The organism is Labrys sp. ALF-8, assembly GCF_059699065.1.
Map to the genome: position 1 here is coordinate 170,920 of NZ_AP048541.1, position 56,967 is coordinate 227,886.

At 63.4% G+C, this 56,967-nt stretch carries 52 protein-coding genes (2 of these 52 cut by a window edge); 15 read left to right on the top strand and 37 right to left on the bottom strand.

Features of this window, described 5'->3' with window-relative positions:
* From AC6H34_RS31750 to AC6H34_RS31760, 3 genes are all read left to right on the top strand, one after another.
* A protein-coding gene (locus AC6H34_RS31750) for a GMC family oxidoreductase (RefSeq protein WP_497541658.1) crosses the window boundary here: on the top strand, positions 1-1,147 show its 3' portion. Its footprint begins 422 nt before the window's first position; only the last 1,147 of its 1,569 coding nucleotides appear in the window; the start codon falls outside the window, past its left edge; its stop codon occupies positions 1,145-1,147.
* Positions 1,147-2,220, top strand: a complete 1,074-nt coding sequence (locus AC6H34_RS31755; protein WP_497541659.1) for a threonine aldolase family protein — start codon at positions 1,147-1,149, stop codon at positions 2,218-2,220. Before AC6H34_RS31750 ends, AC6H34_RS31755 begins: the two co-directional genes overlap by 1 nt.
* Before the next feature lie 174 nt (positions 2,221-2,394).
* Positions 2,395-3,606, top strand: a complete 1,212-nt coding sequence (locus tag AC6H34_RS31760; RefSeq protein ID WP_497541660.1) for an ROK family protein — start codon at positions 2,395-2,397, stop codon at positions 3,604-3,606.
* Here the strand turns inward: AC6H34_RS31760 and AC6H34_RS31765 are convergent.
* Positions 3,603-3,863 carry a hypothetical protein gene (locus AC6H34_RS31765; protein WP_497541661.1) on the bottom strand — a complete coding sequence of 87 codons (261 nt, stop codon included), beginning with the start codon at positions 3,861-3,863 and terminating at the stop codon, positions 3,603-3,605. The genes AC6H34_RS31760 and AC6H34_RS31765 overlap by 4 nt on opposite strands.
* Before the next feature lie 441 nt (positions 3,864-4,304).
* Here AC6H34_RS31765 and AC6H34_RS31770 point away from each other — a divergent pair, with 441 nt between their 5' ends.
* The 5 genes from AC6H34_RS31770 (at position 4,305) to AC6H34_RS31790 (ending at position 9,882) form a co-directional block, all read left to right on the top strand.
* Positions 4,305-5,696 carry an NAD-dependent succinate-semialdehyde dehydrogenase gene (locus AC6H34_RS31770; protein ID WP_497541662.1) on the top strand — a complete coding sequence of 464 codons (1,392 nt, stop codon included), beginning with the start codon at positions 4,305-4,307 and terminating at the stop codon, positions 5,694-5,696.
* A gap of 563 nt (positions 5,697-6,259) precedes the next feature.
* The gene (locus AC6H34_RS31775) at positions 6,260-7,249 is read left to right on the top strand and encodes a substrate-binding domain-containing protein (RefSeq protein WP_497541663.1); all 990 of its coding nucleotides are present in this window, start codon (positions 6,260-6,262) and stop codon (positions 7,247-7,249) included.
* 1 nt (position 7,250) lies between these two features.
* A complete protein-coding gene (locus AC6H34_RS31780) occupies positions 7,251-8,294 on the top strand; it encodes an ABC transporter permease (RefSeq protein ID WP_497541664.1) in 1,044 nt (347 codons plus the stop codon).
* Entirely contained in the window at positions 8,291-9,094 is an 804-nt protein-coding gene (locus tag AC6H34_RS31785; RefSeq protein WP_497541665.1) for an ATP-binding cassette domain-containing protein, read from the top strand. The genes AC6H34_RS31780 and AC6H34_RS31785 overlap by 4 nt, the downstream gene beginning before the upstream one ends.
* Positions 9,095-9,111: 17 nt before the next feature.
* Positions 9,112-9,882: an SDR family NAD(P)-dependent oxidoreductase gene (locus AC6H34_RS31790; RefSeq protein ID WP_497541666.1), complete on the top strand. Its 771-nt coding sequence runs from the start codon at positions 9,112-9,114 to the stop codon at positions 9,880-9,882.
* A 185-nt stretch (positions 9,883-10,067) separates the two neighbouring features.
* Here the strand turns inward: AC6H34_RS31790 and AC6H34_RS31795 are convergent, their stop codons facing one another.
* The 8 genes from AC6H34_RS31795 to AC6H34_RS31830 all read right to left on the bottom strand — a co-directional run bounded on the left by AC6H34_RS31795 (position 10,068) and on the right by AC6H34_RS31830 (position 19,355).
* Positions 10,068-10,946: an SMP-30/gluconolactonase/LRE family protein gene (locus AC6H34_RS31795; RefSeq protein WP_497541667.1), complete on the bottom strand. Its 879-nt coding sequence runs from the start codon at positions 10,944-10,946 to the stop codon at positions 10,068-10,070.
* A gap of 17 nt (positions 10,947-10,963) precedes the next feature.
* The gene (locus AC6H34_RS31800) at positions 10,964-11,836 is read right to left on the bottom strand and encodes an SMP-30/gluconolactonase/LRE family protein (protein WP_497541884.1); all 873 of its coding nucleotides are present in this window, start codon (positions 11,834-11,836) and stop codon (positions 10,964-10,966) included.
* Between the two features lie 32 nt (positions 11,837-11,868).
* Positions 11,869-12,795: a 3,5-dioxohexanoate:acetyl-CoA acetone transferase gene (gene kce, locus AC6H34_RS31805; RefSeq protein ID WP_497541668.1), complete on the bottom strand. Its 927-nt coding sequence runs from the start codon at positions 12,793-12,795 to the stop codon at positions 11,869-11,871.
* 10 nt (positions 12,796-12,805) lie between these two features.
* Entirely contained in the window at positions 12,806-13,750 is a 945-nt protein-coding gene (locus AC6H34_RS31810) for a 3-hydroxyacyl-CoA dehydrogenase (RefSeq protein ID WP_497541669.1), read from the bottom strand.
* A 42-nt stretch (positions 13,751-13,792) separates the two neighbouring features.
* Complete coding sequence (locus AC6H34_RS31815; RefSeq protein ID WP_497541670.1) at positions 13,793-14,572, bottom strand: SDR family oxidoreductase; 780 nt, start codon at positions 14,570-14,572, stop codon at positions 13,793-13,795.
* Positions 14,573-14,596: 24 nt separating this feature from the next.
* Complete coding sequence (locus tag AC6H34_RS31820) at positions 14,597-16,657, bottom strand: ABC transporter permease (protein ID WP_497541671.1); 2,061 nt, start codon at positions 16,655-16,657, stop codon at positions 14,597-14,599.
* Positions 16,654-18,222, bottom strand: coding sequence for a sugar ABC transporter ATP-binding protein (locus AC6H34_RS31825; protein ID WP_497541672.1), 1,569 nt, complete (start codon positions 18,220-18,222; stop codon positions 16,654-16,656). The genes AC6H34_RS31820 and AC6H34_RS31825 overlap by 4 nt, the downstream gene beginning before the upstream one ends.
* A 74-nt stretch (positions 18,223-18,296) precedes the next feature.
* Complete coding sequence (locus AC6H34_RS31830) at positions 18,297-19,355, bottom strand: sugar ABC transporter substrate-binding protein (RefSeq protein ID WP_497541885.1); 1,059 nt, start codon at positions 19,353-19,355, stop codon at positions 18,297-18,299.
* Positions 19,356-19,608: 253 nt separating this feature from the next.
* On the opposite strand from AC6H34_RS31830, the gene AC6H34_RS31835 reads away from it, so the two are divergent.
* Positions 19,609-20,289 carry a GntR family transcriptional regulator gene (locus AC6H34_RS31835; RefSeq protein WP_497541673.1) on the top strand — a complete coding sequence of 227 codons (681 nt, stop codon included), beginning with the start codon at positions 19,609-19,611 and terminating at the stop codon, positions 20,287-20,289.
* 15 nt (positions 20,290-20,304) lie between these two features.
* Here the strand turns inward: AC6H34_RS31835 and AC6H34_RS31840 are convergent, their stop codons facing one another.
* The 4 genes from AC6H34_RS31840 to AC6H34_RS31855 form a co-directional block, all read right to left on the bottom strand.
* Positions 20,305-21,135 (bottom strand): N-acyl homoserine lactonase family protein, encoded by an 831-nt coding sequence (locus AC6H34_RS31840; RefSeq protein ID WP_497541674.1) that lies wholly within the window; start codon positions 21,133-21,135, stop codon positions 20,305-20,307.
* Positions 21,136-21,245: 110 nt separating this feature from the next.
* Positions 21,246-22,244, bottom strand: a complete 999-nt coding sequence (locus AC6H34_RS31845; protein WP_497541675.1) for an ABC transporter permease — start codon at positions 22,242-22,244, stop codon at positions 21,246-21,248.
* Positions 22,241-23,794, bottom strand: coding sequence for a sugar ABC transporter ATP-binding protein (locus AC6H34_RS31850; RefSeq protein WP_497541676.1), 1,554 nt, complete (start codon positions 23,792-23,794; stop codon positions 22,241-22,243). Before AC6H34_RS31850 ends, AC6H34_RS31845 begins: the two co-directional genes overlap by 4 nt.
* A 24-nt stretch (positions 23,795-23,818) precedes the next feature.
* A complete protein-coding gene (locus tag AC6H34_RS31855; protein WP_497541677.1) occupies positions 23,819-24,754 on the bottom strand; it encodes a sugar ABC transporter substrate-binding protein in 936 nt (311 codons plus the stop codon).
* 166 nt (positions 24,755-24,920) lie between these two features.
* Here AC6H34_RS31855 and AC6H34_RS31860 point away from each other — a divergent pair, with 166 nt between their 5' ends.
* Entirely contained in the window at positions 24,921-25,952 is a 1,032-nt protein-coding gene (locus tag AC6H34_RS31860; RefSeq protein ID WP_497541678.1) for a LacI family DNA-binding transcriptional regulator, read from the top strand.
* Between the two features lie 89 nt (positions 25,953-26,041).
* Here AC6H34_RS31860 and AC6H34_RS31865 read toward each other — a convergent pair whose 3' ends face one another.
* The 15 genes from AC6H34_RS31865 to AC6H34_RS31935 all read right to left on the bottom strand — a co-directional run bounded on the left by AC6H34_RS31865 (position 26,042) and on the right by AC6H34_RS31935 (position 41,241).
* Positions 26,042-26,440 carry a GlcG/HbpS family heme-binding protein gene (locus AC6H34_RS31865; protein WP_497541679.1) on the bottom strand — a complete coding sequence of 133 codons (399 nt, stop codon included), beginning with the start codon at positions 26,438-26,440 and terminating at the stop codon, positions 26,042-26,044.
* Positions 26,441-26,483: 43 nt separating this feature from the next.
* Positions 26,484-27,479 carry a zinc-binding dehydrogenase gene (locus AC6H34_RS31870; protein ID WP_497541680.1) on the bottom strand — a complete coding sequence of 332 codons (996 nt, stop codon included), beginning with the start codon at positions 27,477-27,479 and terminating at the stop codon, positions 26,484-26,486.
* A 31-nt stretch (positions 27,480-27,510) separates the two neighbouring features.
* Positions 27,511-28,596, bottom strand: a complete 1,086-nt coding sequence (locus tag AC6H34_RS31875; RefSeq protein WP_497541681.1) for an ABC transporter ATP-binding protein — start codon at positions 28,594-28,596, stop codon at positions 27,511-27,513.
* Positions 28,597-28,626: 30 nt separating this feature from the next.
* Positions 28,627-29,451: a carbohydrate ABC transporter permease gene (locus AC6H34_RS31880; RefSeq protein ID WP_497541682.1), complete on the bottom strand. Its 825-nt coding sequence runs from the start codon at positions 29,449-29,451 to the stop codon at positions 28,627-28,629.
* Positions 29,452-29,468: 17 nt separating this feature from the next.
* A complete protein-coding gene (locus AC6H34_RS31885) occupies positions 29,469-30,362 on the bottom strand; it encodes a carbohydrate ABC transporter permease (RefSeq protein ID WP_497541683.1) in 894 nt (297 codons plus the stop codon).
* An 80-nt stretch (positions 30,363-30,442) separates the two neighbouring features.
* Positions 30,443-31,855, bottom strand: coding sequence for an extracellular solute-binding protein (locus AC6H34_RS31890; RefSeq protein WP_497541684.1), 1,413 nt, complete (start codon positions 31,853-31,855; stop codon positions 30,443-30,445).
* 115 nt (positions 31,856-31,970) lie between these two features.
* Complete coding sequence (locus tag AC6H34_RS31895; protein ID WP_497541685.1) at positions 31,971-32,483, bottom strand: VOC family protein; 513 nt, start codon at positions 32,481-32,483, stop codon at positions 31,971-31,973.
* A 114-nt stretch (positions 32,484-32,597) separates the two neighbouring features.
* On the bottom strand, positions 32,598-34,253 hold the full coding sequence (locus AC6H34_RS31900) for a GMC family oxidoreductase (protein ID WP_497541686.1): 1,656 nt from the start codon (positions 34,251-34,253) through the stop codon (positions 32,598-32,600).
* Positions 34,254-34,368: 115 nt separating this feature from the next.
* Entirely contained in the window at positions 34,369-35,421 is a 1,053-nt protein-coding gene (locus AC6H34_RS31905) for a LacI family DNA-binding transcriptional regulator (protein WP_497541687.1), read from the bottom strand.
* 50 nt (positions 35,422-35,471) lie between these two features.
* Positions 35,472-36,401: an electron transfer flavoprotein subunit alpha/FixB family protein gene (locus tag AC6H34_RS31910; protein WP_497541688.1), complete on the bottom strand. Its 930-nt coding sequence runs from the start codon at positions 36,399-36,401 to the stop codon at positions 35,472-35,474.
* Positions 36,402-36,522: 121 nt separating this feature from the next.
* Positions 36,523-37,272, bottom strand: a complete 750-nt coding sequence (locus AC6H34_RS31915) for an electron transfer flavoprotein subunit beta/FixA family protein (protein WP_497541689.1) — start codon at positions 37,270-37,272, stop codon at positions 36,523-36,525.
* 18 nt (positions 37,273-37,290) lie between these two features.
* Positions 37,291-38,151, bottom strand: coding sequence for a sugar phosphate isomerase/epimerase family protein (locus AC6H34_RS31920; protein ID WP_497541690.1), 861 nt, complete (start codon positions 38,149-38,151; stop codon positions 37,291-37,293).
* A 9-nt stretch (positions 38,152-38,160) separates the two neighbouring features.
* Positions 38,161-39,306, bottom strand: coding sequence for a dihydrodipicolinate synthase family protein (locus tag AC6H34_RS31925; RefSeq protein WP_497541691.1), 1,146 nt, complete (start codon positions 39,304-39,306; stop codon positions 38,161-38,163).
* Between the two features lie 10 nt (positions 39,307-39,316).
* Positions 39,317-40,099 (bottom strand): 3-ketoacyl-ACP reductase, encoded by a 783-nt coding sequence (locus tag AC6H34_RS31930; RefSeq protein ID WP_497541692.1) that lies wholly within the window; start codon positions 40,097-40,099, stop codon positions 39,317-39,319.
* A complete protein-coding gene (locus tag AC6H34_RS31935; protein WP_497541693.1) occupies positions 40,096-41,241 on the bottom strand; it encodes an acyl-CoA dehydrogenase family protein in 1,146 nt (381 codons plus the stop codon). The genes AC6H34_RS31930 and AC6H34_RS31935 overlap by 4 nt, the downstream gene beginning before the upstream one ends.
* A gap of 157 nt (positions 41,242-41,398) precedes the next feature.
* Between AC6H34_RS31935 and AC6H34_RS31940 the strand changes: the two genes are divergently transcribed.
* Entirely contained in the window at positions 41,399-42,415 is a 1,017-nt protein-coding gene (locus AC6H34_RS31940; protein WP_497541694.1) for an aldo/keto reductase, read from the top strand.
* On the top strand, positions 42,412-42,885 hold the full coding sequence (locus tag AC6H34_RS31945; RefSeq protein ID WP_497541695.1) for a MaoC family dehydratase: 474 nt from the start codon (positions 42,412-42,414) through the stop codon (positions 42,883-42,885). Before AC6H34_RS31940 ends, AC6H34_RS31945 begins: the two co-directional genes overlap by 4 nt.
* Positions 42,886-42,916: 31 nt before the next feature.
* Here AC6H34_RS31945 and AC6H34_RS31950 read toward each other — a convergent pair whose 3' ends face one another.
* A complete protein-coding gene (locus AC6H34_RS31950; protein ID WP_497541696.1) occupies positions 42,917-43,687 on the bottom strand; it encodes an enoyl-CoA hydratase/isomerase family protein in 771 nt (256 codons plus the stop codon).
* Positions 43,687-45,279, bottom strand: a complete 1,593-nt coding sequence (locus tag AC6H34_RS31955) for an acyl CoA:acetate/3-ketoacid CoA transferase (protein WP_497541697.1) — start codon at positions 45,277-45,279, stop codon at positions 43,687-43,689. Before AC6H34_RS31955 ends, AC6H34_RS31950 begins: the two co-directional genes overlap by 1 nt.
* Positions 45,280-45,453: 174 nt before the next feature.
* On the opposite strand from AC6H34_RS31955, the gene AC6H34_RS31960 reads away from it, so the two are divergent.
* Positions 45,454-46,272, top strand: coding sequence for an aldo/keto reductase (locus tag AC6H34_RS31960; protein ID WP_497541698.1), 819 nt, complete (start codon positions 45,454-45,456; stop codon positions 46,270-46,272).
* A 130-nt stretch (positions 46,273-46,402) separates the two neighbouring features.
* Here AC6H34_RS31960 and AC6H34_RS31965 read toward each other — a convergent pair whose 3' ends face one another.
* The 7 genes from AC6H34_RS31965 to AC6H34_RS31995 all read right to left on the bottom strand — a co-directional run bounded on the left by AC6H34_RS31965 (position 46,403) and on the right by AC6H34_RS31995 (position 55,270).
* Complete coding sequence (locus AC6H34_RS31965; protein ID WP_497541886.1) at positions 46,403-48,001, bottom strand: GMC family oxidoreductase; 1,599 nt, start codon at positions 47,999-48,001, stop codon at positions 46,403-46,405.
* Positions 48,001-49,500, bottom strand: a complete 1,500-nt coding sequence (locus tag AC6H34_RS31970; RefSeq protein ID WP_497541699.1) for an aldehyde dehydrogenase family protein — start codon at positions 49,498-49,500, stop codon at positions 48,001-48,003. The genes AC6H34_RS31965 and AC6H34_RS31970 overlap by 1 nt, the downstream gene beginning before the upstream one ends.
* A gap of 87 nt (positions 49,501-49,587) precedes the next feature.
* The gene (locus AC6H34_RS31975) at positions 49,588-50,622 is read right to left on the bottom strand and encodes a zinc-dependent alcohol dehydrogenase (RefSeq protein WP_497541700.1); all 1,035 of its coding nucleotides are present in this window, start codon (positions 50,620-50,622) and stop codon (positions 49,588-49,590) included.
* A 16-nt stretch (positions 50,623-50,638) separates the two neighbouring features.
* Positions 50,639-51,580: an ABC transporter permease gene (locus AC6H34_RS31980; RefSeq protein ID WP_497541701.1), complete on the bottom strand. Its 942-nt coding sequence runs from the start codon at positions 51,578-51,580 to the stop codon at positions 50,639-50,641.
* An 11-nt stretch (positions 51,581-51,591) separates the two neighbouring features.
* A complete protein-coding gene (locus AC6H34_RS31985; protein ID WP_497541702.1) occupies positions 51,592-53,097 on the bottom strand; it encodes a sugar ABC transporter ATP-binding protein in 1,506 nt (501 codons plus the stop codon).
* A 7-nt stretch (positions 53,098-53,104) separates the two neighbouring features.
* Complete coding sequence (locus AC6H34_RS31990) at positions 53,105-54,070, bottom strand: ABC transporter permease (RefSeq protein WP_497541703.1); 966 nt, start codon at positions 54,068-54,070, stop codon at positions 53,105-53,107.
* Positions 54,071-54,157: 87 nt separating this feature from the next.
* The gene (locus AC6H34_RS31995; protein WP_497541704.1) at positions 54,158-55,270 is read right to left on the bottom strand and encodes a sugar ABC transporter substrate-binding protein; all 1,113 of its coding nucleotides are present in this window, start codon (positions 55,268-55,270) and stop codon (positions 54,158-54,160) included.
* 327 nt (positions 55,271-55,597) lie between these two features.
* Between AC6H34_RS31995 and AC6H34_RS32000 the strand changes: the two genes are divergently transcribed.
* Positions 55,598-56,239, top strand: coding sequence for a TetR/AcrR family transcriptional regulator (locus AC6H34_RS32000; RefSeq protein ID WP_497541705.1), 642 nt, complete (start codon positions 55,598-55,600; stop codon positions 56,237-56,239).
* A gap of 164 nt (positions 56,240-56,403) precedes the next feature.
* Positions 56,404-56,967, top strand: the 5' portion of a protein-coding gene (locus AC6H34_RS32005) for a L,D-transpeptidase (RefSeq protein WP_497541706.1). The gene runs 120 nt beyond the window's last position; the window shows 564 of its 684 coding nt (coding positions 1-564); the start codon lies at positions 56,404-56,406; its stop codon lies beyond the right edge, outside the window.

Here is a 56,967-nt window from a genome sequence, read left to right on the forward strand (position 1 = left end):
CGGAAAGGGCGGTCCGATCCCGATCTACCGCGCCCCCTTCGACAAATGGGGCCATGTCGACCTTGCCATGCGCGACAGCGCCCTGGCGCTTGGTCATGCCTGGCACGATGATCTGAACGCGCCCGAGGCGGAGGGCGTATGCACCTATGCCATCAACAGCCGCGACGGCCAGCGGGTCTCGGTCAATGACGGCTATCTCGAACCGGCGCGCGCACGCGAGAACCTCACCGTCATCGGGGAGGCGACGGTGGAGAAGGTCCTGTTCGAGGGCAGGACGGCCGTGGGCGTGCGGGCCCTCGTCGCGGGCGAGGTGACGGAGTTCAAGGCCCCGATGGTGGTGGTCTCCGCTGGTGCGATCCATTCGCCGGTCATCCTTCAGCGCTCGGGACTGGGCCCGGCTGCGCTGCTGCAGGCGCACGGCATTCCCGTCATTGCCGACCTGCCGGTCGGCGAGGGTTTCTTCGATCATCCCTACTGTCGCATCGAGCTTCATCTGCGACCCGAGTTCAAGGTCACCGACGTCGACGGCCGCCATACCAATTGCTGCATCAAGATGAGTTCCGGGATTCCAGGCGGCACGCCGCACGACATCCTTTTCAATGCCATGAATCACGGCGGCGTCGGCGTTCGCCCCGACAGTGCCCAATTCGGCGAGGCCATGGTCAACCTCATCCTGATGGAGGCGAAGAGCCGCGGCTCCGTGCGGCTTTCCTCCCCGAGGCTTCAGGACCAGCCGATCATCGAGGAGAACATGCTCGATCACCCGCTCGATCTCGAGCGCATGCGCCTGGCCTACCGCCATCTCGGCCGGATCGCCGGACAGGCCCCGCTCCGGCGCCTGACCGAGCGAATGACGCTGGCGGACACCGACCTGGCTCTTGACTGGCTCGATCAGGCGAGTGACGAGGAGGTCAACGACCTTCTCCTTGAGCACAGCTCCGATGCGCAGCATGGCCTTGGCGGTTGTTGCATGGGGCCGGACGGGGACAGGAATGCCGTGCTGGATCTTCGATGCCGCGTTCGCGACGTCGAAGGCCTGCTCGTCGTGGACGGTTCCGTCATGCCTCTCGATTGCCAGGCCAATACCAACCTGTCGATCATCATGATCGGTGAGAAGATCGCCGACGACATTCGCAGGTCCGCCTGATGCACGACCCAACCGCCAAGCATGATCACGATTTGGGCGAGCTGAATTTTGCAAGCGACAACATTTCCGGCGTTTCACCGGAAATCATGGCGGCACTCGTCGAGGCCAACAGCGGCAATGCCAGTTCCTACGGTTCGGATCCATGGACGGCGCGGCTCACGGCTCGCTTCCGCGACATCTTCGAAACGGATCTGGTCGTCCTGCCGGTTGCAACGGGCACTGCGGCGAACGCGCTGGCCCTGTCGGTGTTGACGCCGCCTTATTGCAGCACGTTGTGCGCCGATATCGCCCATATCAACACCGACGAACGTGGCGCGCCCGAATTCTTCACGGGTGGAGCGAAGTTGTGGGGGCTGCCCTCGCATGGTGGCAAGCTCACGGTGGAGGAACTCGATCGCATCGTGCGGCGAGCCAGAGCCGAAGGGTTCCAGACGGCGCAACCCAGCACCATAAGTCTGTCCCAGGCCACGGAATGGGGCCTCGTCTATAGCCTGAATGACATCGAGGAGATTGGTGAGTTCGCGAGGAGCCGCGACATGTTCGTGCACATGGATGGCGCTCGATTTGCCAACGCCCTGGTAACGCTCGGCTGCACCCCAGCGCAGATGACATGGAAGGCTGGTATCCACGCTCTTTCCTTTGGGGCGACCAAGAACGGAGCCATGGCAGCGGAGGCTGTCGTCCTGTTCGATACCGGCCGCGCCGGTGCCCTCGCCGCCATGCGCAAGCGATCCGGGCATCTGTGGTCGAAAAGCCGTTTCATCGGGGCCCAGCTCCTCGCCTATCTCGACAACGGCTTGTGGCTTCGAAACGCACGGCGTGCCAATGGCTTGGCCCAGGAAATTGCAGGAGCGCTGGCGGTCACGCCGGGTGTCGACCTGGTCGAGCCGGTGCAGGCAAACGAGGTTTTCGTTTACATGCCGGACGAACTTGCGTCTCAGTTGCAGGCAAAAGGCTTCGGCTTCGCAAAATGGACGCGCGGCGTTCAGGAAGACAGGGCTATCGTCCGATTTGTGGCTTCATTCTCCACCACGGGTGCCGCCGTCGATGCCCTGGTGAAGGCTTTGCGGTGACGGTGGGCACCGGACGTTTCCGATGGGCGCCGGGGCTAGCCGAACGGGTCTTGCCCGTTGATCCCAGCCTCCGGAATTAATAGAGGGAAACACACAAAAAAACCTCGATTTAAGTTCGAAATCGTCATTAAATTCCTCCACAACTCGACATGGCTCACGGAGGAGGATCGGCGGGTGCACGGCGTATCGGAAGACACCACCCGGTCCCTAAGTCTCAACGCCATGGCCAGGCTTCTGGCCCTGATCGCATCCGGAAGCGCCCGAACCCGCCTGGAACTCGTCGATGAAACCGGATGGAGCCGGTCGACGGTGACGGAACATCTGCAATCCTTGCTCCGGAACGAGTTTGTCGTCGAGCGCACGGAAACCCAGGCCGGCCGTGGCCGGCCGACCCGTCTGCTGCAGCTCAATCCTGCCTTTGCCCTCACCCTTGCCGCCGATGTCGGCGAAAAGCACACTCATCTGGCTGTTACCGACCTTAATGCGAACATTCTCGCCGAGGGCCGAGACATCCTCGACATCCACCACGGTCCCGAGCCGGCCCTGCGCTGGATCATGAGCGGGTTCGAAGGCCTTCTTCAATCGATTGGCAAGAGCTTTCGCGACGTCCTGGGGATCGGCCTGGGCCTTCCCGCCCAGATCGACTTCGACACCAGTCGCGTCGTGGCCCCCTCCGTGATGACGGGATGGGCCGACTTCGACATACAGTCCTGGTTCGCATCGCGCACCGCCGTGCCGGTCCTGGTGGAGAACGAGGTCAACCTCATGGCGATCTCGGAGCACCATCGCCATTGGCGAGATGTGCGACACCTCTTCTTCGTGAAGGCGGGCACCGGCATCGGCAGCGGTATCATTGCGGGCGGCCAGATCTACCGGGGTGTGCGGGGCGCCGCCGGCGAAATCGGACACATCCAGGTCGATTCCGTCGGCGGCCCTCTTTGCCGTTGCGGCAAGCTAGGTTGCCTTGAGGCCCGTGCATCGGGCTGGGCGATCGCCCGCGACCTGAGATCGATGGGTATACGGGCGGAAGGTGCTCGGGATATCGTGGAACTGGTGAGAAACGGCCGCCCCGAAGCGATTCAAGGTCTGCGGGAAGCTGGACGCATCCTCGGAAAGGTCATCGGCGACATCGGCTGCGTCCTCAACCCTGCCGCCATCATCGTCGGCGGAACCCTTTCTCGCGCCGACGAATATCTCATGACCGGCCTGAAGGAACTCCTGTATCAGCGATCCCTTCCCCTGGTCATGCGCGACTTGATCGTCGATACCGCCAAGGCCGATCTGGATACCTGTGTCCTGCTCGGTGCGGCACAGATGGTCGTCGCCACCCGGCTTGGGGACGAGTGCATCGGCGATACCGTCCGCCGTTTTCTTGCACCGGCCTAGGCCGGCGCCGTGCCGAAAGGCGACCGTACTTCCCAGAGTGTTTCATGGGTCGGTTGAAACGTCGCCGGTAAATCCCACGGCGTTTGCTGAATCACGCCCCTGAATGGCAGCGGCACATCGGCGATTTGGCTGGCATGAGCGATTCTTGGCCGGCATTTGATCACGATCAATGTGGGCCCGACACCGTGCACCTCTAATAGCCCCGGATTTTGTAGAATTTGATTGCCTTCGGAGCTGTGCGAACGATGGTTGTTCATGTCGCTATTTTTAAAGAGAGAGTACCGCACGAGGCGTGGGGGGCGATGGTTCCGGTCCTGGCACTGACGGCTGATACCGGGCGGGCGACCACATTTGCCGATGCCCAGCCTCCAGGTGCCACCTTTCCATCATCGACGTCAAATTCGCGAACCGTCCCGTAGCAGGCCCGAGTGCCCGGCCGTCTGAGCTGACTGGTCGTATGACCGCGCTGCCCGCAACCCGGTCATGGGTGGGCGAGATCCAGCAAATCGACGTGGTTGGACGTGAGCCGGGCAAAGGCTGTCCCGGCGTCCAGACCCCGCTCGTCGTCGAGGAAAACGGCCCGAGGGGCGTGCGCAACGCCCGGGCGGTCCCGACCCGGACCCGGTCCGTGAAAGATTCGGCCGCTGCGGCCTGCCGCGATGGCCCAAGGCAAGATGCATTCGAAAGGAGAATGACAAATGGCCTATCAGACGATCAATCCCTACACCGGCGAGATCCTTGCCAATTTCCCCGACGCGACTGACGACGAAGTGCGATCGGCGGTCGGCGGAGCTCACGAAACATTCCTGAAGTGGCGTGCGACATCCTTTGCCGAGCGTGGCGCGATTCTTCAGAAGGCGGCCGATATCCTGCGCCGTGATAGCGATGCCTATGCCAAGCTCCTCACGCTCGAGATGGGCAAGCTGTTCACCGAGGCAAAGGCCGAGGTCGAGCTGTCGGCAAAGATCTTCGAATATTATGTCCGCCATGCCGAGGAGTTGCTCAGGCCCGAGAAATTGCCGGTCCTGGACCCGGCGGAAGGCGATGCCATTCTCGTTCACGAGCCTCTCGGCGTCCTTCTGGCCATCGAACCCTGGAACTTTCCCTACTACCAGATCGCCCGTATCCTTGCTCCGCAACTCGCCGCGGGCAATACGCTTCTGCTCAAACACGCTTCGAACGTCCCCCAAAGCGCTGCTGCATTCGAGAAGCTCATGGCGGAAGCCGGCCTGCCCAGGGGGGCGTTCAGGAATCTCTATGCCACGCGCTCGCAGATCGAGTTGATCCTCAACGACGACCGGGTTCATGGCGTCGCTCTCACCGGTTCGGAGGGCGCGGGCTCGGTCGTTGCGGCACAGGCCGGCAAGGCGCTCAAGAAATCCACGATGGAGCTCGGAGGTGCAGACGCCTTCGTCGTATTGGCGGATGCCGATCTGGAGAAGACCACCAAGTGGGCGGTCTTCGGCCGTCACTGGAACGGTGGCCAGGTCTGCGTGTCCTCGAAGCGGATGATCATCGTCGATCCGATCTATGACGAATTTCTGAGCCGATATCGGAAGGGCGTTTCCGGCCTTGTCGCCGGCGACCCCTTCGATCCGAAGACGACGCTGGCCCCGCTGTCGTCCAAGGGGGCGGCTGATGAGGTAAAGGACAAGATCCGCGAAGCGGTGAAGCTCGGTGCCAGCGCCGAGGAAGTCGGGCCGCCGGTTCCCAACCAGGGCGCCTTCGTTCAGCCGACGATCCTGACCGGCGTCACCGAGGACAATCCCGTGCGCTATTGGGAATTCTTTGGCCCGGTGTCTATGCTCTTCCGGGCGAGGGATGAGAACGATGCCGTGCGTATCGCAAATGATTCTCCCTTCGGCTTGGGCGGGTCCGTCTTCACCTCAGACCCGGTTCATGGCAGGGAAGTCGCCAAGCGAATCTCGACCGGCATGGTCTTCGTCAACCATCCAACCAAGGTTGAGGCGGACTTGCCGTTCGGCGGCATCCGCCGCTCCGGCTACGGCCGCGAATTGCTCGGCCTCGGCCTCAAGGAATTCGTCAATCACAAGCTGATCGACGTCGTCGATATCGACGCGCATTTCTAAACCGACCAGGCGGGGCGCATACTGCGCCCCACTTTCGGCCGGGCGCGCGCGGCATCAAGCGAGCTGCGCGACCTGCCCGTTCCGCGGTCTGGCCTTCTTATGCCGCAGCCGAAAGACACGCATCGGCAAGCGGTACCTGAGCAATTTCGCCTGTTTCCACGATGCTTGTGTCGAAGCGATTGCGCCTGCCGCACGTCCCGCATATCGCTCCCGTCTCGAGCGCCGCGACAAGAAATCACCTTACAAGCTGACCCGATGCGGGATCCTCGTCGATCCTGGCAGATCCGGAATGCCCCTACGTCCGCCGACGATTGGGCGGCCGGCTTCAGAAAGGTCGGCCGTTATATTTAAGTATGAAATCAGACATATTTATATTTTTTAAAGTAGAAATTCGGTCTGAAATGTGTAGCATCGACCCAGCCCTTCACCTCTTGCCGCAGCGGCGGTTCGCAGGTGACAGGCGCGCATGGTGAAGCGGTTCGAAGTGCCTGGGCGACCAGGTCACGGAGGCCGCCAGGTTGACTTCTGTGCAGAAAATCAGGGCAACACCAAAGGAGGAAGACGTGCGGATCGGGTTGCGGTATTCACATGTTCGAATGGTCGGCGCGCTCGCGGCGCTTGCGGCCATGGTTCCGGCACTCGCGCAGGCCGAGGACAAGAAGTTCCTCATCGGCATTGTCGAGCTTCAGCTCGCCAATCCCTTCTTCGACAAGCTCGAGAAGGCGGCGGTCGACCAGGCCAAGAAGCATGGCTTGGACGTCATGACGGCCGAAGCAAACACGGCGGGCGATTCGGCCACGCAAATCGCTGCGATCGAGAATATGATCAACCGGGGCGTGAAGGGCATCGTGCTCGACCCTGCGAATGCGACGGCCCTGGTCCCTCTCGTCAAGAAGGCGCGCGATGCGGGCATCGTCGTCGTCACGACGAATACCTCGCTGGAGCCGATGACGGCCGCCGACGCGACTTTCGAGACCGACAATCTGGCAGCCGGCGTGCTCATCGGGCAGTGGGCGAAGGCCGCGCTCGCAAGCGAGCCTGCCCATATCGCGATGCTCGACTACGATCTGTCGGACAAGACCGCGAAGGCTCGCCATGACGGCTTTCTGAAGGGGTTCGGCATTGCGGACAGCGACAGCAAGATCGCCGGTACCGCCCTGACGATGGGCAATGCCGAAACCGGCCAGACAGCGATGGAAAATCTGCTTTCGGCCCATCCCGACATCAACGTGATCTACACCATCAACGAGCCGGCGGCGCAGGGTGCCTTCTTCGCAATCAAACAGGCGAAGAAGAAGGTCCTCGTCACCTCGATCGACGGCAGCTGCGCAGGTGTGCGCAGCGTCGCGGATGGCACGATTGGGGCAACCGTCATGCAGTTCCCCGATCGAATGGGCAGGATGGCGGTCGATGCCGTAGTGAAGGCCGTCAACCAGGGCGACAAGCCAAGCGGCTTCACAAATACCGGCACGGTTCTCATTACGGACCACCCCGTGGCCGGCATCGAATCCAAGGACTCCAAATGGGGGCTTGAGAACTGCTGGGGCGACTAGGATGCCGGAAATCCAGGACCTCCAGGGACAGGCGGCAAGGAACCCGAATGAAGGAGCTGTGGCCGAGGCCGCAGCTCCCAACCCAAACGACCAGGGCCTTGTCAGGCGTCTGTTCTCCTACCCCATAACGGGGCCGTTGTTCGCGCTCGTCGTCATTTTCGTCGGCTTCAGTATCGGCACGCCGACATTCATGAACCCCGGAAACATGTCGCTGATCGCCCAGCAATCCGTGGTGATCGGCACCTTGGCGCTTGGACAGACGCTGATCATACTCGTCTCGGGCATCGATCTGGCGGATGGCGCCATCATGGTGCTCGGCATGGTCGTGGCGGGAAGCTATGCCATGCATGGCGATCCCCTCATCGCGCTCGGCCTGGGGCTGGCCGTGTGCGTCGCGGGGGCGGCCGTCAACGGCCTCGTCGTCACGAGGTTTCGCCTGCCGCCTTTCATCGCGACCCTCGGCCTGTTCACCATCATCGCCGCCGGAGCGCGGCTCTACACCCAGTCGCGCAGCTATCCGATTTCATCGGACCTGCTCTCCTGGCTGGGATCGGGGCCCGACATCGGCCCGGTGACCGTCACCTACGGCACCTTCGCATGGGTCCTGCTGACCTTGGTGCTGGGCTATGCTCTCAACGAAACGGCCTGGGGCGTGCGTGTCTATGCCATCGGAAATTCGCCCAACGCCGCAAGACTGAATGGCGTCAATGTCCGTGGCGTCGTGTTCGGCGTCTATACGCTTGCCGGCCTCTTCTATGCCTTCGCCGCCTGGCAGGCCCTGGGCCGCACCCCCATCGCCGACCCGAGTGGATACCAGCTGGCCAATCTCGACAGCATCACGGCCGTGGTGATCGGCGGCACCAGCCTGTTCGGAGGCCGGGGCGGCGTGGCGGGAACCTTCATCGGCACCCTCATCGTCGTTGCCCTCAAGAACGGCCTGACCCAAGCGGGCATCGACTCCCTCTACCAGCAGATCGCGACCGGTGCGCTGGTCATGCTGGCCGTAGGGGTCGACCAGTATCTCGGCCGGGGGCAGCGGACATGACGGCGCCATTGGTGATGCAGGCGACCGGCTTGAAGAAGGCCTATGGGGGCGTCGTCGCGATAGCAGGCGCCGAGTTCGAACTCGCAAAGGGCGAGATCCTCGCCGTGGTCGGTGACAACGGCGCAGGCAAGTCGAGCCTGATCAAGGCCCTGACAGGTGCCGTCATCCCGGATGCAGGCCAGATCTTCCTGGATGGGGAGCCCGTCAGTTTCGGCTCGCCCTTGAACGCCCGCCTGGCCGGCATCGAGACGGTCTACCAGGAACTGGCCGTCGCGACCCAGCTGAACATTGCCCAGAACATGTTCCTGGGCAGGGAATTGCGAAGGCCAGGGGTTGCCGGATCGCTGTTCCGGCGCCTCGACAAGAAGAAAATGCGCGAACAGGCCGCCGAGCACATGCGCAGCCTCGGGGTGCGCATCCAGTCCATCACACAGGCGGTGGAGACGCTCTCCGGCGGGCAGCGCCAGGCCGTGGCCGTGGCTCGCGCTGCCGCCTGGGGCCGGAAGGTCGTCATCCTGGACGAGCCGACGGCGGCGCTCGGGGTGCGCGAGACACGGCAGGTGCTCGACCTCATTCTCCGGGTGCGGGATTACGGCCTGTCGGTCGTCCTGATCAGCCACTCGATGCCCGAGGTCTTCGAAATCGCGGATCGCATCCATATTCATCGCCTGGGTCGCCGGGCTGCGATCGTAAGCCCTCGGGCCGCGTCGATGAGCGATGTCGTGGCCGTCATGACGGGCGCCCTCAAATCGAACGCACTGCCATCGGCGGTGATCTCCTCCTCGCCTGCTTCCTCATAACCCCAAGGCTTCTGACAATGACAATTCTGGACAAGTTTTCTTTGCGTGGGAAAGTCGCCTTGGTCACGGGTGGCAATCGCAGCATCGGCAAGGCGATCGCCCTGGGTTTTGCGGATGCGGGCGCTTCGGTGGCGATCGTGGCGCGCGATGAAAAGCGCAATCAGGAGGCGCTCGCCGAAATCCGAGCCCGGACGTCTGCACCGGCGATCGCCGTCCGGGCCGACGTCGTCGATCGCGACAATCTGGAGCAGGTGCTGGCAACCGTCACGGAGCAGCTTGGGCCCATCGACGTGCTGGTCAACAATGCGGGGATCGGCTTTCACGCAGATGCCCTCACCTTGCCCGACGATGATTGGAAGCGCCTGTTCGACCTCAACCTCGAGGCGGTGTGGAAGGCCAGTCAGATCGTCGGGCGCCAGATGGCGTCTCGCGGGACCGGCGCCATCATCAATATCGGCTCGATCTCCGGCGAGATCGTCAATCGACCGCAGTGGCATTCGCCCTACGGCATTTCCAAGGCTGCCGTTCACCATCTGACCAAGTCACTGGCGGCGGAGTGGGCGTCCAAAGGCATCCGGGTGAATGCGATCGCCCCTGGATATGTGAAGACCGAAATCGCAAGCACCGAGTACGAGGAATACAGCCACTACTGGCGGGACGAAGTGCCGATGCAGCGCTACGCCAGTCCCGACGAAATAGCCCCCGTCGCTCTCCTGCTCGCGAGCGAGGCGGGGTCCTTCATCACCGGATCGGTCGTCGTCGTGGACGGCGGCTATACGCTCTGGTAGGCCCCCGCCCCGGCGTGGGCCCCTGTTCGTCTTGGCGAGGAGCAAGCCCGCCGATCCTCCCCGCAAAGCGGGCTCCCTGTCGCCTCCCGCCACGCCGGAAAGGCGTGGCGGGACCTTCCCCCTACGCGATGGTCGCCAGACAAGACCTCGCATGCCCTTGACGGAACCTTCTGCGATCTGCCGGATCAAGCACCGAAACGGGGTTCCGGCACGCCCTTGATGCCGAGATCATGGATGGCGAATACGCTGCCGCGCAGGACCCCGTCCCCCGGAAAGCGCGGCAGGGGGGGCCTGGCCATCGAGGTCACATAGAGGATGTCGAGGTTCGGTCCACCGAACATCACGCTCGTGACCTTCTTCACCGGCATCTCGATGACGCGATCGACCGAGCCGTCAGGGGCGTAGCGGGTAAGCTTGCCGTCATAGACGAGGGCGTTCCACACAAAGCCCTCCGCGTCCACGGTCGAGCCGTCGGCGGCGCCCCCATTGGAACGATCGACCTTGACGAAGGTGCGCCGGTTGGAGACGCTCCCTGTTTCGAGATCATAGTCATAGGCCCAGATCTCGCCCGACCATGTGTCGGCGAAATAGAAGATGCGGCCGTCCGGGCTCCAGCAGGGCCCGTTGGAGCAGATGATATTGGAATCGAGCTTGGTGACCTTGAAATCCGTGGAGAGCGAATAGAGCGCGCCGCTGGGCCCCTCTTCCATCGTGTCCATCGAGCCGGCGACGAAGCGTCCCTTCTTGTCGACCTTGCCATCGTTGATGCGGTTGTTGGGAAGACCGGGTTCGGGATCGTGGATCAGTTCGACGTCCCCGGTCTTGAAGTCGAGAAGGTGAAAGCCGCGCTGCAGGGAGACCACGGCGCCGCCACCGTCCTTGCGCAGGGCCATCGAACCGATCTTCTGCGGCACGTCCCAGGCCCGGAGTTCGCGACCGTCGGCAGTGGCGCGAAAGACGCGGCCGTCGAAACTGTCTATCCAATAGAGGCGCTGCTGGTCCACGTCCCAGAGCGGCCCTTCCCCCAGCGTGGTCTTGACGTCCAGCAAGACTTCTATGCGCATGATCCGTACTCCCTGTCTCAGCCTGCAAAACGAGGTTCGGGGACACCACGCACGCCCAGGCCGTAGACGGCGAAAAGCATGCCGGCCTCGCCTTCGCGTGGCGGCACGCCCGCGATCGGCCGCGCCATCGAGGTGACATAGGCTACATCGAGGTCGGGGCCTCCGAACATGATCGAAGTGGCGCTTTCGACCGGCAACCCGACGACGCGGTCGAGCTTGCCGTCCGGATCGAAGCGCAGCAGCCGACCCCGATAGACCTCGCAGCTCCAGATGAAGCCTTGGGAATCGACGGTGGCTCCGTCGGGGTAACCCGGAAATCCGAGCGCGGCGAAATCCACGAAGACACGCCGATTGGAGACGTCGCCAGTCGCGGTGTCGTAGTCATAGGCGTAGATCAGCCTGCGGGTCGTGTCGGCGAAATAGAGCGTACGCCCGTCGAGGCTCCAGCAGGGGCCGTTGGAACAGATGATGTCGCGGTCCAGTTCGCTCACGCGCCCGCCTGGATCGAGCCTGTAGAGGCGGCAAAGCGGATCCGCTTCACCCTCGTCCATGGAACCGGCGACGAAACGGCCCTGTCGGTCGACCTTGCCGTCGTTGATCCGGGTGCGCGGATCGGTCGGTCCGACACCGGCAAAGGGCATCACGTCGCCTGTCTTGAAATCCAGCGCATGGAAGCCCGAACGCAGGGAACATATCGCGCCCCCGCCGCGGCGCAGCGCAATCGAACCGACCCTCTCCGGCAGAGCCCAGCGGGTGCGTCCTCCCGCGGGCTCGAGCCGGAATACGGCCGGGGCAAAGGAATCGATCCAATAGAGAGATTGCTCCTCGACGTCCCAGAGCGGTCCCTCGCCCAATTGGTCCCGATCGGCATTGACGACTTCGATCCGCAGCATGCCTTCTTCCTCCGCACCGGTCTTTCGGCTCAGAAATTCACCTGGTGTCCGCCCTTGAGGGAGAGCATCTCGCGCGCTTCGTCCGGGGTTGCGACCTCCAGTCCCAGCCCTTCGACGATCTGGCGCGCGCGAACGACCTGCTCGGCATTGGTCCGGGCAAGGCGGCCCGGGCCGTTCCAAAGCGAATCCTCCAGGCCGACGCGGATGTTGCCGCCCATGGCCGCCGACATTGCCGCGATCTTGAACTGGTTGCGCCCGGCTCCCAGCACCGACCAGCGATACTGGTCGCCGAACAGCCGGTCGGCGGTGCGCTTCATGTGCATGACATCCTCGGGATGGCCGCCGATGCCGCCCTGGAGACCGAAAACGGTCTGTATGAAGAGCGGAGGCTTCACGAGGCCGCGGTCGAGGAAGTATTTGAGGTTGTAGAGGTGCGCGGTATCGTAGCACTCGAACTCGAAACGCGTGTCATTTCCCGCACAGGTGGTCAGGATGTATTCGATCTGGCCGAACGTGTTGCGGAAGATGATGTCCTTGTTGGCGAGATAGGTCCGCTCCCACTCGTGCTTGAGGTCGTTGAAGCGATCGAGCATGCCGAACAGGCCGAAATTCATCGAACCGAGATTGAGGGAAGCCACTTCCGGCGCAAAGGTTGCCGCCGGTCTCACGCGCTCCTCGATGGTCATGGTCGGAGCGCCTCCCGTCGTGAGGTTGATCACGCAGTTGGAGCGCTGCTTGATGACCGGGAGGAACTTGGAGAAGGCCTCTGGCGTCTGGTCCGGTTCACCGGTGACGGGATTGCGTGCGTGAAGATGCACGATGGCCGCGCCCGCCTCGGCCGCGCCCACCGCGGCATCGGCGATCTCCTCCGGCGTCACGGGAAGAAAGGGCGACATAGACGGCGTGTGAATGGCGCCCGTGACCGCGCAGGTAATGATGACTTTGTGATTGGCCATGAAATATTCCCTAGTTCCCGATATCCTTGGCCGCCTGCCGCTTGTGGGCGAGCAGGGCCATCAGCCTTCGATCCCGCCACATCTGGCGGGCGACCAGGTCTTCTCGCGGTAGCAACGCGCTCCGGTCCTGCTCGATCTGGTCCATGACCGGACCGGACCAGTCGACCCGCCGCTGCGTCGACGGGAAAATGCCCGAATAGATGCCTTGGTAACGCTCGGCATAGTCGCGCACGCCGGCCGGAGCGTTCAGATCGATGGTCTCGAACGGCCCCATGAAGGACCAGCGCAGCGCCAGGCCGTCGCGCAGGCCGGTGTCGATGTCCTCCACGCCGGCGATCCCGTCAGCCACCAGGCGAAACGCCTCCTCAAGCAGCGCACCCTGCATCCTGTTCATGATGAAGCCGTCTATCTCGCGTTTCATCACCAGGGGCGCCTGGCCGCAGCCGCGCATGAAATCCGCCGCCTTTGCCACGGTCTCGGCGGAAGTCCAGGGCGACGGGCATACTTCGACCGCGGGAATGAGATAGGGCGGGTTGATGGGATGGCAGACCAGGCAGCGCGAGCGGCCCGGCAGATGCTCGACGAAGGCCGAAGGCAGGATGGCCGAGGTCGAACTCGCCAGCACTGCCCCGGCCGGCGCGTGGCGATCGAGTTCGGCAAATAGCGTGCGCTTCAGCTCGACCTTTTCCGGCGCATTCTCCTGGACATGGTCGACACCGGCAAGGACCTCCGCCAGATCGGGGACGACCCTCATCCGTTCTTGGACCTCCGCGGGTTTGGCGCCCCCGAGCAGGTCGTTGGCTTCCAGGTCGGGCAGGACCTGCCCGATGAACTCGAGCGCCCTGGGCAAGGCGGCGGGATCGGCGTCCCATAGCGCGACTTCATGGCCGGCCCGGGCGAAGGTGATGGCCCAGGCGCGGCCGATGAACCCGGATCCGATAATGGCTGTCTTCATATCAGTCTGCCTCGATGATCGATCGCGCGGGTCCCGGCCGGCTCAAAGGGATTCGACATTGCCGTCGACGCCGAGCGACTGGCCGGAAATATTGTTGCCGCCCGGCGACAGCAGGAACAGGACCATGGCGGCGACATCTTCCGGCGGCGTCATCCGCCGCAGGGAGATGCGATCGACATATTCCTTCTCCATCTGCGCATAGGGCACGCCGACCTGAGCCGCCCTGTCGCGGATCACACCTTCCATGCGCGGGCCCTGGATGATGCCCGGCAGGATGGCATTGACGCGTATGCCGGAAGGCCCGAGCTCCTTGGCGAGGCTCTGGGTAAAGCCGATCACGCCCCACTTCGCTGCCGAATAGGGCGTGCGGAACGCATAGCCGAAGCGCCCGGCCGCGGAGGACAGGTTGATGATCGACCCCTCCCCCGCCTGCTTGAGCAAGGGCACTCCGTAATGGGCGCAGAGGAACTGGCCGGTGAGGCACACATCGATGGTACGGCGCCAATCGGCAGGCGCAATCTCCTCGACACCGCCCGTCGGTCCCGCGATGCCCGCATTGTTGACGAGTGCATCGAGGCCTCCCAGCGTGGTCGAGACATCCTGGAACAGGCTGGAGACAGCACTGTCTTCGGACACGTCGCAGATGCTGGCACCATGGCCGGGATGAGCGGTGCGGAAGCCGGCGAGGTGTTCCTGCGACACGTCGCACACATGCACCCTCGCACCATTTTCGATCAGGAGATCGGCGATGGAGCGCCCGATACCCGACGCGCCGGCGGTCACCAATACGCGCAAGCCTGGTTTGAGAGTGATGCCGGCCATGAGATAGTTCCTTGAATGTTGAATCTACGCGTTTTTTTCACGCAGGGTGATGACGGCGGAAAGCACGACGGCGCCGTAGAGGATGGCGCGGGTGGCATAGGGAAGCGTGGTGCCGGCCAGGAGCGTCTGCAGGGCGGTGAGGAGCAGCACGCCGCCTATCATGCCGACATAGCGGCCACGACCGCCGGTGATCAGCGCGCCGCCCACCACGACGACAGCGATCGAGGGCAAGAGATATTCATCCCCCATGCCCAGGCTCGCCTGGCCTGAAAAGCCCGAGAGGAGGCATCCCACCAGTGCAGCGCAAAAACCCGAGAGCATGTAGACCCTGACGATGGTCGCGCCGACGGGAACGCCGGAAAGCTGCGCCGCCCTGACGCCGTTGCCGATGGCGTAGACGCGCCGCCCGAAGGCGGTGCGGCCGAGCAGGACCGTGGCGATGACGATGAAGGCCAGGACGAGGAAGACGACGGGCGTGATGCCCATCACCTGGCCGGTCATGACCCAGCGTAGCGCGGGAGCCGAGAAACCATCGGGGGTGCCGCCGGAATAGACGAGGGCGGCGCCCTGCAGGATACCGTTCATGGCCAGCGTCATGACGATGGGGGAAATGCCCAGCGCCACGATGCCGATGCCGTTGATCAGGCCCACGCCGGTGCCGATCGCCAGGGCCAGCGGCACGGCGTAGATCATCGCGGTGTCGGACCCCTTCATCAGGCCTGCGCTTACGATGCCGCAGAAGGCGATCGTCCAGGGTAGCGAGAGGTCGAGGCCGCCGGTGAGGATCACGGCGCCCTGGCCCAGCGCAAGGATCGCAAGGAAGCTCGCCAGCACGATGAGGGAGTTGTAGTAGGCCCAGGACAGGATCGTGTTGCCGAGCAGGAGTTGCGTGGCCACCAGCACGATGACGAAGCAGACGAAGGCGGGCAGGACGGTCCGCAGATCCTCGGACTTGCGGCTGAGCCAGGGCGGCCGCTGGAAGGATGGGGGCGACGTCGGCAGGGCGAGGCGCCGTTCGCTCAGGGCGAGCTGGCGCGGCAGCCGCCCCTGGCGCTTCGCGGCAAGACGGTGCGCGAGGGTGCGCAGGCTGACGGCCAGAACCGAAGAGCGCGCGAATGATGCACCGAGCACGGCCAGGATCAGGATCGATCCCTCGACCACCGAGGAGTAGAACGCCGGCACGTTCAGGACGAGCAGGACGTTGACCACCATCATCAATACGTAGGCCCCGAAGATGGTGCCCACCGGCCCGCCGCGCCCTCCACCGAGCAAGGTGCCGCCAACGACGACGGCCGCGAACATCTGCAGCAGCATGGGGTTGCCGACCAGCGGATCTCCCGAACCCGTCTGCGCGCTGATGAACAGGCCGGCCAGGCCGTACAGCCCGCCCGCAAGGACGTAGACCAGGAACTCGCTGAGGCGGGTGTTGAGCCCGGCGGCGCGTACCGCTTCCCGGTCCGATCCGATCGCATAGATCGCCTTGCCGAAGACCGTGTTCTTGAGGAGAAGCCACGCGACGACGAGGAGAAACAGCAGCAGCACCGGGCCGGGAAGCAGGTCGGGAATGGCATCCGACACGAAGAATGCACTGAAGCCGCCCGGAAGCTGCCCGCCGGGCTTGTCCATCACCAGCAGGGTCACACCCTGCAGGATGAACATGGTGGCGAGGGTGACGACGATCGGCTGCAGCCGCAGGACCGCGATGAAGAAGCCGTTGAAGGCGCCCGTCGCGGCGCCGATCGCGATGCCGGCGCAGGACCACAGCAGGATGCTGGACGGATCGTCCTGCATCTGGCTTGCGAGCGTCACGTTGACGAGCGAGATCACCGCCGCCGCCGATAGGTCAAAGCCGCCCGAAAGCACCACGATGGTCTGGCCTATCGCAGCAATGGCGAGGGTGGCGCCGCCCGTGGATATGGTGGAGATGTCGTAATAGCCGAGCGAGCCGCTGACGAGACGGATCAGTCCCAGGCATACCAGGAAGGCGGCGACCGCAATCAGGGGGCCGCGATTGCGCGACCACAGCAGGCGCATGCGGCGCGTGGGGGTGGCTTGCATGGGCAGTTCGGCATGAGCGGCACTCATTGGAGCTCCAGGACGTTGGGGCCGCTGCCCAGGGTGGCCCGCAGGATCGCATCTTCGCAGATGCCCTCTCCCTGCAGGTCGGCCGCGACGCGCCCCCGGTAGAGCACGAGGACACGATGGGACAGATGGTCGAGCTCTGCGATCTCGGTCGAATGGAAGAGCACGGCGCCGCCGGCGGCGGCGTATTGCTGGATCAGCGCGTAGATTTCATGCTTGGTGCCGACGTCGATGCCACGCGTCGGATCGAACAGCAGCAGCACCCGGCTCTGGGCGAACAGCCACTTGGCGATGGCGATCTTCTGCTGATTACCGCCGGAGAAGGCCTTCACGCTCGTCCAGAGAGCCCGCATCTGAACGTTGAGGCGGCCGAATACCCGCGCGACGTCCGCTTCCTCGCGCGCCTCGTCGATCAGGCCGAAACGGCAATATCGATCGATGACGGGCAGCGAGACGTTGCGCTGGCCATCGAGCTTGAGGAACAGCGCCTCGGTCTTGCGATCCTCCGGCACCAGGCTGATGCCGATGCGTGCCTCGACCGCGTCGCGCGGGGACGTGAAGGCGACGGGCATGCCGTCCACGCGGATCTCACCGCGATATTCCTCGATGCCGAACAGCGCTGAGAAGAGCTCCAGCTGCCCCATGCCCTGCAGTCCCGCAATGCCCAGGATCTCGCCGCTCCGGAGGTCGAAGGAAACATCCTCGAGCCGCTTGTCGGTCGCCAGGTGCGAGGTTGAAAGGACCGGATCGCCGCTGAGGGCGGGTACAGGCGCCTTGGGAGGGAAGGAACGGCCCAGTTCGCGCCCGGCGATCATGCCGATCAGGTCTTCGTCCGCGACGTCGGCAAGGCTCGCGGTGGAGATCTTCCTGCCGTTGCGCAGAACGGTGACGCGGTCGCAGAAGGCACGCACTTCGCGCATGCGGTGAGAAATGAAGACGGTTGTCACGCCGTTGCCCTTCTGGCCCTCGATCAGTTCGCCGAGCCAGTCGATGTCGCGACCCGACAGGGTGGAGGTCGGTTCGTCGAGGAGAAGGATCCTGGGCCGGCGGAACAGCGCGCGGGCGATCTCGATCTTCTGCCGTTCGTTGAGATCGAGGTCGCGCAGATCCGCATCGAGGTCGATGGTGCGAAGGCCGAGTGTCTCCAGATGATCCGCCACGCTCGCCCTCGCCCGGCCGCGACGGATCTGGCCCAGGAGCGTCGGCGGGTAGGGAAGCAGCATGTTGTCCAGCACCGTCAGGTCCTTCACCATGGTGAGTTCCTGGAAGGCGGTCTGGATGCCGCGCGCGTGGGCGATGCGGGGGCTGGTGAGGCTTACGGCCTCGTCGAAGATGGTGAAGGCGCCCGAAGTCGGCAGGATCAGGCCGGAGAGCAGCTTGACCAGCGTGGACTTGCCCGCGCCGTTCTCGCCGAGGAGGGCGTGCGTCTCGCCGACGTGAATGTCGAAGGAGACGTCGTCCACTGCGACGGTTGGGCCGAATGCCTTACGGACATTGGCCGCGGCCACGGCGACTGGCGGCGGCGCCGTGGCTTTGGACGCATGCATTTCGAGCGGCGCAGGTGTCATGAGAACCAGCTTCCTGAGGCAATCGGTACCGCGATTTCATGGCGAGCCCGCGAGGTGGCGGGCTCGCCCATCGCTCAGTTTTCAGGCTGGCCGACGAGAGCGGCGGAGAGGCCGAGTTCCGGTGTTTCCTCAGAGAAGATCGAGGCGAACCAGCCGGGATTGGAGACGAGCGAAGGCTTGAAGGCATTGCAGCCCGCCTTCATCTCTTGCCACGTGCCTTCCTGGCAGAGCTTGATGGTCTCGTTGGTGACGAGCGGCAGGGGCAGAGTCGTATGCTTGGGGATGTCCTTGCCGTCGAGCTTCTGGACCGCGAGCTTCAAAGCCAGGCCGCCGGAATAGGGAGGCGAGGCGTATGAGATACGCGGAGCAGCCATCGGCATGTATGTACCGTTGGCGCCTTCGACCTCGGTTCCCTTCGGCAGCATCTGGACGCGTCCGCCGTTCGATCCCTCACCCGCACAAGGCTTGAGCTTGTCCTGGGTGATGCCGGCCTCGATCTCCATCGTATTGGCGGTATAGCAGCCGACCTGCATCCACAGGCCGTCGATCTCGTCCCATTTGCGAGTGGCGAGAATCTTGGAAAGCTCCGTACGCGCCACCGCCTGGCTCCACATGCCGACGGCTTCGTTGATGATCTTGATGCCGGGGTACTTGGCGAACACGTCCTTGGCGGCCTTGGTGCGAAGCGTGTCGACGGAGGTGCCGGGAACGCCGGTAATGGCGACGATATTGCCCTTGCCGTTGAGCTTCTTGGCGAGCCATTCGGCGGTCACGCGGCCGGCTTCGGTCTGGTCGATGGTAACGTTGTATGCGCAGGGCTCGGAGATCTCCGCGTCATAGGCGATGACGACGACGCCCTTGTCGCAGGCATTCTTGACCGCCGCATTGAGGGCCGTGGGCGAGATCGGATAGACCACAATCGCTTTCGCGCCGGCCTGCACCATGGCGTTGATCTGCTGGATCTGGCGCTGGGCGTTGGGACCGGAGACCTGCACCTGCAGATCGACCTTGTCCACCATGTCCTTGCTGGCGGCCATGGCCTTGACCATGTTCGCGGCCTCGCCCTGCCAGTCATTGCCGATATAGCTCATCGACAGGTAGATCTTGTACTTGGCCTCGGCATGCGCCCCCATGAGGCCCGTCGCGAGTAGTCCGGCGCCCAACAGGGCAGAAATCCGCTTCCACACTCTCATCATCTCCTCCCATGTCTGCCCGCTCGTTGTGGCGGTGCAGTTCGGCCTTCCCGGCCGTCTGCTCTTCAGGTACTTTTGATCATAGATCGAAGATCATATATCATGCAAGAGCGAGAGTGGCCCTTCCTCGCGATCGGAAATCGCCTTACAAGGCGGAATGATGCGGGCCGCAGGTTCGTGGTGCGGAGGAAGCATGAGTGAAGTGAGGATCCGGGCTCCCCTCTCGGTCGTCCGCGTTCAACGGGCCACCATGCAGGAGGACGTATACCGGCAGGCCAAGGAGCTGATCCTGAACGGCGAGCTTGCGCCGGGACAGTCCATTACCATCCAGTGGCTGGCCGATGCGTTCGGCGTCAGCACCATGCCGGTGCGTGAGGCGATCCTGCGCCTCACGGCCGAGAAGGCATTGACCGTGGTGGCCGGTCGCAGCCTGGGTATTCCCCATCTCTCACGCGAACGTCTTGCCGACCTGACCCGGACGCGGCTTGAGATCGAAGCGCTCGCCGTCTCGTGGGCCACCCCAAATCTTCAGCCCAAAACGCTGGAGAGGCTGGAGGAACTGACCGTCGAAATGAATAATATCAAGCGCGACAAGAAGGGACGGCACGTCTATCTGCGCGCCAACCGCGAGTTCCATTTTGCCATCTACCAGGCAAGCGGCTCGGATACCCTGTTCAGCATCATCGAAAGTCTGTGGCTGCAGGTGAGCCCCTATTTCAACCTGCTGCAGGAGCGCGGCAACTTCATAGTCTCGAACCAGCATCACCATGTCCTGGTCGATGCCCTCAAGCTTCGCGACAGCGAGGCTGCGACCCGCGCTCTTCATGCCGACATCGCCGATGCGGCCGCCGTCCTCGAATCGATCGTCGAATGAAGCCTGCCTTTGGCCTCAGGACGCCTTGAGGATGCGGAAGCCGTCGACTTCCTTGACGAGGGGCAGATGCGCCCAGCGGTCGTTGTCGTGCATCATGATCAGCCGGGAGTGATCGCCCGCGATCTCCTCGTTGATGCGGTCCATGGTCTCCAACTGCTTCCAGATACTGCCTATGCCGTTGTTGAGCGGCGCATAGACGCCATCATGCTTGTGACCTGACAGGTTCAGCCGGGAATAGATGCAATCGCCCGCCGCGACCAGGCGCCCGCGGGCCGTCTCGACGATGACGAATTGCTGGCCGAGCGTGTGGCCCTCGCCCAGCCGGACGTGAATGCCGGGCAGGATGTTGTCCTTGTCGCCGTCGACCAGCATCAGCCGATGCTCCACCGCGGCATCGAAGGCCGAGCGCATGTCGTCGGGGTTGATGATGGCGGTCAGGAAGCCATATTGCGGCGGCAGCGCCATCGCCTCGTTCCAGGACAGCCATTCGCGTTTCTGCATGAAGATCCGCGCCTTGGTGAAGGCCGAGATCGAGCCCATATGGTCGAAATGGGCGTGGCTGAGCACGATGTCGGTAACCTCGTCCGCCTTGACCCCGAGTTCCTCCAGCATGCGCACCGGCGAAATCCAATAGGGGATGCCGAACTTCTTCGAGAAGTCGGCGCCGCTTCCTTCGTTGAGGAAGCCGGTGTCGATCAGCACGTTCCTCCCGCCGCTCTGTGCCAGCACGAAGCCGAAGGGCAGGTCGAGCACCTTCGACGGCGGCGCTCCGTTGACAAGGTCGATCAGCGGCTGGTCCTTCGACCGCGCGAATTCGATGACGTAGATCTCCCAGTGATCGGACATCGTCAGCTCCTAGGGCGTCTTGTGTTTTGACGGAATCGGCAAAACGCAAAGACGCGTCGAAAAACAAAGAGCTAGAGCAAAGCGGCGTTTCTGCCTAAACGCGCTTTGCTCTAGCGCTGCGAGAGGATGCGGCCGAGGCTCGAAAGGCCGACGGCGATGATGAGAATGGCGCCCTGGAAGATGTATTGCGAATAGGTCGGGGCACCGAAGATGTTGAGGCCGTTGAAGCCGAAGGCGATGATCAGCGCCCCGATGAAGGTCCCGAAGACATGGAATTCACCGTCGCGCAGCGTCGCCGAGCCGAGGAACACGGCGGCAAAGGCAGTCAGGAGATAGGGATCGGCCGCACTGGTCGTGCCGCTTCCCAGCCGTGAGGCAAGCAGGATGCCTGTCAGGGCGGCGCACATTCCCGAGACGACGAAGCCCAGGATCTTGATGCGGTCGACATTGATGCCGGCAAGTCGCGCCGCAGAAGGGTTGCCGCCGACGGCCTGGATTTCCTGGCCGAGTGCGGTGCGTTCCACCAGCAGCCAGAGAGCCCCGAGCACGACCACCATGATGACGATGTTGTTGGGTATGCCGAAGAGCCATCGGCCGAGCGACACCTGCAGGAAGGCTTCCGGCACGCCGGCGGTGATCGGTACGCCGGCAGAATAGGCAAAGGACAGTCCCGTCAGGATCGTCCCCACACCCAGCGTGGCGATCACCGAATTGACCTTCACTTTCGTGACGATCAGGCCGTTGACGAGGCCGATCATGCCGCCCAGCAGGACCACGATCAGGATCGCCACGGCAATCGGCAGCTTGCTGGAGACGATCAGGCCAGTCACCAGCACGCCGTGCAGCGAGGCGGCGAAGCCGATCGACAGGTCGAGCTCGCCGACGATGACGGCCAGCGTCAGCCCGCCGGCGATGATCATGGCGAGCGACGTCTGGTTCAGCACATTGGTGAAGTTATAGATCGTCGGGAAGGCACGCGGCGAAAGCAGGGAGAAGGCGGCGATCATCAGAAGCAGGCCGATGATCGTGGCATACCGTGCGAACAGGCCGAGCGCACGCTTGGCGCCGGGTGACAATCCGCGGGCCGGGGATCCGGTGATGTCGCTCATGGTCGGTTCCTTTCCGAGCCCTCGAAGGCATAGCTCGCCTCGACGACGGCATTGCGTGTGATGGTTGCCCCGGTGAGTTCGCGCACGAGCCGGCCTTCTGCCATCACCAGGACGCGGTCGCACAGATCGGGGAGCTCGTCCGGTTCCGAGGAAACGACGACGACGGCCATGCCGCGCGCGGCGAGATCGCGTATGAGACGGTGGATGTCGGCGCGGGCGCCGATGTCCACGCCGCGTGTGGGTTCGTCGAGAATCAGCACTTTCGGCTGCCTGAGCAGCCAGCGGCCGATCACCACCTTCTGCTGGTTGCCACCGGAAAGCAGGCCGACCGGCGTCTCGATCGAAGAGGTCTTGACCGAAAGATCGCGCACGATCCGCGCTGAAAGCGCTTCGCGGCGCCGATAGTCTATCAGCGGCAGCGCCGGGCTGCGGACGATGTTGATGAGGTTGGCGAGCTGCAGGTTGAAGGCCACGCTCTTCGTCAGGAGCAGGCCGTCGGCGCGGCGCTCCTCCGGCACGAGTCCGAGCCCGGCCTTCACGGCCTCGGCCGGAGTCCTGGGCCTAAATACCCGGCTTTCCAGGGTCATCGCGCCGCTGTCCGGTTGGTCTGCGCCGTAGATCAGCCGCATCAATTCGGTGCGGCCGGCGCCGACGAGGCCGCCTATGCCTAGTACCTCGCCGCGGTAGAGATCGAAGGAAACGTCCTTCACCTTCGGCAGCCGCGTCAGGCCTCTGACCGAAAGCGCAACCTCCCTGCGGTCATAGTTCTTGTCGTGGACCAGGGGCTCGACGGCGGCCCCGACGATCGCCTCGACCAGCCGGGGGCGGGTCAGATCCTGCTTTTCGATGACGGCCACGGACTGGCCGTCACGGAATACGGTCACGCGGGCGCACAGACGAAGGATCTCGTCCAGCCGGTGCGAGACATACAGGATCGCCACGCCGGAATCGCGCAGATCCTCGATGATCCGGAAGAGCTTTTCGCTTTCGGCGGCGGAAAGAGAAGCGGTCGGCTCGTCCATGACGATCAGCCGCGCCTTGCGCATCAGCGCCCGGCAGATGTTGATCAGCCAGTTCTCGGCCGTCGACAGGTCCTTCACTTTGGCATTCAGCGGCGCGGTGATGCCGACGCGGCGCGCGACCGGCCCGACATCGCCGGCGATGGCCTTCCAGTCGACCATGCCGAACCGCGTCTTCTTCGGCAGGCCGAGCATGATGTTCTCCAGCACCGTCATGCTGGGGACGAAGGCCAGTTCCTGGTGGATGAAGTTCATGCCCAGGTCGGTGGCCTGCGCCGGGGTCGGGATGGCCACGGAATCGCCGTCGATCAGGACGTCGCCGGCATCGGCCTGCGCGAGCCCGGCAAGGATGCGGATCAGCGTCGACTTGCCCGCTCCGTTGGCGCCGACCAGGCCATGCACCTCGCCGGCTCGCAAGGTCAACGACACGCCCTTCAGCGCCTTGGCGCCGCCATAGGCCTTGCGGATGTCACGGGCAACGAGGAAGGGAGGCGCGGTCGCCGCCTCTTTCTCCCGATTTGACGCAAGCATGCTTCGTTCCGATCCCTGTCCGGCCTACTGAACCGCATCCGGATGCTGCTTCACGAAGTCGTCAACCGTCTCCTTGGTGATCAGCACGGCGGGAACTTCGACAGCCTTGGGCTGCCAGCCGGCCTTCTTGGTGTCGGCCAGGAGCTTGACCATATTGTAGCCCTCGGCGAAGCTGTCTTCCCATGCCGTGGCCGTCATGTGGCCGTTTCGGATGTTCTCGATCGCCTGGGCATTGCCGTTGACCCCGTAGACCAGTACGTCATCGCGCCCCTGGGACCGCAACGAGCCGATCGCTCCGATGGCGGGATCGTCCCAGCAGCCCCAGATCGCCAGCTTGCCGTCTCCGGGAGGATGGGATGCGAGCCAGGCATTGGCATATTGCGCGCCGTCCTCGAAATAGCCCGGAATGCGAACCTCGTTCTTGGTGACCTTGATGTCGGGATATTTCTCCAGCATCTTGTCCATGAGCGCCTCGCGATTGCGGCAGACTTCGCCGGTGCGATAGGTTAGCGCCAGCAATTCGCCCTTGCCTCCGAAATCATCGATCATCTTCTGAATGACCGGCTCGGCGATCGGCGCGCCGGAACCGTTGGTGGCGGCCACCGTGAGGCCGAGCCCGCCGCCCCAGGTGACGACCGGGATATTGGCCTGCTTGGCCGCATCGAGGCCGGCGCCGATGGAGGAGGCCGGAAAAACCAGGTCCACGATCCCGAAGGCGCCGCGCTGGGCAAAATTCTGTATCGCGGCATTGGCCTGGTCGGCGCTGCCGGCCGCGTCGACCACGGAAACCTCGTAACCCAGTTCCTCTGCGGCCTTCTTGGCGCCGTTGATGTAGCGAACGTTGTTGGCTTCCGTCGCGGCGATGGACACAAGGCCGATCAGCGGCTTGTCGGCGGCGCGCGCCGGCAGTGCGGCGGCAGTCGCCAGCGCGAACAAGAGACCGAATTTGACCAGCTTCATAGTTCCCCTCCCGTTTTTAAGATTGCCGTTGTTTGGCGAACAACAGCTAACCGTTTCGCTAGCATTCTTGATTTCTGTGTGCCGCGCAAGCCATTTTTGGAATTCTGGTAGACAAATCGGCAGAACTGTCGCAGCTTGAGGAGCGAAACGGTTAGCTGAGTGATTGATGGCGACGATAAGGGATGTGGCAAACCGGGCGCAGGTATCGACAGCGACGGTGTCGGCCGTCGTCAATGAAACCGCCTATGTCAGCAAGGAATTGCGCGCCCGCGTGTTGGCCGCGATCAGCGAGTTGGACTATACCCCCTCGCTTGCCGCCCGCAATCTGAAGCGGGGCCGCACCCAGCTGATCGCCCTTGTGGTGGCCGACCTTGCGAATCCGTTCTTTGCACGGCTCGTCTGGGCGGCGGAGGCGGCCGTCGCGGCCTGGGGATATTCACTGGTGCTGTTCAACAGCGACGAGAAGCCGGAGAACGAGCGCCGCATCCTTGCCCGCATACGCATGCTGTCCTGCGACGGCATCATCCTCGTGCCCGTCGATGTCGCCGCGAGCCAGCCGCTTCGCGACGCGGAAGGCGAACCGATCCCGACCGTCCTCTTCGGCCGCACCGTCGACGGACAGAAGGCCGACACGATCACCATCGACAATGTCTCCGCCGCCCGGCAGGTGACGAACTATCTGATGGATCTCGGCCATACGCGCATCGGCACGATCACCGGCCCGCTGCACCTCACCACGGGCCGAGGTCGGCTCGACGGCATGCTGGAAGCCATGCGCGCCCGTGGGCTCGAGCCGGCGCCGCACCACGTGCGAGCCGGTGAATTTCGCGAGGATGCTGCCTATTCCGTGGCCAGGGAATTGCTTACCCAGCCGGATCCGCCGACCGCCCTCTACGTCGCCAATGGCGTCATGGCGCTCGGTGTCATGCGCGCCCTTGCCGATCTGGAGCTGAAGTGCCCCAATGACATCTCGATCGCCTCGACGGACACCATTCCCGGCATCGGGGGCCTGCGCCCGCGCCTGACACGCACGGAGCATCCGGTGATCGACATGACCAACGAAGCGCTCCGCCTGCTGGTCGACCGGATCAACCGCGGAAACGACAGCGACACCCGCAATGTCGTTTTTCAACCCTCCCTGGTCGTGGGAGAAAGCTGCGCGCCGCTGAGGAGCCAGGGCCTGCAGGCGGGCAAGTGAGCATCCCCGCGAAGGATGGCAGGGCATAACTCACCCGGGATGCAGGCCGACCTCGCCAGGTGAATGAACGGCGATCAGCCGGAATGGCGTCATGCCCTCACGGCCGCGGCGGCTGCTTGCGCAATTATCTCGTCGACGTCCGCCGTCGCTCCCGAGATGCCCACCGCACCGAGGACTACGCCGGCCTTGTCCCGCAAGACGACGCCGCCGCCAAAACCGATGAGGCCACCATTGGTGTGCTCCAGCGTGTAGACCTTGGCGCCGGGCTGGGCATTCACGCCGAACTGAAGGCTGTCGATTTGAAACAGTGCGGCAGTACGGGCCTTCTTGATGCTCACATCGATCGGACCGATGTTTGCGCCGTCCATGCGGGCGAACGCCACCATATGGGCGGCGGCGTCCAATACGGCCACGCAAACGGCAAAGCCGGCTTTCAGAGCTTCGGCCTTCGACACGGCGATGACCTGGTCAGCGATTGCGCCGTCCATGCAGGTTCCCTTCCGATTTCACGACTAATTCGCTTGATTGAGTTCAGGACGCAGCCCAGTCGAGGATGACGAAGGGCTCGTCGATTTCCCTGCGGAGTAATCTACCATAGGACCGCGCGGGATCCCGCGGGTTCATCGTGCTGAACATTCCTGCGGTTGGAATGCGGTTTTCCGCCAGCCATCTGAGCGCGGTCGCCAGACCCGAGAAAGTGCTGTGCGGCGCGTTGTTGTAGCCCTCGTAAAGCTCCTCCCAGACAAACCCCCTCGAGAGGATCGGAACTTCCCATTCCCAGCCGCTGCGCAGCACCACATAGTTGAAGAAGACCTCGTGCAGGATTTCATGCGCCAGGATATCCGTGTGGGCCTTCCAGGGTACGCCAACCAGCACGACCTCGCCGCGCTTGCGCACGATCCTGCAGCCGTCGAGCACGGCCTTCTCATGGCCCGAGCAATCGATCACAAGGGCGACCCTCCCCCGGTACTCGGCATCTTCGAGCGGAATGGCAGGCAGCGCGCTGGCGATACCTGAGGCGAGGGTCTTCTCACGACGCGCGGGATCCGGCTCGACGATGGTCACGTCGTAGCCCGCAATCCGGCATTGATGCGCGGCCAGGTAGCCCACCGGGCCGGCGCCGCAGACGATGACCTTTTCACCGGGCCGCGCGGCCGTCGTCATCAGCGTGGTCATCGACACGCCCATCAGTCGCGCGACGACGGCAAGTTCGGCTGGCATCCCATCCGGGATCTTGAGCGTGTAGCGTCGATCGAACTGCTGGGTGGAACGATGCCCGCCCATGCACAGCAGGCGATCGCCCGGCCGTATATCCGCTACATCCGCGCCGATTTCCTCGGCCTCGAATATCGCGGCATAGCCAGGGCGGATCGGAAAGCTGTCGCCGTTGGCCCAGGCAAGTTCGGTGCCGGGGCTGATGAGGGTCACCAGGGTCCGGCCACGAACCTCGCTCGGGCCAAGTTCTGCTTCCTCATAGTCGAGGAGTTCGAATTGCTGCTTGCCTGTGAATACGATCTCGCGGCCCATGGCGGTCCTCAAATTCTCTGGATGAGGCCGATCAGGCCCGGATGGCTTCGCCGCTCTCGACATCGAAGACGTGGAGGCGATTGGGGTCGAAGTTTATGCGGATGTTCTGCCGATCGGGTGAAGGGCGGTTCGAGGCTGGTATCTGCGCGCAGAGTTCCTGTTCGCCGATCCGCAGATTCAAAAGCGCCTCGGAGCCCAGATATTCGGTAACCTCGATCGCGGCGTCGTAACCTGGCATTCCATCTGGGACGACCTGGACTTCGCTGGGACGTATGCCGATGACGGCCTTCCGGCCCGCCTTGAGCCGGCCGGCAATCGAGGCAGGCACCTCGAAGCCCAACGGCCCCGCCGAAAGCGTCGGCCTGCCGTTGCCCGTCTGAACCTCGGCGGGAATGAGATTCATCGCAGGACTTCCGATGAAGCTCGCCACGAACAGATTGCGGGGATGGGCGAAGACTTCCTCGGGAGAGCCGACCTGCTCGATATATCCGTCCTTCATGATCACGATCTTGTCGGCCAGGGTCATCGCCTCGACCTGGTCGTGGGTGACGTAGAGCACGGTCGTTCCCAGGCGCTTGTGCAGCTTGGCGATCTCGAGGCGGACCTGCGTACGCAGCTTGGCGTCCAGATTGGACAGAGGCTCGTCGAAGAGAAAGACTTTGGGCGTGCGCACCATCGCACGCCCCATGGCGACACGCTGGCGCTGACCGCCCGAAAGCTGGGAAGGCCTGCGATCGAGCAAGGCCTCGAGGCCGAGGATCCGCACGGCCTCCGCAATACGGGCGGCGACGTCCCCGGCCGAGAGTTTCTGCGGCTTCAGGGCGAACTCCATGTTTTGGCGGACGGTCATATGGGGATAGAGGGCGTAGTTCTGGAAGACCATCGCGATCTGGCGGTCCTTGGGGGCGACGCTGTTCACCACCTTGCCCGCGATCTCGATCTCGCCCTCCGAAATCTCCTCGAGGCCGGCGACCATCCGAAGCGTGGTGGTCTTGCCGCAGCCCGACGGCCCGAGGAGGACGACGAACTCCCCCTCCTCGATCGCCAGGTCGATTTTATGCACGACCTCCAGCTGACCATAGCGCTTGATGACACCGCGCAGTGTTACGGATGACATGCTTTTAGACTCCCAACTGCGTAGGTCCGATCAGCCCTTGACGGAACCCATGGTTAATCCCTTCACGAGCCAGCGCTGGCACGTGAGGACGAAGATCATTCCCGGGATGAGCACGATGAACGAGCCGGCCATGATGCGGCCCCACTGGACCGCGTCGCTCGACCAGAAGGACATGACCGCGACGGTGACCGTCTGGGCCCTGGATCCGGTCAGCATCAGCGCGAACAGAAACTCGTTCCACGAGAAGATGAAGCAGAACACGGCCGAAACGGCCAGCCCCGGGGCCGTCAGGGGGAGCGTCACCCTGAGAAAGGTAGTGAGCACGCCGTGGCCGTCGACCTGGGCTGCTTCTTCGAGTGCCTCGGGCACCTCGTCGAAGAAGCCCTTCATCAGCCAGACCGTGAGCGGGATATTGAAGGTCGAGTAGACGATGATCAGCGCCAGGGGATTATCGAGCAATCCGATCGTCTTGAAGATGATGTAGTAGGGTACGACGACGGTGATCGGCGGGAACATCCGCATCGACAGGATCCAGAAGGCGACGTCGTTGATCCATTTGTTCTTGATGCGCGAGATCGCATAGGCGGCGAGCGAGCCTACGACGAGGCTGAAGGCCGTGGATCCGAGCGCCACGATGAGGCTGTTGAGGATCTGCAGATGGAACGGCCGCATCGTGAACAGGTCGTAGTAGTTCTGCAGAGTCGGCGTGAAGATGAACTTGGGCGGCTGCGAGAACATGTCCACAGGCTGCTTCAACGACGAAGCCAGAATGAGATAGATCGGGATCATGAAGATGATCAGCACGATGCCGATGAGCAGGTAGATCAGCGTTTTTTCGCGTGTCGTCGGGGTCATGGCCGGCGTCCTCCCGCTTATCGCGCCTGCACGGCTTGCCGCCGTTGCATCGATCTGAAGAAGTAGGTGATCAGCAGCGAGATGATGATCAGTGAGACGAAGGATGCAGCGGCTCCCACGCCCATGCGCCAGAACGTGAAGCTCTGCCGGTAGATGTAGAGCGACATGACTTCCGTCGCGTCGGCCGGCCCGCCCTTGGTCAGCACATAGATGATGTCGTAGATCTTGAAGGCATCGATCGCGCGCAGGAACAGCAGGCTCGCCAGCACCGGCCTCAACTGGGGCAGCGTCACGAAGCGAAAGACATCCCAGCGGGAATTGCCGTCGATGCGAGCCGCCTCATACGGTTCCGGAGGCAGGCTCTGCAGCGCGGCCGCCGTTCCCATCATGAAGAAGGGAGTCCATTGCCAGATATCGGCGATGGCGATTGCCGTAAGCGCCCAGCTCGTGGTGGTGATCCAGCCGACGGGCGAGAATCCGACGAGGCCGATGAAGTAGCTGAGATAGCCGAGTTCCGGGAAATAGAGGAACAGCCAGACCAGTCCCACGATCACCGGCGATATCATCATGGGAATGAGAAGCAGGGTCCGGACGATACCCATGGCCGGCAGTTTCTGGGTGACCAGGATCGCCATGGCCACGCCCAGGACCAGTTGCACCGATAGCGTCATGGCCATCAGCTTGAAGGTGGTGATCAGGGCATGGAGGAAGGCCGAGGAGCTCAGGACTTCGGCATAGTTCGACAGCCCCACGAAAATCCGGGGAATGAAGGGCTTGGCCAGATCATAGTTCCGGAAGCTGAGCCACAGTGCATACAGCATCGGGAAGATCGTGGTTGCGAACAGGATTACGATCGCCGGCAGCAGGAAGATGCGCGCGATGGTTCTGTTGCGATTGGCTATCTGACTCACAGTGTCTCTCCCCGGCGACATCGGCGAACCGCTCCGGCCCGCAGGCCGGAGCGATCCAGGTTCAAGGGTCCTGGTTCGACCTATTTCGCCAGGACTTCGACCGGGACGTCCTGGATCCAGCGCAGGCGCTGCTCGAGGGGGAACATCGCGAGCTGCGTGTTCACCGCCGTGCATGCCTTGGTCAGCGCTTCCAGTGCCGTCGGGGTCTCACCGGCCATGTACTTGCTCAGTTCGACGCCGAAATTCTCTTCGACCGTTTGATAGAACGGATGGAAGATGCGGCGGCGTGCATCGACCTGGCTGTCGAGCAGCACCTTGTAATAGGGATACTTGGCCTGGAGCTGCGGATCCCCGAGGATGGACTTGCGGAACTGGCTGACGCCCTTGCCTTCCTCGGCAAACCGCCGCATGAGCTTTTCGCTCGTCGCCCATTTGATGAATTCCCAAGCGGCGTCCTTCTCCTTCTCGGACGACTTGGCGTTGACGGCAAAGCCGAGCGTGCCCGTATAGGTGGGCTGCGGCCCTGCATCGGAGACGGGGTTCGCCGCGAAGCCGACCTTGCCGTCCTTGGCGACCACCGCCTCGTCGGGATTGGTCAGCCGCACCGAACGGACGCTCCAGTACGAAGCCTCGGCCGCTTCGCCGCGCTCCATGAAGCCGGACTGGATGTCCCACATCAGCCCCAGATAGTCCGGCGGATTGAACGGGACGAGCGATTTCATGTATTCGGCGGCCTTGACGTGGGCCTCGCCCGTCATGGCGCACAGGCCGGTCTTCGGATCCCAATAGTCGCCGCCGAAGGAACGCATGAAGGGGAAGTAGTCGTGGGTGATCGCCCCTTGCACGCGGCTGTAGGACTGGCTCGTGCCATAGAGGTCGTGGTCGAGAGGCTTGCCGCCGGCGGTGGCCCCCTTCTTGCGCGTGAAGAATTCGGCGATGTCGCGATATTGCTGCCACGTATTGGCCGGAGCCAGATCATAGCCGTACTTCTTCTTGAAATTGGCCTTTTCCTCGGGATTGTCGATCAGATCTTCCCGATATTGCTGGAGCCACGTCATGCCCGAGGCCGGGAAGCCAAGCAGCTTTCCTTGCCAGCTCAACTCTTGCAGCTGGACGGGGATGATATCGTTGAGGCCGATCTCGTTTGCGTCTCGCTTGGCGCGTGAGGTGAGGTCCTCCAAGGCCCCCGCCTCGCCGAGCATGCCGACCCAGGGGCTGTCCACCCACAGCAGCTGATAGGTGGGATTGTCGGAGCTTGCCTCGACGATGATCTTGTCGATGAGGCCCGGATAGGGAAGCTGGTCGATATGGACCTTGATACCGGTCTGCGCCTCGAACTCTCCAACGAGCGGGGCGACGCGGGTAACCGACGTATCGCCGATACCGAGCATCTTCAGCTCGACGCCGGCATAGGGCTTGTCCTGCGCCCAGGCCGTTCCGGCCAGCATCGTCACCATGCAGGCCGCCCATGCAGCCTTCTTGACGTGCAACATTCGAAATTCCCTCCCAATATGTCAGGCAGTGAACGCTTATTCGATTAAGCAAGCGGCCGCCGAGCTGATTGTTTCAGCGAAGACGGGGGAAAGGCTGCCTTCCCTTCCAAGACTTTCAGCTATTGACCGACCACATCTTCGGGCCGCCGGCGCGCTCGTAGCCCAATGCTCCGTCCCAGCTGACCAGTTCGAGAGACAGACCCCAGGGCGCCCTCAGATAGATCCAGTTGAGCCCCTCCAACGGTCCCGACTGGATACGGGTCGGCCCCTCGAGCAACTCGACTCCGGCATCACGCAGTCTTTCGGTTGCCGCACTCACATCGTCGACCTGGAAGGCGAGGTGGAATCCGCCGACCTCGCTGTTGCGCTTCATCGGCGTTTGCTCGGGCTCGCCCGAATATTCGAAGAGCTCGAGGTTGCCCCCGTTCCCACACACGATGACACGCTGGTCCCTTATGCGGGTTCCCGCAGGAACGCCCAGCCGACGGACCATGAATTCATCGTCGACGTCGACCCCGCCACATTCCATTGCGGTGACGGCACCGAAGACCTTTTGAAAGAAGTCTACGGCCTGTTTCATATCCGGCACGGTGACGCCGATATGCTGAATGCCCTGAACGTGGATCACGACCTATCCCTCCTTCGGCGCCTGCTTATCCGTTTAAGCAATTATTCGCAGGCTTCAGTAGTAACTAATTAGTTATTTCATTTTGGAGCGCGATTGTCAACGTCCCGCCGGACTCTAGGCCTCCGGGAACGGCTGCGGTTCGTTGCGCTCCCACGAGAATATGGTGGCGGGCAGAGGCGGCTTGCCTCTCACCAGGTCGGCTCCCTTCTCGCCGATCATGATGGTGGGAGCATTGGTATTGGAGGAGTTGATCAGGGGCATGATCGACGAATCGCAGACCCGGAGGCCGTCGATGCCGTGGACCTTCAGATCCACGTCCACCACCGACATCGCATCGTGTCCCATCTTGCAGGTCCCAACCGGGTGATGGTCCGTCTTCGCCATGCGGCAGGCATAGTCGAAGGCCTTGGCGGGGTCCTTGCCGATGTCGGCTCCCGGCAGGACCTCGCGCTTGATGAATGGCGCCAGGGCGGGCTGCGACATGATCTGGCGACCGAGTTCGAGACCGCGCAGGGAGATCTCCAGATCGTAGGGATCGGCCCAGTAGTTGGGATCGATGAGCGGGGCATCGGCGGGATCGGCGCTCCTGAGGCGGACGCTGCCGCGCGAGCGGGGCCTCATGAAGGCGGTATTCAGCGTGACACCGGGGTTGTGCAGCTTGGCGATTCCCGTCTCGATCCCCGAACCCTGCCCGAAATGGAACTGGATATCCGGCGAGCGCGCGGCCGGATCGGCGTACCAGAACCCGCCCGTCTCAAAGAGCGAGGACACAACGGGGCCGGTCTTTAAGAGCATGTACTGCAGCCCCGCAGCGACCAGACGATGGGGGCGTTGCACTCGATCATAGGAATGATCGCCGCTGCACTCGCACAGCACGCAGATGTCGACATGGTCCTGGAGGTTCTCGCCGACCCCGGGCAGGTCGTGAACGACCTTTACGCCGACCGCGCCGAGATGGCGTGCCGGACCGATGCCCGACAGCAGGAGAAGGCGGGGCGAGCCGATCGCGCCCGACGACACGAGAACCTCCCTCTCGCATGCAATGTGCCTGAGGGCCGTGCCCTCCCTGACCTCGATGCCGGTTGCCCGTCCCCGCTCCACCACGATCCGCCTGACCTCGGCATTGCTCATGACGGTCAGATTTGGCCGCGCCATGGCGGGCCGCAGGAAGGCCACGGCTGCGGACGAGCGGCGGGCGTCGCGCTGGGTGAGCTGGTAGTATCCGATTCCCCGCTGATGACGTCCGTTGAAATCGTCATTGTAGGGAATGCCGGCCTGCTGCGCGGCCCGGATGAAGGCGTCGCAGATCGGGAGAGCCCCGCGGGGCATGGCAACACCGAGCGGCCCGTCGACGCCATGAAACTCGTCCGCGAACCGTTGATTGCCCTCTGCCCGCTTGAAATAAGGCAGGAGATCGCGGTAGCCCCAGCCCTCGCAGCCGGCTTCGTCGCGCCAGGCATCATAGTCGCGGGCATTGCCGCGCGTGTAGATCTGCGCGTTGATCGTCGATCCTCCGCCCAGCACCTTGGCTTGCGTGTACCAGAGGACCCGCCCCTGCATGTGGCGCTGGGGCACCGTGGACCATCCCCACGACGCAATGCCCTTCGTCATCCGGGCAAAGCCAGCGGGCCAATGGAACAGGAAGCTCTTGTCCCTGCCTCCGGCTTCGAGAAGCAGGACCTTGACATCCGGGTCCTCGCTCAAGCGCGAGGCAAGCACGCAGCCGGCCGGACCGGCGCCGACGATGATGTAATCGAACCGAGAAGACATCGGCACATTCCTCCCCGGCTCCTCGCGGCGGCGGCAGCCGATATATAAGTAACTGTATAGTTATTTATGGCACGCAGTTAGCTCTCTTTCGCCGGTGTAGTCAACGACAAAGCTGCTAGCGTGGGGAAGCCCCTGCCACCGAGTGCCGCGCGACGAGCATGGGCTCCACCATGTAGCGGCGAGGCTCGGGGCCCGTGCCCCTCACCTTGCCCAGCAGCGTCGCCGCCGCATGTCTGCCGATCCTGCGGGGAAACAGGTCAACGGTCGTCAGTGCTGGCAACAAGGATGCGGACTGGGGCAGATTGTCGAGGCCGACGATCGAGTAGTCGATGCCGACGAGCCGGCCTCCCTTATGGAGGGCGGCATAGGCCCCGAATGCGACATAGTCGTTGAAGCAGATGGCGGCGCGGCAGTCCGGGCTCGTCTCCAGCAGCCGCTTCATGGCGGTCTCGCCGCCCTCGCTGGTCGGCGCGGTCGGCACGATGTGCGCCGGGCCGATGCTCCTGCCGGCCTCGGCCAGGGCTCTGCGTATCCCCTGGAGCCGGTCGGTCCATGTCTTGCTGCCCTCGTGGCCGCCGACATAGCCGAACTCGGCGATGCCGGTGGCGATGAGGTGCCGGGCGGCAAGATAGCCGGCGGACTGATCGTCGGCACCGACGAAATCGGCCGAGGAATCGTCGATGTCCCGTACGCAGATCACGTAGGGTTTCGCTCGCTGCCGCAGGCCGGCCATCATGGCAGACGACGTGGTGTGACCCGGGCTGATCAACAGGCCGGCGACATTCTGCGCGACCAGGGCGTCGATCAGCGTTGCCTGGCGCACCAGATCGTCCTTGGTGTTGGCGACGATGGTCAGGTAGCCTGCTTCGTAGCAGAACGCCTCGAAGTCGCTCAGCAATTCGGCAAAGAACGGGTTGGAGATGTCGTGGACGATGACGCCGAGCAGGTTCGACTTGCCCGTGCGCAGACGGGCGGCGGTATCGTTCCGGATGAAGCCCATGGCATCGGCGACGCGCCGGACATTTTCCTGGGTCTGCGTCGAGACCCGTCCGTTGCCGCTGAGGGCGTAAGACACTGCCGCCGTTGAGAGCCCGACCGCCTGAGCTATGTCCTTGATGCTCGGCCCTTTGGGACGCCTGACCACTTCCGCCCAATTTCCCTGACGCACACTGCGATGCTTTTGAACGGGCGGCAGCCTAGCCTAGCGGGAGCCTCCGATCAAAGCTCTCTTTGGAGTTCCGGCAGGATCGTGAACAGATCCCCGACGAGGCCGTAGTCGGCGACCTCGAAGATGGGCGCTTCGTCATCCTTGTTGATCGCCACGATCACCTTTGAATCCTTCATGCCCGCCAGGTGCTGGATCGCGCCCGAGATGCCGCAGGCGATGTAGAGATCGGGTGCCACGATCTTGCCCGTCTGCCCGACCTGCCAATCATTGGGCGCATAGCCTGCATCGACCGCCGCGCGCGATGCTCCTACCGCGGCACCGAGCTTGTCGGCCACCGGCAGGATGACCTCCTGGAATTTCTCAGACGAACCCAATGCCCTGCCGCCCGAAACGATGATCCTCGCGGAGGTCAGTTCCGGCCGGTCGTTCCGCGACAGACGGTTTTCGACAAAGCTGGAAAGACCGGGATCCGACGGCGGCGCAAGGGTCTCGACGGGGACAGGCTCGCCGCATGGAGCGGGAAGAAACGCCGCGGCACGCACGGTTATAACCCGAATGGCATCCGTCGTCTGTACCGTCTGTATGACATTGCCGGCATAGATGGGGCGCTTGAAGACATCGCGTCCGACGACCTCGACGATCTCCGACACCTGGGCGACGTCGAGAAGGCCAGCTATTCTCGGCGCCACGTTCTTGCCGGCCGAAGTCGCGGCTGCGACGATGGTGTCGTAGCCATGCGCGATCGACACGACCAGCGCCGCCAGTGGTTCGGCGAGCCGTTCAGCCAGTTCATCCGCCTCAGCCAGCAGAACCCCACGGATCCCTTGCAGCGAGGCGGCCTGCGCGGCGGCGCTCGCCGCGTCTTTTCCGGCGACCAGCACGTCGATGTCACCGCCGATGCGGGTCGCTGCCGTCAGGGCCTTTGCCGTCTCGTCCGACAGGCTGTGATTGTCGTGTTCGGCGATCAGGAGGATTGCCATCGATGTCTCCCTTGGAATTCCCTGCAGCAAAGCGCGTTCAGGTAGCAACGCCGCTCTGCTCCAACTCCTTGTCTTTCGACGCGTCTTTGCGTTCTGCCGGTTCAGTCAATGCACAAAAGCTCTAGAGGATGCCGGCTTCGCTGCGCAGGCGCTCGACCAGTTCGGCGACCGACTTCAACTTCACGCCGGCCTTGCGTGCGCGAGGTTCCTCCAGTCGCAGGACACGCAGCCTCGGCGTGACGTCGACCCCGAAGTCACCCGGCGCGGTTTCCTCCAACGGCTTTTTCTTCGCCTTCATGATGTTTGGCAAAGAGGCATATCGAGGCTCGTTGAGACGCAGGTCGACCGTCACGATGGCGGGCAGCGAGAGATCGAGGACCTGCAGGCCGCCATCCACTTCACGCGTGATCCTCGCCCTGTCATCGTCGAGGGAGATCTTCGAGGCGAAGGTGCCCTGCCCCCAGCCGAGGATGGCTGCCAGCATCTGTCCGGTCTGATTGGCATCGTCGTCGATCGATTGCTTGCCGAGCAGGATGAGTCCGGGGCGCTCCCTCTCGGCCACTGCCTTGAGGATCTTGGCAACGCCGAGCGGTTCGGGCGACGTATCCGTCTTGACCAGAATGGCACGGTCCGCGCCCATTGCCAGGGCCGCGCGAAGCGTATCCTGCGCCTGTGCCGGCCCGATCGACACGACAAGGACTTCGCTCGCCTTGTCGGCCTCCTTGAGGCGAATGGCCTCTTCGACGGCGATCTCGTCGAACGGGTTCATGGCCATCTTCGCATTTGCTAGGTCGAGCGACTGTCCGTCCGATGCAACGCGAACCTTGACGTTTGCATCGACGACCCGTTTGACGGGAACCAAGAGCTTCATTGCCAATCTCCGGAAGCTTCAACAGATGGAACGGAAGCGTTCGACGCAGGTGTCGAGCACCTGGCCGGGATCGCGCTTCCACCAATTCGCGGCCGAAAAGACCTCGACCTCGCACAAGCCCTGATAGCCGGCGCCTTCCACGGCAGCGCGCAGCGACCGCAGGTCGGCGACGCCGTCGCCCATCATGCCGCGGTCTAGCAGGACGTCCTGCGTCTCGGCGAGCCAGTCGCACAGATGATATCCAAGGATGCGTTCCCTGCCGGCCCGCTGGAGTTCCCGGGCCAGCGAGGTGTCCCACCAGACGTGATAGACGTCGACCGCGATGCCGACATTCGCCTCGCCGACCGCATCGCACAGATCGACGGCGTCGCGGGTCGTCACGAGACAGGAGCGGTTGCCGCCATAGACAGGGTTGAGGGGCTCGAGTGCCAGGTGAACGCTCCTTTGCGCTGCATAGGGAGCAGCCTCCGCCACGCGCTCGGCCACACGCTTCAGGCTCTCGGCCACCCCGAGGCTATTGGGCTCGACGCCGCCGACGACAATGGTGAGGACCGGTGCCCCAAGTCCGGCCGCCATGTCGATCGAGGCCTTGAAGTCGTCCCGAAGGGAGGAGAGAGGTCGGGGCGCCATCGGACCGACCAGGAAGGGACTGCGACACAGGCCCGCGACGGCGAGGCCCGACTGACGAACGCGATTGCCGATCTCGACGGCCCGGTTGCCGATCTCCCGGCGCCAGAACACGATCCCGCCAAAGCCGCGCTCGGCGCAGGCATCCACCACGCGCTCGATGGGCCAGCCCGCTCCATGGCCGTCCAGATTATGCCCGAGCGTTGCGGTGTTCAGGGCCAGCGCCGAATGATCGGTCGAGAAGTCGCGCATCGCAGCGTCTCAGGCGACATAGAGGGCGAGCAGCTTGCGCATGCGCTCGGCTGCCAGTTCCGGGGCGCGCAGCAAGCCACAGGCGTCGGCATGCTTGAAAAGCTCGACGAAGTAGGGAAGCGGCCGCATGGCCTGCGCTCCGCCCAGCATGACGAAATGATCCTGGAAGCCATTGAGCCAGGCGAGGAACACGACGCCCGTCTTGTAGAACTGGGTCGGGGCCCGGAAGATCAGGCGGGCAAGCGGAACCGTGGGATCCAGCGCCGCGTGAAATGCTTGCCTGTCCCCCTCACCCAGTTTCCGGATCGCGAAGGCGGCAGCCGGTGCAAGGGGGTCGAAAATGCCGAGGAGCGCGTGCGAATAGCCGGCTTCATCGCCAGCAATCAATTCCGGATAGTTGAAATCGTCTCCCGTGTACATTTTGACACCGGCGGGAAGTCGTCGTCGCATGAGGATTTCCTTGTCCTTGTCGAGGAGCGAAATCTTGATGCCGTCCACCTTCGCCGTATTCTCCTCGATGACGCGCAATGCCACGTCCATCGCAGTCTCGAAGCTGTCGCTGCCCCAGTATCCCCCCAGGGCCGGATCGAACATCTCGCCGAGCCAGTGGAGAATGACCGGCCGGTCGCAACGGGCGAGGACGTCACCATAGACATGCACATAGTCTTCGGGTGACCGTGCCACAGCGGCAAGAGCCCGGCTCGCCATCAGGATGAGGCGCCCTCCCAGGGCCTGAATGGCCTCCACCTGCTCGAAATAGGCGCGGCGCACATCATCCAGACCTCGTGCCCGGCCCGGCTCGAGCTGGTCGGTGCCGCATCCGTTGAAGACCAGCGCTTCGGGAAGCTCCTCGCGGGTGCGTCGGATAAGCTCCAGGGCGCCGGGCCAGTCCAAGCCCATGCCGCGCTGAGCGGTGTCCATGGCTTCGGCGATCCCGAGGCCGAGGTCGTTCAAATGATGCCGGAACGCCATCGTCGCCTTCCAATCGACCGTGGCCGGGCCGGAAGGATCGTTCCCTGTGAAAGGATCCGCGACGACGTGAGCTGCCGAAAACACGACGCGTGCCGCGCCGGTGGACAGGCGTGCGGCCGGGATCGCCTTGCCGCTGAGCTGATAGTCGGTGAAATCGCCATTGGCGTCCGGAAGACGGATCATCGTGCTTTCCTCAAAATCTCGGCACCAGCATGCCTGCATCCACGGCAATCACCTGGCCTGTCGTATAGGGGAGCTTGCCGGTGGCGAGGGTCGCCATCACGGCGCCGACGTCTTCCGGCTGGCCCAAACGCCGCATCAGGGTCAGGCCCTCTTCATCGATGCGCCGCTGGTACATGCCGGTCACGGATTGCGTCATCGCGGTCTCGATCAGACCCGGCCTGATATCGTAGACGGCGATGTTCTCCCGCCCCAGGCGAACGGCGAACACCTTGCTCACCATCGCGGAGCCCGCTTTCGAGACGCAGTACTCCGCCCGCGGCTCGGCGACCGCATCAGCATTCGACGAGGATACGTTCACGATCGAATAGAAGCGGCCATCGTTGCGGTCTCGTGCAAGGACGCGTCTCGCCCACTTCTGACACATGAAGAACTGCGCCTTGGCGTTGACCGCCTGGCAGCGGTCGTAACTTGCCTCGCTGACATCGAGTGGATCGCCGCGGTTCAGAACCGATACGCCCGCATTGTTGACGAGCGTCGACAGCGGCCCCAGAGCCGTTTCCGCGTGATCGAGCATCGCTTCATGCGCGCTGATATCGGCTATGTCGCCGGCGACGCGCGTGACGGGCACATCGAGCGCGCGAACGCGTTCCTCGGCAGCCTGCAACTCGGCGTCGTCGGCGGGTCCGTTCAAGGCGACCGCAAACCCGTTCCTGGCCAGTTCGATGGCGGCGGCCAGGCCGATTCCACGACTTGAACCGGTGATGAAGGCGGCCTGTCGGCGCGAGCTGCTCATGCCAGCGCCCCATGCTTGAACAACTCGCGGGCGATGATCATGCGCTGTATCTGGTTCGTGCCTTCATAGATCTGGGTGATCTTGGCGTCGCGATAGAGTCGTTCGACCTCGAAGCCGCGGATATAGCCGGAACCGCCGAAAACCTGGACGGCATCGGCCGTGCGGGCGACCGCCATGTCGCCGGCGAAGCATTTGGCGATCGAACAGGCCTTCGTCGCATTGTCCCCACGATCGATCTTCGTAGCCGCGCTGTGCACGAGAAGACGTGCGGCCTCGATATCCTTGGCCATGTCGGCGATCAGCCATTGGACACCCTGGAATTCGGCGATCGCCTTGCCGAACTGCTTGCGCTGGCGGGCATAGTCGACAGCCGCCTCCAGGCCGGCCTGGCCGATGCCGACCGCGAGCGCCGCGATGCCGACGCGCCCCTTGTCGAGGACGCTCATCATCATGTGGAAGCCCTTGCCCAGTTCTCCCAGCAGCGCATCCGGGCCAAGCGCGACATCCGAAAAGTTGAGCGCGCCGACCTGGCTGGCGCGCTGCCCCATCTTGTGCTCCTTGGGACCGCGCTCGACGCCCTTGGCGTTGAGATCGACGATGAAGATGCTCATCCCGCGGTGGCCCGCATCCTTGTCCGTCCGGGCGAGCACGAAACCGACGTCGGCGACCGGCGCATTGTGGATCCAGATCTTTCCGCCGTTGAGGCGCCAGCCCTCTCCGTCGCGCTCCGCCATGGTCCTGATGCCGGAGACATCCGTTCCGGCCTCGGGCTCGGTTATGCAGTAGGCCACGCGCTTGGTGCCGCGCATCACCGGCGCGAGCCAGGCTTGACGCTGGGCCGGCGTGCCGTGCCTGACCAGCAGCGTGCAGATGAGCTCCACCAGGCCGCACTGATCGGCAACGGACGCGTAGCCCCTCGAAAGCTCTTCCATCACGAGCGCATAGGTCAGGGTATCGAACCCCGGACCACCCATGGCCTCGGGAACGCCGATGCCGAAGAGCCCGAGTTCTCCCATCTGCTCGTAGATCTCGTTTGGGAAACGTTCCTCGCGGTCGAGCTCCTCCGCCAGCGGCCTCACGACCTCGTCGGCGAACTGGCGCGCCATGTCGCGCACCTGCATCTGTGTTTCGCTCGGATACACGCGCATCCCCCCTTTTGTAACTATCTAGTTACTGATATAACGCACCCGGACCAAACGGGTCAAGCCTGATGGTTCCTTCGAAATCGGCAGGGCGACGACCCGGGCGAATCGAGGGGGCCGGTAAGGCAACCAAAGAGCAATGCCAACGGAGGAAACTATGAAGCCATCGGAAAAGCGGAAATTCGGCCGCAGCGACATCGAGGTCACCGCCTTTGCCTTCGGGACGGCGCCGATCGGGAATTTCCAGCGCGAGATCAGCGAGAGCGTTGCCGACGAGATGGTTCAGCACGCCTGGAATGCCGGCATTCGCTTCTACGATACCGCCCCGATGTACGGCCACGGGCTCGCGGAACTGCGGCTGGGGCATTCGCTGCGCTGGAAGAAACGCGACGACTTCGTGGTCGCCTCAAAGGTGGGGCGCGTCCTGCGTCCGGCCAGGCGCTCCGACATCGACTTCTCGCCCTGGGCAAACGCCGCCCCGAACACGATGGCGTTCGACTACAGCTACGACGGCACGCTGAGGGCATTCGAGGATTCCCTGCAGCGCCTCGCCCTCGAGCGGATCGACATGCTGTTCATTCATGACATCGACCGTTTCACGCGCGGTGACGAGCAGCCCGAAGTCTTCAGGCAGGCCATGGACGGATGCTGGCGCGCCCTGGAGCGCCTGCGCTCGGAAGGTGCGGTCAAGGCGATCGGCGTCGGCGTCAATGAATGGCAGGTTTGCCACGAGGCGCTCAAGCAGCGCGACTTCGACTGCTTCCTCCTGGCAGGCCGCTACACGCTTCTCGAACAGGACGCGCTCGATGGGTTCCTGCCGCTTTGCGAGGAACGGGGCGCAGCCGTGCTGGTCGGCGGCGGTTTCAATTCAGGGATCCTGGCAACCGGAGCGGTGCCTGGCGCGAAATACAACTACGCCCCCGCCCCGGCCGCAATCATGGACAAGGTCTCCAGGATCGAAGCGGTATGCCGTGATCACAAGGTGCCGCTTGCAGCCGCAGCCCTGCAATTCGTCGTCGCTCACCCTGCCATCCCGGCCTTCTGTGCCGGAACGCGTACGGTGGAACAGCTCGAACAGAATCTGGAATGGTTTGGCCATCCCATTCCGACCGATTTCTGGGCCGAGCTCAAGAGCAGGAAGCTGCTGCGCGAAGATGCGCCGGTGCCGGCATGAACGAGATCATATCAGACACCGGTCGCCGCCTGGCGGCGACCGGACTACGCTATGGGGACGTATCCATCGGCGACTGGTTCGACACCCCGGCAAGGCATGTCGGTACCGAATTGATAGATGCTTTCGCGGAACTGACGGGCGATCGGTTCGAGATCCATATGGACGACGATGCGGCTCACCTTCACGGATTTCCCTCGCGCGTCGCCCACGGCCTGCTGATACTCTCGCTCGTGGACGGCCTGAAGAACCAGGCCCAGGCCCGGTTCCTGGCCATCGCCTCGCTGGGCTGGAACTTTCGATTCGAGCGCCCGGTCCTCGCGGGCGACACGATCGTCGCCCGCATCGGCGTAAAGGACAAGCGAACGACCTCCCGGCCGGACCGAGGCATTCTCACGCTCGCCTTTTGTGTGCGCAAGCAGACCGGCGAGGTCGTCCAGTCCGGAGAGAACCAGCTGATGGTCTATCGCTGAGACGAGGCGTGGACGCTGGCAGACCTGCCGGTCAGAACTTCGGCGGCCGCCTTTCGCGGAACGCGGCCAGGCCGATCTGCAGTTCCTTCGATTGCGCGGCGGCAATCCCGGCCATGCAGTCTAAGACCCGCTCCGCTTCCTCCGCCTCGGCGGCATTTACCAGCATCTTCGTCAGTTCGGTCGCCAAGGGGGGGCGCGCGCATACCTTCTGCGCAAGCTCCATCGCCCGCCGAAGCCCCTGGCCGGTCTCGACCACTTCGTCGACGATGCCGAGTTCGCGCGCGTCCTTTGCGGTCAGGATCTCGCCGAAGATCGCCATGCGCCGCACGGCCTGGGCGCCGAAGCGGCGCGTCGCACGCTGCGTGCCCGACCATCCGGGAATGATGCCCAGGCCTGCTTCCGGCTGTCCGATCTTGGAATGGGCCTCCGCAATGCGATAATCCGCGCAAGCGGCGAGTTCCAGGCCGCCGCCCAGCGCGTGGCCGTTCAGCACTGCGATCGAGGGCTGGCGCAAGCGGGCCAGTGCATCAAAGGCGGCGTGTCCCTCGCGAACCCAGAACCGGCCAAAATCCTCGGGCGCTTCCCGGCTCCATGCCTCGATATCACCCCCTGCCGAGAACGCTTTCGAACCCGCTCCCGTCAGGATGGCGACTCGGATGGTCGCGTCACGCTCGATGAGGCCGCACAAGCGTTGCAGCTCCGCCACCATTGCGCCATCGAAGGCGTTGAGCTTGCCCTCGCGCTCGATGACGATGCTGGCGACCGGTCCCTCGATCTGCAGTCGCAGGCCATCCTCGCTCATTACTCGGCCGCCTCTCTCGTGACCGCCTGCCGGCTGCGACGGTCAGGTTCGAACAGATCGGCCTGCATCAGCGCAACGGGCTCGGCGACGGCGAGCGCAAACGCGGCCTGGTCAAGGATGTCGCGCTTGAGGTCGACGCCCGGTGCGATCTCCGTGACGGTGATCCGGCCCTCGATCAGCTTCATCACGCAGCGCTCGGTGACGTAGGTCACGTCCTGGTTCTGCAGCGTGGCGCGCTTGCCCGAGAACGAGACCTGATCGACTTGCGGCACGAGCTTGGTGACCTTGCCTTCCTTGTCGATCCTCAGCTTGCCATCGATCACCGACAGCTTCGCGCCGGCGTTGAAGTAGCCCGAGAACACGATCTTCCTGGCGCGGGCCGTGATGTCGACGAAACCTCCGGCACCAGCCGTCACATGCGGCCGTACCGCCAGCTTGGAGACGTTGACGGACCCATCCTCGCCGATCTGGAGGAATGACAGCAGGGATGCATCGAAGCCACCCGCCTGGAAATAGGCGAACTGATGTGGGGAAGCCACGAACGCCTCGGCGTTCGAGGAACAGCCGAACTTGAAGTCGAGCAATGGGATGCCGCCGACGGCGCCCTGCTCGATCACCCAGGTGACCTCGCCATGCCGGCCTTCTTCCAAAAGAATGCGCGGCACATTTGCCGAAATGCCGAAACCGATATTCACGGCCCAGCCGCTCTCGAGCTCCATGGCCACGCGACGGGCCATCACCTTGGCAGCGTCGAAGGCGGGCGTCGTGAAGGTGTCGAGGGGGCGGAACAGCTCGCCCGATATGGCCGGGTCATAGGCCGTCGCCGTCGTCTGGAGCTGGTCCGGGGCTTCGACGATCATATCGACGAGGATACCGGGCACCCGCACATCATGAGGACGAAGCGTGCCCGACTGGGCGACCCGCTTCACTTGAGCAATGACGATGCCACCCGAGTTGTGCGCGGCCAACGCCAGTTCCATGGCACCGAGATAGGCTCCCTCATGCTCGAATGTCAGGTTGCCGCGCTCATCCGACGTCGAAGCTCGGATGATGGCGACATCCGGCGCGATCGAAGGGAAATACAGCCATTCGTCGCCATCGAACTGAACCTTGCGCACGATCGGCCGCGAGCGAGCGCGATCATTCATGGCGCAGCCGTCGAGCGCGGGATCGACGAAAGTATCGAGGCCGACCTTGGTGAGAACGCCCGGACGTTTGCCCGCCGCTTCCCTGAGTATGTCGAACAGGATGCCGCTGGGCACGTTGTAGGCGCTGATCTTGTTCTCTCCGAGCATCTTCCAGATCAGCGGCGGCTCGGCCGATGATGGTCCCGACGGATAGGATCCGCCGATGATGGTGTCGATGAGACCATCCTGCGCCAGATGGTCGACTCCCTTGGTTCCGAACATGTCGCCGGCGGCAATGGGGTGAATCATGGTGAGCTGGCGAGGATGGCCCTCTTCACGGAACCGCTCACCCAGCGCCTGCAGGACCAGGTCGGGGCAGCAAAGCCCGCTGGAGGAATTGACGGCAACGACCGCCTTGTCGCCGATACGCTGAACCGCCTCGAGCGCGCTCCTGATCTTGGACATCGTCTCCTCGCGAGCATTCTTATAAGTAACTATATGGTTAGTACCTTATGTCGGAAGCGCCTTCAACCCCTTTTGTCGGCTGCATGGCCGTTCTCCGCTGCAAGGCGCCTTGCCGGCTTCCGCCGCAAGATATATAAGTAACCAGATAGTGCGATAATAAAGGAAACGACGAGGATGAGCATCTATTTCACGCGCACGTTCCAGCGCTCTTTCGGCACGTTCCCCCTGCGCGGCGACGTGTGCCGGGAGACAATCGGGACGGCGCTCGCCACAGGATATCGAGCCTTCGACACCGCCCAGATGTATGAGAACGAATCCGAGGTTGGCGAAAGCCTGGCGGACGGCGGCGTGCCGCGAGACGAGCTTTGCATCACCACCAAGGTCAGCGTCCACAATTTCGCTGACGAGCACTTCCTGTCGTCCGTCGAGCAGAGCCTCAAGGACCTGCGGACCGATTTCGTGGACGTCCTGCTGGTCCATTGGGCCCCGGCCGACGGCAATATAGGGCCTTCCCTCAGGCAGTTGCAGAAGGCGCAGGAACTGGGTCTGGCCCGCCATATCGGCGTTTCGAACTACACGGCGCGCATGATGAGGGAGGCGAAGGCGATCGTCGACGTGCCGCTCGTCACGAACCAGGTGGAGTTCCACCCGCTGCTCAACCAGGACATTCTGCTGGCCGCCGCCGACGAGACTGGCATCCCGCTTTCGTCCTATTGCTCGGTCGCACGCGGGAAGGTCTTCGAACAGCCGCTTTTCGCGGAGATAGGCCGGTCCTATGACAAGACGGCGGGACAGATCGTCCTGCGGTGGATTCTCCAGAAGGGTGTGCCGCTGAACACCATGTCGACAAAGCCGGAGAACATTCGGTCGAACTTCGATGTCATGGATTTCACTCTTTCCAGCATCGACATGGCTCGGATCGAGGCCCAGACGCACAGGAACCTGCGTATCGTCGGGCGCGATCTCATACCCTGGGCCCCGGAGTGGGACTGACGAGCCGCACCGGGCCGCTTGGACTCCTTGGCCTGCCGGCGGCGTCGGCGGCAGGCCCCGTGCTTCAAATCCTCCGCGCTTGCCAAAAAAAAACGGCCCAGAGGGCCGCAGGGTGTCCGGGAGGACGTCTCTACATGTTCCCGCGAATGAGGTCAGTCGCCTTTTCGCCGATCATGATTGCCGCGGCATTCGTGTTCGAGCCGATAAGGCTCGGGAATGTCGAACTGTCGCAGATGCGAATTCGTTCGAGGCCGCGCACCCGCAGGTGCGGATCGACCACGGCCATCGCGTCGATGCCCATCTTGCAGGTGCCGCTCGGATGGTACGAGGTCCTGCCGTAGCGGCGCGCATAGTCCGCAAACTGGGCGTTGGTCTTCACATCGTCCCCGGGCAGGTGCAGGCGCTTGATGAACTTCTGCAGGGAGGGCCTGGCGAAGATCTCCCTGCTGATGCGCACCCCCTCGGCGGAAACACGGACGTCGTCCGGCTCGGCCAGGAAGTTGGGATCGATGATCGGATTGACGGCAGGGTCCGATGAAGCCAGCCTGACCGTTCCGCGGCTTTTCGGACGAAGCGTATAGGAGTTCAGTGTAATGCCGGACCCGGACGGAACCGTCGGGACGCCCGCTTCGGCGCCGGCACCGGCAAGGAAGTGGAATTGCAGGTCCGGTATCGCGGCATCGGCATCGCCATACCAGAAGGCGCCGCCCTCGACGACGTTGGACGTCACCGGCCCGGACTTGAAGAGCAGGTACTGGATCCCCGCCCATATCATCCAATGGAGCTTGTTGTATTTGTCGAGGCTCGTCGGTCCCTTCAGTTCAGCGACGATATCGACGCCGAAATGATCATTGAGGTTCTCGCCCACACCAGGCAGATCCTCGACCACTTCGATCCCGAGCTTCCTGAGGTGGTCGGCAGGCCCGACACCCGACAGCATCATGATCTTCGGCGATCCGATCGCCCCCGATGTGATGAGGACCTCGCTCTCGGCTCTTGCCGTGACAGGCTCGCCGTTCCTGATGAACTCGACGCCGGTGGCGCGCCCATTCCCGAAGATGATGCGCCGGACGAGGCAACCGGTCTCGACGGTGAGATTGGATCGGGTTGCCGCCGGCCGGAGGTAGCCGACGGCGGCCGAGCAGCGCCGCCCGTTCCTGATGGTCGTCTGATACAGGCCCGCTCCTTCCTGGACCCTGCCGTTGAAGTCCGGGTTGTAGGGCATGCCGAACTCCTGGCAGGCTTGCACGAAGGCCCGTGACATCGGCTGCGGGTCGGGCAGGTTCGAGACGCCCAGCGGGCCGTCCGCGCCGTGCATCTCGCCTGAGAGAATGGTGTTGCCCTCGGATCGGATGAAATAGGGCAGCACCTCCTTGAAGGACCAGCCGGCCGCACCTTCCTCACCCGCCCAGCGATCGAAATCCGCAGCGTGACCGCGGGTATAGATCTCCGCATTGATCGAGGAGCCACCGCCTATGACCTTGGCCTGGGCATAAGGAATCTCCCGGTCGTAGGCGTGGCGTTGGGGAGCCGTCTTGAGTCCCCATGTCAGGGGCCCCGCCGTCATCTTCGCGAAGCCGACTGGCATATGGATATACGGGTTGCTGTCCCGACCGCCGGCCTCCAGCAGCAGCACCCGCACGGCAGGATTTTCGCTGAGGCGCGCGGCGAGCACGCAGCCCGCCGATCCGCCACCCACGATCACATAGTCGTAGCCATATTCCTTCATCAGCGCACCCAAGGCTCGCGCTTTCCAATCTCGATATGGACGGACTTGATCTGGGTATATTCCTCGATCCCATAGGAGCCGGCCTCGCGCCCCCAGCCCGACTGCTTGAATCCTCCGAGCGGAAGTTCCGGGCCGCCGGCCAGGGTCGTATTGACCCAGAACCGGCCGGCGCGAACACGCCGTGTCACGTTCAGGGCCTTGTCGATATTCTTGGTCCATACGCTCGCCGCCAATCCGTACACGGTGTCGTTGGCCATGGCGATGGCCTCGGCCTCGCTGTCGAAGGGCATGACGGAAAGCACCGGGCCGAAGATCTCGTCACGGGAGATTGCCATCAAGCCGGTGACATCGCCGAACAGGGTCGGTGCGATATACTGGCCGCGACCGAAATCGAGCGCTCCGCCCCCGCAGACGAGGCGCGCACCCTCCTCCTTGCCCTTGGCGATATAGCCGAGGATGGTCGCGTTCTGCGCTGTCGTCGTGATGGCGCCGACCTGTGTCGCAGGGTCGAGCGGATCGCCGACCTTGACCCGTGCCAGCTTGGCGGCGACGAGTTGTTCGAACTCTGCTGCCACCGAGCGTTCGACGATCAGGCGGCTGCCGCTCACGCAGCACTGGCCGGTGTTGAAGCCGATGCCGAACGCAACGCCGTCGGCGGCATCCTCGAGGTCCGCATCCGCGAAGACGATCTGCGGGTTCTTGCCGCCCAGTTCCAGGCCGAGCTTCTTGAAGTTGCCGCCGGCAGCCTCGACGCAGCGGCGGCCGACCGAGGTCGACCCGGTGAAGGACACCATGTCGATGTCCAGGTGCTCGGTCATTGCCTGGCCGATGACGCTGCCCGAGCCGGTGACGACATTGTAGCAGCCATCGGGAAGCCCTGCTTCCGAGAGGATCTCGCCCAGGATGAGGGTCGTGGCCGAGGTCACCTCGGAAGGCTTCGCGACGATCGTGCAACCTGCCGCGAGAATGTAGGGAACCCTTTCACAAAGGATCAGGAATGGGAAGTTCCACGGTGTGATGAGGCCGACCACACCGATCGGTTCCCGCGTGACCAGTCCGAACATGCCGTCGCCGAGGTTGTTGAAGGCATCGCCATGGACAGTCCTCGCCAGGCCGGCGGCATATTCGAACATGCCGGCGCAGCCATCCACTTCAGCCCGTGCCTGGCTGATGGGCTTGCCGTTCTCCAGTGTTTCCCAATAGGCCAGTTCCGCGGCGCGGCTGCGCAGGATCTGAGCCGCGCGCAGGAGCACGTTGGCGCGCTCGACGGCCGGGATCCTCGACCAGCGCCCGTCCTCGAAAGCGCGCCGCGCTGCCTTCACGGCCAGGTCGAGGTCCTCCCTGGTGCATTTCGGAGTACGCGTCACGGGCACGTCGTGTCCTGGGCTGCGGCGCTCGAAATAGGCGCGATCTCCCGCCTCCACGCTCCTTCCGTCGACGAAAAAGCCAAAGGTCCTGGGGCTGGCGGGAAGCGACTGTATGCCGACGACCTGGTCCATATCTCGAATCCTCTTGTCCATGAACAATTGCATTGGTGCGCCCGGGGGCGCGTTATTCCATTGCCTCGGAGTGGTCGCCCGAGGCCGTCACGCCGTCGTATCGATCTGTGTTTTCAGAACAGCCGGCCGGTCCTGGATCGTCTCGAATGCCGATTGAATCTGGCTCAGGGGAACCACCGAGCCAATGAACGGCTCGATCTGAAAGCGTCCGTGGTTCAGCAGCGTCAGGGCGTCGTGCATGTCCTCGCCAATTCCGGCGACGGAACCCTTGACCGAGTTCTCGCGCAGGACCGTTTCGAGCAGGGGCAGCGGCACGCTGTCGCCAGGCCCCGTGATGCCGAAGGCGGCAACATGGCCACCGGGACGAATGAGCCTGAAGGCCTCGGCGTACAGCGCGAGCGCACCGACGCTTTCGATCACCATGTCCGCCCCGCGCCCGCCCGTTTTCTCCTCAACCAGTGCGCGGGCCTCCTTGGGATCGGTGATGACGAGATCCGCGCCGGCGCGCTCGGCAAGTTCCGCGCGGGCCTGCGACAGTTCCACGGCGATGATCGGGGCGGCTCCGACCAGGCGCATCATCTGAATGTGGAGATTCCCGATCGGGCCTGCGCCCAGCACGACAACCGACATGCCGAAGCCTATGCCGGATTTGCGCGCGGCCCGCACGACGCAAGCGACGGGTTCCGTCAGCGCCAGCAGTTCCGGCTTCGCCTCTTCGGGTGCGGGAATGACCAGCCGGCCCGGAACCGCGACGAACTCGGCAAATCCGCCATCGCGGTGAATGCCTATCTGGCTGACCGCCTCGCAATTGAGGACCTCCCCGCGACGGCAGAAGTAACAGTGCCCGCAGCCGATATTCACGTCTGCGACGACACGCTGCCCGACCCGCAGGCCCTGGACCCTGTCCCCCACGCGACTCACCCTGCCGGTGAACTCATGTCCCGGGATGAAGGGCAGTGTGTCGGCGGCGTAGTGGCCCTTGAAGATATGAATGTCGGTCCCGCAGATGCCGCAGCGGTCGACCTTGATGAGGACGTCATCCGGTCCGACCTGGGGAGTGGGAACGTCCCGGACTTCGAATCGTCCCGGGCGGGTGAGCACCGCGGCTCGCATCATTTCCATGTCGTTCTCCCCTCGCCTACTTCACGATCCGCATCTTCGAGCGGTCGATGGTCAGGGCGATCGCAACGATGAGCACGATGCCGAAGAAGATCTGCTGACCGGTGGCGGGGATGTTGAGATAAAGCATGCTCGCCCGCACGACGGCCACGATCATCGCGCCGATGAGCGTGTTCACCACGCCGCCAACGCCGCCCGTGAGCGGCGTGCCGCCGACCAGCACCGCGACGATCGCCGGCAGCAGAAAGCCCTCGGCCAGGGTCGGAGAGCCGCCCGACAGCTTGACCGAGAACATGAGGCCCGCGATCGCGGCGAACAGACCCGAAAGGGCAAAGGCCAGGATCTTGTAGCGCTCGACGCGGATGCCCGATGCGACGGCCGCAAGCTCGCCTGCACCCACGGCCTTCAGCGTGCGTCCGGCGGTCGTCCTGCTTTGGATGAACCAGGCGATCGCGAGCAGCGCCAGGGAAACGATCAACTCGTGAGGAATTCCGGCGGTCCTGCCGAACATCCATCCGAAGGACTGGTCCCTCGCTGCCACATCCATGTGCAAAGCGCGCTGGCCCGAGGCGAACTGGCCGACGGAAAGGGCAAGTCCGCCCACCGCCAGGGTGGCGATGAAGGAGGGTACCTTGAGCCTTGTCGTCACCAGGCCCGAGACGGCGCCGAACAGCAAGCCCACCAGTGCGATCCACAGAGCGGTAAAGACGCCGAAATAAGGCAGCGACAGGGTGGCGAGCACGGTCGTCATGTTTGCGACTGACTGTGCCGAGAGATCGATGCCGCCGATATAGATCGCAAGCGTCATGCCGAGCGCCATGATGAACAGGGGCGCGATGTCGGCCGCAAGCTCCATCAGGTTCTGCGGCCGAAGGAAGGTGTGGTCCATCGCCCCGACGAGCAGGATCAGCGCGAGAAGCGTGATCCATGGGAAATGGCGCTTTAGCTGGTGGAGGCTCATCACACTGGCGCTCACGTCATGTGATGAAGCAGATCGTAGAGGGAGGGCTTTGCGCCTGGCTGACAGTTGAACCATTTTTGGATCTCGCCATCCTTGACAACGGCTATGGTGTGACTGAGGCCGATGGCCTCTTCGAGCGTGTCGGCGATGAGCACGATGCCCACGCCATCAGCCGACATCTCGCGGATCATTTCGTAGACGTCCTCCTTGGCGCCGATATCGAGGCCGCGCGTGGGGTGGTCGAGGAGGATGATGTTCGAGCCGCCGCTGCGCCATTTGGCGAGCACGACCTTCTGCTGGTTGCCGCCCGAGAGGTTGCCGCAGTCGGCATTCTCCGAGGAGGCCTTGATCGACAGGCGCCGGATCCAGTCGCGAGCCAGCTTTCGTTCGGCGCCGATGTCCAGGACACCGGCCTTGGCGTAGTTGTCGAGTTGGGAGAGCGTCATGTTCTCGAAGACGTTCATGCCCCCGACGATACCCTCTATCTTGCGCTCCCGCGGGACATAACCGATGCCGCGAGCGACGCCCTGCGAGGGACCGAAGTCGTGCACCTGCGTTCCGTGGACCGCCAGCGCCCCTGATTGCATCCTCTCAAGGCCGAAGATCGTGCGCAGGATCGCCTCGCTGCCGGACCCTTCGACACCGACGAGCGCCAATACCTCACCGGCATGCAGCTTGAGCGAGATGTCGCGGTAGTGGCCGGGCAGGCTGATCTGGTCCGCCTGCAGGAGCAGCTTCTGGACATCGTAGGGGCGCTGCTTTTCTTCCCGGTAGTATTCCTGGTTGATGTCGCGGCCGACCATGCGCTGCTGGATCGTCTCGGCCTTTGCCTCGGCACCCTTCACGACATCGACGACGGCACCGTCCTTCAGGACATAGATGCGGTCCGAAAGCTCGATGACTTCGTCGAGGCGATGCGACACGAAGATGAAGGACGCCCGCTTGCGCAGATCTCGCACGAGGCTGAACAGGAGCCCGATCTCTTCCTTCGAAAGAACCGATGTCGGCTCGTCGAGAAGGATCACGAGATTGCCGTGCACGCGTTCCTCAAGCGTCAGCACCTTGGCCAATTCGACGAGCTGGCGCTGGGCGAAGGACAGTTTGGAGGTGACGGTCCGCGGGTCGATCTGCAGCTTGACCTTCTTCAGCTGCTCTCCCGCCGCCTTCGCCATGCGCTTCCAGTTGACCTTGCCGAAGCGGGCAAACTGCTTTTCGAACCCGAGGAAGATGTTCTCCATCACCGTCAGGTTGGATATGAGGGACTGCTCCTGGAAAACCATGCCCACGCCGCGGTCCATGGCCTCGCGCGGATTCTGGAAACGGACGGCCTTGCCGTCGACCAGCACCTCGCCGCCGTCGTGCTGGACGGCGCCGTAGATCACCTTCATCAGCGTCGACTTGCCGGCGCCGTTCTCGCCCACGAGCCCGATGATCTCGCCGCGGTCGATGTGGAAATTGATGTCCTTCAGCGCGTGGACGCCAGGGAAGCGTTTTTCTACGTTTCGAAGCTCGAACATGGCGCGCCTATTTCACAAAGGCCAGCGATCGGCGATCGGTGGACAGATAGACTGCGGTGATGACCAGGAGGCCGAGGACGCCGTCCTGGACGTAGCTCGGCAGGCCGATCACCACCATGCCGTTGCCGATCACGTTGACGATCAGCACCCCGACCAGAGTGTTCCAGACGCCGCCTGATCCACCCCAGAGCGCCGTCCCACCGACGACGACCGACGTGATCGAGACGAACATGAAGTTGCGGCCGGTCACGGTCTCGGCGATTCCGATCTGGGCCACGGCGAGGATGGCTCCGAGCGCGTAGAAGACGCCGGCGATCATGAAGCAGATGACCCGCACCTTCGAGACATTGAGCCCGGAGGCGTGGGCGAGGTCCTCGCCGCCGCCAACAGCATAGAAATTTCGCCCGATGGTGGTCTGCGTCTGGATGAACCAGCCGGCGACCACCGCGGCGAGCGCCACATAGGACATCAGCGGAAAGCCACCGAGCCGGTAGGTGAGCAGCGAGCGAAAGACGGCATCCTCGACCAGGATCCGGTCGCCACCGGTGATCAGCAGCGACAGGCCGATTCCGACGAATCCCATGGAAAGGCTGGCCATGAACGAGGGAATCTTCAGGCGGACATGGACCATGCCCGTGATGGCGCCGAAGATCGCGCCAACCGCCATGGCGCCCGGGATCGCAAGCCATCCCCAGCCGGCCAGGGTGCCGCCCAGCGCGCCGAACAACGTGGCAAAAAGTACGGCGCAGACTGCGACGGAGCCTTCCATCGACAGGTCGATCGAACCCATCAGGATGACGAAGGTCACTCCCACCGCGACCATCAGGGCCGGCGTCGACGAAATCGCGATCCGGGCGAAATTGCGCACCGAAAGGAAGTTGGGATTGACGATCGAGAAGAACAACACGAGAGCCAGGAGCACCAGCACCGGCGCCCATTTCTGAACATTGTCCTTGGTCAGCAAGCTATCCATGTCGCGCTCTTGCGTCGGAAGGAATGGGACGCGGACGCACGCCCTCCCGCGTGCAGGAGGGTGTGCGGCCGGTGCGGAAGGAAGAGATCAGGACTTGTACTGGATCTGCCCCTTGCTCGGGCCCCAGAAGTCCTTCCAGTCATATTTCGGATTGTTGTCGAGATATTTCGCCTTGAACTCGAGGGCGTCCTTGGGCGTGACCAGGATCGTCGGCCCGTAGAATTCCCGGTGCTCCTTGGGTTCGCTCGAAGGCTTGAAGGCACCCGTCGCCGCGTAATAGGCGAGCGCTGCGGTAATGCCGCCGCCCCAATAGGGGTTCGTGAAGACGGTCGCAAGGATCTGGCCCTTGGCGACGAGTTCCACGGCCTGCTGGTTTCCGTCATAGGAGACGACGGGCATTCCCTCGATACCCTCGGCGCGCAGCGCCTCGAGCACGCCATATGCAATCGTATCGTTGGCGCAGTGCACGCCCTTGATCTCGTCGCCATAGCGCGTGATGAAGCCGGCCATGATCTGATTGGCCTTCTGTGTGTCCCAGTCCGCTGGTTGTGCGTCGAGCAGTTGAACGTCGGGATAGTCCTTGAGGGCCTTCTTGAGGCCGTTGAGGCGCTCGATGGCGGGATTGTTGGAGGCGATCCCGCCCAGATGGACGACGCCGCCCTTCTTGCCCATGGCATCCATGAGGATGCGGGCGGTCTGCTCGGCCGGCCCCTCGTCCGACCAGGTCATGTGGGAGACGTAGTTGTCGCCGAAATCCCAGGGATGCAGGTCGTCCGTCTTGTTCCAGATCGTCGAGACATAGGCGCCCGCAGCCGCGACCGCCTCCACCACCGGGCGGCAGTTCGGCGCATCGTTCGCATCGATCGCCAGCGCGACCTTGCTGCCGTCCTTGCCGAGAAGGGCCTTGACGTCGGCCAGCGACTTTTCGCTGGACCCCTCATTGATGAGGTTGATCAGCGCGGTCTTGGGAAGCCCCAAGCCCTCGACGAACGCTTCGCCGCCGGAGACGATATAGTTCCAATAGGGGTTCGTCCTGTCCCGGTAGCTCCAGGCGATCGTCGGGTTGGGCGTCGTCGCCCGTGCGGCGCCCGGACCGAACAGGCCGAGCGTCGCCAGTCCCCCCAGGCCATAGGCGGAGGCCAGGAGCAGATTGCGGCGATTGATCGTCTCCTGCTCGATGAAATTCTTGATGAACGACATGTCTTCCTCCCTGCGGGCTTCGCGCATTACGCCCTGCCTTGGGCGCTGTCGGGCGCTGTCGCGCTCTCGATATTGCACTATCTAGTTACTTCCTTATCGGTGACGTGTCAACGCCACTGCAGGCGCTGAACCGGGCGCAAGTCATTGCAACATGGGAGCGTGGGAAAGTGCACCCGACACTGGTGCTGCGTTAAAGTAACCAGTAAGTTACCAAAATTCCTGATCGAATCCGGTCAACGACGCGGCAAAATGCAACTGGAAAGAGATGTGGCGCCTCGCTTACGATGGCGGATGGCACCGCGCCAGGCGACGCTCAATGAGGTAACAATGCTCACCAAGCCCCCGACGAAACCTCGGATCAGAGACGCCGAAGCCACGCAGGCGAGAATTTTGGCTGCGGCCAAGAAGGAATTTTCGAAGAGCGGGCTTGGCGGCGCCAGGGTCGACATCATCGCGGAGCGCGCAAAAGCCAACAAGCGCATGATCTACCATTACTTCAAAAGTAAGGAAGACCTGTTTCAGCGCGTCCTCGAGGAGGCCTACACCGATATTCGAACGGCCGAGCAGAAGCTCGACCTGGAACAGTTGCCGCCCAAGGAAGCGCTTGAGCGCCTGGTGCGGTTTACCTGGACATACTACCTCAAGAACCCGGAATTTCTGACGCTCGTCAACAGCGCCAATCTTCACAAGGCAAAGCACATAAAGAAATCCGAGGTCGTGCGCCGGATGAGCATGCGCTTTGTCGACATGGTCGGACACTTGCTCGACCGGGGCGTCGCGTCCGGCGATTTTCGGTCGGGAATCGACCCTGTGCAATTGAATATAACCATAGCGGCGATCGGGTATTACTATTTCACGAACCGCTATACGGGATCAATTGTGTTCCAGCGCGATCTGATGACACCGGCGGCGCTGGAGGAACGTATCCGTTTCAACGTCGATACCATCCTGCGGCTCGTCAGTGCCTGACGGGCTGGCTCGTCGCAAGGCGAAAGCAGTCGAAACGGCCCGAGGGTGAGACGGATATCGGCTTGCAAGAGTGCGCCTTGGCAGTGTAAGTCTGACCTTGCGGAATGTTGCCATTGTTGCATTTTGCGTGGTTTCGATACGAATGGCTATTCGGAAAGATTGTGATGCTCGATTTGTCTCGTCGCGTTTTTGTTCTCGGCGCCCCTCTTCTACTCGCCAGCTGCGCTTCTTCGCGTCTTTCCATGGGATCGCTGTTCGACCGGTCGGGCGATAGTGGCTACAACTACCGCGAGATCTATGCTGGCGGAATCGATAGTGGCCATACTTTTCCGGCCGTCGACCTGCGTGCGATCGACCCCAGGTTCCTGCGCCGCGAAGTGGCCGATCCCACCGGCGAAGCGCCGGGCAGCATCGTCGTCGATCCCGACAATCATTTTCTCTACCACGTCCACGATGGCGGGATAGCGACCCGCTATGGCGTCGGTGTCGGCCGCCAGGGCTTCGCCTGGCATGGCAAGGCGACCATCAAGCGCAAGGCCGAGTGGCCGTACTGGACACCGCCGTCCCAGATGGTCAAGCGAGACCCGCTGGCAGCCCAATACGCGGGCGGCATGGAGGGGGGTGTCGAGAATCCCTTGGGTGCGCGCGCCATGTATCTCTACCAGGGCGATCGCGATACGCTCTATCGCCTGCACGGCACGAACGATCCGTCTTCGATCGGCAAGTCG

Coding starts and splice junctions, on each gene's coding strand:
- AC6H34_RS31840 (WP_497541674.1), bottom strand. CDS start 21,135: ATGTCCGATCACTGGGAGATCTACGTCATCGAATTCGCGCGGTCGAAG.
- AC6H34_RS31875 (WP_497541681.1), bottom strand. CDS start 28,596: ATGTCATCCGTAACACTGCGCGGTGTCATCAAGCGCTATGGTCAGCTG.
- AC6H34_RS31890 (WP_497541684.1), bottom strand. CDS start 31,855: ATGTTGCACGTCAAGAAGGCTGCATGGGCGGCCTGCATGGTGACGATG.
- AC6H34_RS31860 (WP_497541678.1), top strand. CDS start 24,921: ATGGCGACGATAAGGGATGTGGCAAACCGGGCGCAGGTATCGACAGCG.
- AC6H34_RS31815 (WP_497541670.1), bottom strand. CDS start 14,572: ATGGCCGGCATCACTCTCAAACCAGGCTTGCGCGTATTGGTGACCGCC.
- AC6H34_RS31755 (WP_497541659.1), top strand. CDS start 1,147: ATGCACGACCCAACCGCCAAGCATGATCACGATTTGGGCGAGCTGAAT.
- AC6H34_RS31955 (WP_497541697.1), bottom strand. CDS start 45,279: ATGTCCAAGATCAGGAGCGCGCTCGAGGCGGTTCAGCGTATCGGCGAC.
- AC6H34_RS31985 (WP_497541702.1), bottom strand. CDS start 53,097: ATGTTCGAGCTTCGAAACGTAGAAAAACGCTTCCCTGGCGTCCACGCG.
- AC6H34_RS31825 (WP_497541672.1), bottom strand. CDS start 18,222: ATGACACCTGCGCCGCTCGAAATGCATGCGTCCAAAGCCACGGCGCCG.
- AC6H34_RS31930 (WP_497541692.1), bottom strand. CDS start 40,099: ATGAGCAGCTCGCGCCGACAGGCCGCCTTCATCACCGGTTCAAGTCGT.
- AC6H34_RS31975 (WP_497541700.1), bottom strand. CDS start 50,622: ATGGAAATGATGCGAGCCGCGGTGCTCACCCGCCCGGGACGATTCGAA.
- AC6H34_RS31810 (WP_497541669.1), bottom strand. CDS start 13,750: ATGAAGACAGCCATTATCGGATCCGGGTTCATCGGCCGCGCCTGGGCC.
- AC6H34_RS31995 (WP_497541704.1), bottom strand. CDS start 55,270: ATGTCGTTCATCAAGAATTTCATCGAGCAGGAGACGATCAATCGCCGC.
- kce (WP_497541668.1), bottom strand. CDS start 12,795: ATGGCCAATCACAAAGTCATCATTACCTGCGCGGTCACGGGCGCCATT.
- AC6H34_RS31830 (WP_497541885.1), bottom strand. CDS start 19,355: ATGGGGGCGCATGCCGAGGCCAAGTACAAGATCTACCTGTCGATGAGC.
- AC6H34_RS31845 (WP_497541675.1), bottom strand. CDS start 22,244: ATGAGCGACATCACCGGATCCCCGGCCCGCGGATTGTCACCCGGCGCC.
- AC6H34_RS31940 (WP_497541694.1), top strand. CDS start 41,399: ATGAAGCCATCGGAAAAGCGGAAATTCGGCCGCAGCGACATCGAGGTC.
- AC6H34_RS31970 (WP_497541699.1), bottom strand. CDS start 49,500: ATGGACCAGGTCGTCGGCATACAGTCGCTTCCCGCCAGCCCCAGGACC.
- AC6H34_RS31855 (WP_497541677.1), bottom strand. CDS start 24,754: ATGAAGCTGGTCAAATTCGGTCTCTTGTTCGCGCTGGCGACTGCCGCC.
- AC6H34_RS31900 (WP_497541686.1), bottom strand. CDS start 34,253: ATGTCTTCTCGGTTCGATTACATCATCGTCGGCGCCGGTCCGGCCGGC.
- AC6H34_RS31950 (WP_497541696.1), bottom strand. CDS start 43,687: ATGAGCGAGGATGGCCTGCGACTGCAGATCGAGGGACCGGTCGCCAGC.
- AC6H34_RS31990 (WP_497541703.1), bottom strand. CDS start 54,070: ATGGATAGCTTGCTGACCAAGGACAATGTTCAGAAATGGGCGCCGGTG.
- AC6H34_RS31765 (WP_497541661.1), bottom strand. CDS start 3,863: ATGAACAACCATCGTTCGCACAGCTCCGAAGGCAATCAAATTCTACAA.
- AC6H34_RS31960 (WP_497541698.1), top strand. CDS start 45,454: ATGAGCATCTATTTCACGCGCACGTTCCAGCGCTCTTTCGGCACGTTC.
- AC6H34_RS31850 (WP_497541676.1), bottom strand. CDS start 23,794: ATGCTTGCGTCAAATCGGGAGAAAGAGGCGGCGACCGCGCCTCCCTTC.
- AC6H34_RS31785 (WP_497541665.1), top strand. CDS start 8,291: ATGACGGCGCCATTGGTGATGCAGGCGACCGGCTTGAAGAAGGCCTAT.
- AC6H34_RS31920 (WP_497541690.1), bottom strand. CDS start 38,151: ATGCGCGACTTCTCGACCGATCATTCGGCGCTGGCCCTGAACACCGCA.
- AC6H34_RS31870 (WP_497541680.1), bottom strand. CDS start 27,479: ATGGGCCGCGAGATCGTATTCACAGGCAAGCAGCAATTCGAACTCCTC.
- AC6H34_RS31835 (WP_497541673.1), top strand. CDS start 19,609: ATGAGTGAAGTGAGGATCCGGGCTCCCCTCTCGGTCGTCCGCGTTCAA.
- AC6H34_RS31915 (WP_497541689.1), bottom strand. CDS start 37,272: ATGAAGCTCTTGGTTCCCGTCAAACGGGTCGTCGATGCAAACGTCAAG.
- AC6H34_RS31910 (WP_497541688.1), bottom strand. CDS start 36,401: ATGGCAATCCTCCTGATCGCCGAACACGACAATCACAGCCTGTCGGAC.
- AC6H34_RS31880 (WP_497541682.1), bottom strand. CDS start 29,451: ATGACCCCGACGACACGCGAAAAAACGCTGATCTACCTGCTCATCGGC.
- AC6H34_RS32000 (WP_497541705.1), top strand. CDS start 55,598: ATGCTCACCAAGCCCCCGACGAAACCTCGGATCAGAGACGCCGAAGCC.
- AC6H34_RS31925 (WP_497541691.1), bottom strand. CDS start 39,306: ATGATCCGTCTTCCGGACGCCAATGGCGATTTCACCGACTATCAGCTC.
- AC6H34_RS31965 (WP_497541886.1), bottom strand. CDS start 48,001: ATGAAGGAATATGGCTACGACTATGTGATCGTGGGTGGCGGATCGGCG.
- AC6H34_RS31945 (WP_497541695.1), top strand. CDS start 42,412: ATGAACGAGATCATATCAGACACCGGTCGCCGCCTGGCGGCGACCGGA.
- AC6H34_RS31795 (WP_497541667.1), bottom strand. CDS start 10,946: ATGCGCATAGAAGTCTTGCTGGACGTCAAGACCACGCTGGGGGAAGGG.
- AC6H34_RS31780 (WP_497541664.1), top strand. CDS start 7,251: ATGCCGGAAATCCAGGACCTCCAGGGACAGGCGGCAAGGAACCCGAAT.
- AC6H34_RS31980 (WP_497541701.1), bottom strand. CDS start 51,580: ATGAGCCTCCACCAGCTAAAGCGCCATTTCCCATGGATCACGCTTCTC.
- AC6H34_RS31790 (WP_497541666.1), top strand. CDS start 9,112: ATGACAATTCTGGACAAGTTTTCTTTGCGTGGGAAAGTCGCCTTGGTC.
- AC6H34_RS31770 (WP_497541662.1), top strand. CDS start 4,305: ATGGCCTATCAGACGATCAATCCCTACACCGGCGAGATCCTTGCCAAT.
- AC6H34_RS31820 (WP_497541671.1), bottom strand. CDS start 16,657: ATGAGTGCCGCTCATGCCGAACTGCCCATGCAAGCCACCCCCACGCGC.
- AC6H34_RS31865 (WP_497541679.1), bottom strand. CDS start 26,440: ATGGACGGCGCAATCGCTGACCAGGTCATCGCCGTGTCGAAGGCCGAA.